The organism is Asticcacaulis benevestitus DSM 16100 = ATCC BAA-896, from assembly GCF_000376105.1.
GTDB classification, from domain to species: Bacteria; Pseudomonadota; Alphaproteobacteria; order Caulobacterales; family Caulobacteraceae; genus Asticcacaulis; species Asticcacaulis benevestitus.
On record NZ_AQWM01000030.1, the window covers coordinates 1 to 45,751 of the forward strand.

Sequence of the window (45,751 nt, forward strand, 5' to 3'; positions counted from 1 at the left end):
AAAAGCGGTCATGGGCGTAACTCCTGTTTAATTCTTATGGTCGAGGAACCAGGCGTAAAGCGCCGGATTCGCATAGGTGGCATCCCAGGCATTGTGGTTGCCATCGGGATAGACGGTGTAGGTGATATCGGCGCCGCAGACCTTGGCGGCATCGACGAGCGGTCGCTCATCGGTGATCGGCACCACATCGTCCGTTTCGCCGTGGAAGGCCCAGATGTGATTGTTCTTGAGGGCGCAGGGCGTTTTCGCGTTGGAATAGCCAGAGACCGGCGCGATGGCGGCGAAGCGCCTCGGCTGGTGAATGCCCCAGGCCCACGCGCCACCGCCGCCGAGCGACAGGCCGGTCAGGTAGATGCGGTGTTTATCCGCCGGAATGCGCGCCTCGGCGATATCCAGCCACTCTTTCAGGCGCTTCGGCTCCCATTCTTCGTCACGCGGTTGCTGTGGTGCCAGGATGATGAACGGAAAGTCCGGATGCGCCTTTGCATAAGCCCATGGCCCCGGTCCCATGACGCGCGTGACATCGCTGCCCGCTTCGCCGGAGCCATGCAGGAAGATAATCACGGGCGCCTTGCCGCCGTGATAGCTGGCCGGGATATATTCCATGTATTGCACGGTGGAACCGTCGCGCAGCCTGACCACTTGGGGCGTAGCTCCACTCTTCAGCATATCGCCTGACGTGGTGGCGCAGCCTGTGAGCGCGAGAGCAGCCAAGGCCAGAAGATAAAATCTCATCCCTTTACACTGCCCGCAAGCAGCCTCCTTTTTTGAATCCGAAGCGCGCCTGTTCGTCATCATGCGCTTAGCCACTGGCCGTTGGGGGCCACGGCTTCGAAGCCTGCACCTCTAAAGGCGCGTTTGGCAATTTCGCCGGTGACCGAACTTCGATTGAATATATCCCACACAAAGCCGGAGCGGTGGTTCTCCAGCATGCACAGGATGGGTCCCTGGTCGATGCCCAGATAGTCCTTTGCCACCCATCCGGCACGTCGCGTATGCCGGCCGGTGGGCGTTTCAACGCTCGCCGGAAAAGTCGGGTTGAAGGCGTCGGCAAAACCGTATTTACCATAAAGATCAGAGCCGTATTTTTTGCGCAGGCTCTGGATCAGCGGGATGCAGATTTCTGGTGCGAAGACGACCGAGCCAATGGCGGCTGTCGGGGCAATTGTGCCGTCGTCAAATGACTCGTTATCGCCGGTTTGGGGGCCGCGCGCGCCGTATTCATGGAACTGGACCTGGCGATTGCCAATCGTTAGTTCGACATCGGCGGGACCGCGACACGCCGTCAGCCCCCAGACATCGGCGCCATAGTCCTTGAAGGCGCCCGGATTTTGGATGGCGTAATTGCGCTGGGCATAGGTGGCCCGGCGTGAATTGATGAAATAATCAATGCCCTTACCGCGCATGAAGGTGTCGGCGATGCCACGGAAATCGAACCAGACATGAGAGTACTGGTGTCCGAACATCGGCGAGAAGCCAAGATGCGGCTCGCCGAAATTCGGGCCCCATGTGCCGCCGATCGTCTTCATCCAGGCGTTCCAGTCGCCCGCCGGATGCGTGCGTGACCCCAACGCCAGCAGGGTGACCATCATGCCTTCATTATAGCGGCTCCAGTCCCGCTCTATCAGGCCACGCGCATCATGATCCGGCAGATTGGGCTCAGGATGCCAGCCCATGCTGATCAAGCCATTGTCATGCGCCACGAAGCGCCAGTCGACACGTTCGTAGAGGGCGAGACCCAGCTTGCGGATTTCGGTCTCATCCGCGGCGGGACCATCGAAGAAGGCCGCTGATGTCAGCGCGCCGAGCAACAGCATGGCGCTGTCAACGGTAGACAGCTCACAGCGGTCGTAGCGCAGGCCGCTGTCCATATGCAGGAAGTGATAGAAAAATCCCTTGTGGCCGCAGACGCCGGTGGCTTCGGGGCCCTGCGGCAGATCCCACAAGGTGCGCAGAGTTGTGAGCGTGCGCGCCGCCGCGGCCTGACGCGTGACATAGCCGCTTTTGACGCCGATGCAGTAGGCAGTCAGGGCGAAGCCGATTGCCGCGATCGAGGCGAGGGCGGGGCCCGGCGTGGCGTCAGGCACCATACCGTTGGCAGGGTTGGCCGTATCCCAGAACCAGTGGAAGGTGCGCCGGTGCAGATCGGTCAGCACCGGATCAAACTCAAGATCAGTTGCGTGAGCCTGTGCATGCTGACGTGGCCGCGCCAGCGGGGTAGACGGCATCCCCACGGTCAGGCAGGCGCCAAGTGTCGCGCCGCCAAGGAGCAAGGCGCGTCGGGAAAGGGGAGGGCAAAGGGTCATGTGAAACGCTTCTTCGAAAAGGTGACGTCTGTAAGAATGGTCTTGCTTTCCAGATGGGCTGGTGCGCGCATGGGTTGTTTTGCCGACGCTCTAAACAGAGCGGGCCGCGCAGTGGCGCGCGATGAAATCTTCGTGCCTGGGCATCAGCGCCACATTTGACGCCACCACCTTTTCCACGTGGTCAATGAGGGACAGCATGTCGTCGTCCTTGACCCAGTCAACCGCGGGGTGATAGCTGCGCGGACTGAGCCCCTGACCCAACATCACCTGAACCCAGCTGGTTAAACCAAATAATTCCGTACCTTCCCGGAAGAACTGACCATCGGCGGTAAACAGATCCATGTATGCCTTCAAGGAGGAGGGAACGGGCATGGTCCGTACGTAATTCCAGAATTCGGAATCGCTCCGCTCCGTGGCGTGATAGTGCAGGATTATAAAATCTCTGATCCGCTCGTACTCAAACTGCATTTGCGCATTGTAGGTCTCCTGCAGCACCGGTTCGAAATCCGCGTGGGGAAAGAGGCTCATAAGCCGCGATATGCCGGATTGAATGAGGAAAATGGCGGTCGATTCCAAAGGCTCGATAAAGCCCCCGGCCAGCCCAACCGCGACAACATTCTTATCCCACAGTTTTCGCCGCTTGCCGGTTGTAAAGCGTATGGCTTTCGGATCGGCCAGCGGCCGACCATCCAGCGACTGAAGCAGCACATCGGCGGCTTCGGAATCGCTCATGAACTGGCTGCTGTAGACATGACCGTTGCCGGTACGATGCTGCAACGGAATGCGCCATTGCCACCCCGCCTTGCGCGCGGTGGAGCGTGTGTAGGGCGTGGGCGCCTCGACCTTTTCGCACGGCACGGCCAGGGCACGGTCACAGGGCAGCCAATGTGTCCAGTCCTCGAAGCCTGCCTGCAGCGTGTCTTCGATCAGCAGGGCCCGGAAACCGGTGCAATCGATAAACAGGTCGGCCGCAATCGCCGCGCCGCTCTCCAGAGTTACGCTCTCAACAAAGCCGCTCTCGCTATTTTGTGTGACGGCTACGACCTTGCCTTCCGTACGCGTTACACCCTGGGCTTCCGCCTGTTTGCGTAAAAAGCGCGCGTAGAGGGTTGCGTCGAAATGATAGGCATAGGCGATCTCGGCCAAGGGCGAATGGGCTGGGGCATCGCGCGGCGGCGCCATGAACTTGCCCAGCGGCGCGGCGACCGTATTGAGGGAATACAGCCCGATGTCCTTGGCCTTGCCGGCGGCACGTGCCTTCAGCCAATATTGATGGAAAGGCATTAAGCCCAGGTCGCGGCCAATCGTGCCGAAACCGTGGATATAGGAATCGCCAATTTTCCCCCAGTCCTTGAACTGGATGCCGAGCTTGAAGGTCCCTTGAGTCTCGCGGACGAACTCGGCTTCATCAATGTTCAGCAGTCGGTTGAAGGCTGAAATGTGCGGGACGGTGGCTTCGCCCACGCCAATCAGACCGATTTCGTCGGATTCGACGAGCTGGACCTGGATATTCCTGCCAAATGACTTAGAGATGGCCGCAGCGCTCATCCATCCTGCGGTGCCGCCGCCGATAACCGCGATCGTTTTTATGGGACGCTTGGGCTGAGGCAGAGGCATTGGACATCCAGCGAAGGCAGCGAGAAACAAAATGGTCAGCGCTTAGGCCGAACTGAAAGCGCCATACGGCGGATGATAGTTCGAGATTATGCGTCTCACCAGCACAGAGCGTACAAAAGGGCGGACGCGCTCGCCTTTTAGGGCGCACAACGCAAAATTACCGCGCTTGGCCGCCGTCAAAGAGGGGCGCTTTATCCGCTAAAAGCCAGGGTGCTGGTTCCGGCATCTGCACAAAGGCATATGCCGAAACCAGCTGCCGTCCTAGAACTTCGCGCCGGTCGAGAGCTTGACCGTGAAGGGCGACCCTGTGATCGGGCCGTCCTTGGCGTAAATAGGCGCAGCGCCAAACTTCGGGAAGGAGACCAAGTTCGGATCGTAGTTGACCCAGTTGAAGACGTTCAGGACGTCGACCCGTACATAGCCATCAACGCCGCTGGGCAGCTTGAAGTTCTTCGAGATTTGCAGGTCAATGTCCTTGTAACCCAAGGTATCCTTAGGCCGTTCGCTCACGATGGTCTGGACGCCGCCGCCATAGCTGTTACAGACGGAAACGCCTGATGTCTGACAGCCATAGATCTGCATGGCCGATGTCGGGGTGGACAGTGACAGCTTGGCTGCCATCGACATATCCCAAGGCAGATCGCGCGTATAGGTCATAACCAGGCGATGTTTTGACACCGCCGTGGAATCAAGCAGCGGGAAATCGCTGACATTCGGATAGTCGAACAGATACTGGTTGCTGCCCACCTGGTAGGGGTTGATACCGGCGACATTGTTCTGCTTCGCATCCGAATAGGTATAGGAGACGGTCATGCTCCAACCCGATTCCTTGGTATAGGGCTTCTGCGCCGCCAGACCAAGTTGCAGGTTCTTATCCTCGCCGCCGTTATCCCACAGAATAAGTCCGCCAACACCCGGCACGCCCTGGGCGCCCCATTGGCTGCCATTCTGGAAGTAGGAACCATCCGAATAGCGGTTGCCCAGGCGACCTATAATCGTATCGTAGCTCTTGATATAGGACAGGGTGGCTTGCGTATTCCATTCGCCCAGCGTGTTGCGAATCCCCAGGCTGAACTGATCCGAATACGGCGTCTTGATATTGTTGTTCAGCAAATCCACTTCATGTGAAGAGGCATCTGTCTGCAGGGTTCCCAGCCCTTCCGGCGTCAGATAGGCCGGATCCCAGGCGTAGCAGTGATTAGCGGGATTGACATCGGCCGCCGTGAAGCAGGGACCAAAGGCATCCTGATTGATCGCAGAGGGGAAATATATCTGCGGGTTGTTGTTCAGAGCCACCTTGGTGGTTTCCAGGGCCATGGTGCTGAACACGTTGCGGTTATAGGAGCGAGCATACCCGCCGAAGAGGATGCGGCGGCCATCACCGGTCAGATCGTAGGAGAAGCCCAGACGTGGCGAAAAATTATTAGGCGCCTTCCGGTTGGAGCCCGTGCTGATATAGTTGTCCAGATTGATCCCAGGAGATCCGGCTTTGTCTGAAATCTGCAGCGCCAGGACTTGCTTGTAGGTCAGGGTACTGCCTGGGAAGAGGCTGTTGATACCGGCGACAACATCCGACGGCGTGACATAGTCCAGGTAGGCCGGCACTTCTTCGTGATCCCAGCGCAGGCCGATATTGAGTTCCAGGCGATCATTGACCTGCCAGTCGTCCTGAATATAGGCGCTGAATTGCTTGTCGGTCGTGCTGACGCTGGTATCGGTATAGCCGGGCACAATGTTCGGATACTGAACCAGATAGGGCGTTGCGGCCACGCCACCCGCCGTTACGCCATAGTAATAGGTCGCATTGGACTTATCGGAGCTACCATCCTGCGTGAACAGATCGATGGTGCCGTAGCTGAGCCCCATCTTGATCGTATGATTGCCGTAGGCTTGGAAGTTGGCGAAGGTAAGATTGTCGGCAATGGTAAAGCCCTTCTGAGAGCTCACCTTGCCGACCCCTGACCCCGGACCGCCGACATTGATCAGCCCAACGGCGCCAGCGGCGGGATTGCTCAAGTTCGATGGGTTAGGATAGTAGGTGTAAGCGAACTGAGGTGACCCGGTTGTCGTCGAGGTAGAGGCATTGGTGTCCTGATAGGACAGGCGCAGTTCGTTGACCCATAGATCGGTGTTGTGCTGCCAACGGATATCCGAACGCTTGACATCATTAGTATAGGGCGCCTGGGTCGATTTCGCGTTTTGACCGCTGCCACCGGTATACATATCTTCCAGACGATAGTTGAAGCTGGCTTCAATCCGATCATTCGGCGTGGGTTCAAAGTCGAGTTTGCCGAAATAGAGATCTTCGGTGAAGGGATTGGTCACAGGGCCGTATTGGCTGGATACATTGGCGGGCAGCAAGGCCTGAGCCGCCGACAATGAAATACCGGCGCCAGGATATACGTCTCCCTGGTTCGACAGATCCTTGTGTTCCCAGGTGACAAAGAAGTGCATGCGGTCCTTGATAATGGGGCCGCTGAAGGCCAAGCCGTACTCCTGGCTCGGTGCGCGTCCCTTTTTGCTGTCCGATGCCTTTTCAGTGGGCGTCTTGGTGCGTAAATTCTCATTGGTGTAGGTGCCGAAAATCTCGCCGTGGAACTTGTTGCCGCCCGACTTGGTCTGGGCAATGATGATGGCGCTGGCGGCATCGCCATATTCGGCGCCGTAGTTGGAAGTGACGACCTTGTATTCACCAATGGCGAGCTGCGGGAACGGATTGCCCGGATCGCCCGCGCCGCTGACACCGGCGCTGCCGGCAAAGCCGGAACCGCCCTGGACGAAGTCCTTCTGGGAGACACCATCGATATAGACGTTGACCGCGGAGCTCAACTGGGCGCCGCCGCGCAGCGAGGTATTGTGGTCGTTTACGGAAAATTGCACGCCCGGAACCGTGTCGGCGAATTCCATGAAGTTGCGCGTGGTCTGCGGCAAGGCCTGGATATCGTGCAGGCTGACGAGTTGGTTGACCTGCGACGAATGCATTTCAACGCTAGGACGGCGGCCAGTGATTGTGACCGTTGTCGTGCCGGTCTCGCCCGCTTTACCATTCCCGAAGTCATAAACGGCTACCGAGGCCACCGCGACCGCGATGTCAGCCGATTCAGCGTCACCCGCCGTTACATGGTAGCTGCCCGAGGGGAGGCCAGCAATGACATAGGTGCCATCGGCGCTGGCCTTGGCCTGGCGCATCGCGCCGGAATTCACGTCAGTGGCCACGACGGTCACGCCCGCAGGCGCCGTGCCGCGTAAGGTGGACCCAGCCGTTTGCGCCCAACCCATTGTTGGCGCGCTTAGTGCAGCCGCAATGGCAAGCACTGCCAATGAACTGCCTAGTCTGGCCATGCTGGATGTCGTTTTTTTGCTTGTTTGTTTCATCTGGTTCCACTTCCTCCGGGTATGTCATTTTTTGAACGTCGCGCACTCAAAATGGCTCGACGTGCTGCGACTTTATTGGCTCTGTCAGGCCGCTCCGACTCGGTCGGTCCCAACAGGTTCCCCTGTCGGGATCTTTTATGTTCGAGGCGTCGCAGGGTGCCGCAAAGTATCACTATTAATGACGAAGGCAATGCCGCTTTGCGTGTATTACACTGCAAATTTGCGCCATGTGGCAATTTTGAGACATTCAATCGCTTGGAATTTCATCAGAGCTAACGGCTAGAGGCATCTAAATATTTTTCTAAAACTATTATTAATTAATGATTTGCATGCACCTTTCCCTTTCCAACCTCTCTCGGGCCTGGATCCTGAAGGGCTTGATCTTGGTGCAAAATTTGCATAAATTGAATGTAATTTGCGGATAATGCCCGCGTAAGGTACATAAATGTATGCAAAAAGAAGCCACGCGTCCCGTGACACTACAGCAGATAGCTCTTCAGGCTGGCGTATCCGTATCCACCGTATCCCGAGCATTGGCCCGCCATCCGGCGATTAGCGAGGAGACGCGTGAACTCGTTCTGAAGCTGGCAAAGGAAAGTAATTACGACATCAAACGGCGCCAGGGTGCTGATCAGGCCCAGATTACAGTGGTTATGGCGGTTCCGGCGATCAGCACGCAGATGGCGGAACCTTTCCAGTTGCGCCTGCTCGGCGGCATTGGCAGCGCCATGCGCGAGCGTCATTTCGATTTTTCGATCTCTCATCGTGTACCCAGAAGCGCTGAGTCCCTGGCTGAGTTGATGGCGGCTCATCCGAGTGGAGGTTTCATTTTTTTGGGGCAGAGTCAGTATCACGATGCATTGAACAAATTTAGCCGGCAGGGGCGGGCCATCGCGGTCTGGGGGGCGCAGCTTGAGGATCAGGCTTATTGCTCGGTTGGCACGGATAATGTCTTTGGCGGACAAAGGGCCACGAACCACTTGTTGCGGCTGGGGCGGCGTCGCATCGCCTTTCTTGGCGCCTGCGATGTAGTTGAAATCGAACAGCGCCTGGCAGGCTACAAGGCTGCGCTGTCAAACCATGGCGTTGAACTCGACACGTCTCTGATACAGCACTCAAAGCTCGTCTATGATTCGGGATTTGAAGCCGTGAATGATCTGATAGATCGCGGCGTGAAATTTGACGGCATCGTGTCAGCATCAGATATGCTGGCCATTGGCGCCATGCGCGCATTATCCACGCACGGGATGAAAGTGCCCGAAGACGTGTCCGTCGTCGGTTACGATGACATAGATGTCGCAAGTTTCTCGAGCCCGGCACTTACAACCATTCGCCAGGATGTCCTCAAGGCTGGTCATCTGCTCGTGACAAAGGTCATGCGTCAGATTTCCGGACATAATTCTCCATCTGAAAGGTTGCAGACGGAATTGATTGTAAGAGGCTCCTGCGGCGGTTGAGCCACGTCCAATCAAGGGCAATGAATCGGGCTGGCAGATTGCGGTGCGATCGACGAGTTGGGCTATGATTGGCAAAGTCCGGTCCACCGTGCTGCTAAAAACCGGCTGCCGGAAAACATAGGGCTGACGGTTCATAGTTATGGCAGCAAATGCATCACCATCACGCCTCGGATTGCCATTTTGAATCAATTTCGCCACGGCTGTGCCCTTATGGCAAACTTAAGATGCACTGCGGTCAGGTGCTAGTTTCGAGGAGGCCTTCGGGATTTACTCGGCCGTTACGCGGCGAGGCCATGCGTGTTGGGCGCCCCAGGCGACCTGTGACCGAAGATAGTTTCGAACCCATTTGCCCGAGGCCGTGAGGCAGGTGAGGGGCCAATACCCGTCAGGTGATGCGCCGGGCGTCAAAGCGGCGGCGGTCTCAATCTTGTCAGCGATGGACCCGTTGAAATGGCCAATGTCGTGCGGCTTGAGCAACGCCCACCACAGGCCTGTCTCCACTGCGTCGAAAGCGCCATCCCCATTTGACTCACATGTACCATATTCGTTGGCGAGGAGCGGAATGCGCGACTGCGCGGCCAGGCAGAGGTCGCGCCGGTCGCCTTTAGTCAAATTCGGCTTGTCAGAACGGATGGTTTTATTAACAGCCATGGTGAGAGGCAGTCTGGTTTCGCCCACTTCGATCAAATGGTATATTTTCGCATCTACGAGCACATAATGAGAAAAATTGACCGATAAGGTGATCAAAAGATTGGTCATGCGGTCGTCATGGCGGGTTTCAGGTTGATATTCATCAAACGTCTAAATGACTTTCATCAAAGCAAGCACCACTTTTCTATAGAATTATCAACTCTTTAAGAGGTGACGCGCATCTCTGGCCCCTACTGGATAAATAAGGGGCAGGGCAGAATGCCAGTCGCATCAGAGCACAAAATACAACGCGACAAATACATGGCTTTTGCCCTGGCCGCGGCGGATCTGCTGGTTGAAGTCGGACAGGACGGAGGCATCGTTTCGATCACGGGCGCGGTCAAAGCGCTGATCGGAACGCGTGAAGAGGCCCTCGTGGATCGCCCGATCGAAAGCCTGTTCGTTGAATCCGAGGGCGCCCTGATCAGGCGCTTGCGCGCCAAGGCCCTGGAAAAGGGGCGCATCGAACCGGCCGTTATGCACGTCGTCTGCCCACAAGGTGATGCGATTGCCGCAACTCTTGGACTTTGCACCCTCCCAGGACACGCCAATACGTACCTGGCCCTATCCGTCCTGAGCCCGGGCATGGCGGCCAAACTGCCCAAACGCGATGACGTGACCGGCCTGATCGCCATGAGCGAATTTCAGCACATGGCGCAAAAGGGCATTTCCCCAAACGATCCCGGCTCGGGCGCCGCCATGCTGCAAGAGATGCGTCTCGTCAAGATTGGCGGTCTGAACAAAAAGCTTAAAAGCCTGGGGGAATCGCGCGCCAACGAGCTCATGGCTGAAATAGGCGCCATCCTGAACGCCAGCGCTACGGACACAAGCGCGGCGAGGCTAGGGGAAGAGAATTTCGGTTTGATCGGCCTTGCCTATGGTTCAGCTCAAGCCGACATGTCCGTTGCGGAGGGCGTTCGGCTTGCCGAATCCCTGGCAGAGGCCATGATGACGGCCGGTCTCAGCGCCCATGCCGCGCGCCCACAGGTGACGTCTGTCAGCCTGGCCCGCGATGGCCTACAGGAGAAGGAGATTGCACGAGCGCTGTCCTATATCTTCGATAATTTGTCGAAGACCGACTTTGTCGCCCCGCACTCTCTCAAATCCGCCTTCGAGGCGGCTGAACGCGAGGTGATCGGCCAGTTGGCCAACCTGCGCGACATCATCGATCATGACCGCTTCGATTTGCACTTTCAGCCCGTGATAGAGCTAAAATCAGGTCAGATCGCGCATCATGAGGCGCTGGTGCGTTTTGGTAAGCCTGGTAGCCCGCTTGAGACGATCCGGTTCGCCGAAAACGTCGGCCTGATCGCCGATCTCGACATGGCTGTCTGTAGAAAGGCCATCGCCTTGCTGGCGGATCAGCCCCATTTGAGTCTCGCCGTCAATATCTCCGGCTTTTCGATACAATATCCTGAGTTTTGCGCTGAGCTCAATGAACGCCTTCATGCGCAGGCGGTATTGGCCGAGCGCCTTATTTTTGAAGTCACCGAAACCCACCAGATCGAAAATATGGACCTTGCGGCGCAATTCCTGAGCGGTCTGAGGCGTCGCGGTTTCAAGGTCTGTCTCGACGATTTTGGTGCAGGCGCCGCCGCCTACAACTATCTGCGCCGCCTCGATGTCGACTACGTGAAGATTGACGGGCCCTTCTTGCAGCGCGCGGCCACAGACAGGCGGGAAAGGGCACTTTTGCGCTCCTTGTCCGTTCTGTGCGCCGAACTGGGATGCCAGATCATCGGGGAACAGATTGAAACGCCGGAGATAAAAAGCCTGGCGCTCGATCTTGGTCTGACCTTCGGCCAAGGCTATCTGTTCGGCAAACCGACGGCAGAGGTGCCCAGAAGCAAGGCCCTGGCCGCCAATGGCCGCCGGGTGGGACAGATCGCCGCATGGCGGTAGCGGCGCTTTCTAAAATCTGTGATCCGCACCCCGGAATAAAATTTATAAAAACAGTATATTGCAGGTAAAAATCTGTTCGCCCAGATGGGGGCGCGTGGGCGCGTGGCATTGAGTTTGCCCCGGTTCAAGAACGCATCGGCCCCCTCAATTTGACCGCGATCAAATACAGCCCATCCCATCCGTGGTCTGCCTGAACCTGTTGTCAGGGGCGCCGGCGTGTCGCCGGACGAGTCGTCATGTGTCGCTGGTCGACAAGCGTGGCGGTTCTATTGAACAGGCTTGGGTAATAAAAAAGTGGGTGAGGCGTTATGTAGACAAATTTAAATAATTGCCGACATTTAATATCAATCATGAGCGAGCGTCATAGAAATCATAGGGTCGAAGCCCTCGCGTTGGCGAATACCATCGGGATGGCGCGTGCGCGCGATTTCGCGGCTGCGGGAATCCCACTCTCCTATCTTAAGCGCATGACGGACGCAGGCGAACTGGTAAAGCTCGGTCGCGGACTATACCAGGTGCCGGAACGTGTGGGGGAAGATGTCGCGCATGATTTGGCGGAGGCGGCTCCTCTATCTCAAGACAGGACATGCCCATCGCGCTACTGTTCTCTACTATTGACGTGCAAAACTACCGCGCTAGCGGTTTAGTCCTAGGGCGCTGGCCGGCCGCTGAAATGAACTCCAGCGAAACTATCAAGTCGTTCAGTCGAAGAGCATCTGGTGTACTATTTTCGCTGGGTACTGCGGGTAGGTATAGGGCGACGTCATTGCCGGTTTCGCTATTGAATCGAATGCACTAGGAACGCAATAGGAATTGATCAGCACAATGGTGGTGATGAATGGGGCAGAAAATTTGCTACAGGAAATGGAGTTCCGCCCATTGGACACACGCAATGGTCGATCTCGTCAAACTTGTTTTTTGCCGTGCCTCTTTTATTTTAGGTGGTAGTGCTTTTCCCGCAACGAGGCGTTGTGACAAACGTCACCACTGGCCATTTGTAGGGGCCGCATGACCCTTTCTTTAACTCTGCTCGCCGGAGCGCGATCTGCCCGGCGCTCAAATTGCCTCGTCCGGCTCATCGGCAAGCGTCTTGGCGAGTTCGACTACGCGGCGGCGGAGTTTGGGGTTCTTCACCTTTGGAAACCATTCTGCCAGTTCAAGCCCTTCGCGTGTGGTCAGGAACCCGTTGACTGTGCGCTCGGACGCTGATTCAATGAATGGACCGGCGGATACCTCGTCGCCATACCCGGCAAAAAAGTAGCCGATAGGCGTGTTGAACGTCAGAGCAATTTCATGGAGCTTTGAAGCGCTGACCCGGTTGGTGCCGCGTTCGTATTTTTGGACCTGCTGGAAGGTGAGATCGAGCGCGGTCGCCAGAGCGCTCTGGCTCAGGCCAAGGTCCTTGCGTTTTTGCCGTATACGCATACCCACGTGTACATCCACCCCGTGCGGAAGACCATTGCTGCTCATCAACTCGTTCTCCTTGAATCAGAAGGAAAATGTTAGGCGGACAGTACGCCAGATGCAACCAGAGTTTTACGTCTAAAAAGAGAAACGTCATGCGCGTGTCCGAGACTCACTCGGAGGACGCTTTTGGCGGCAGATGTCGACGGATGAATTCATTCTCCAGAACGCCGACGCCCAGAGACAGGGCAACGCCGATGCCGCCGAGAAGGCCAAGCGTCGTGATGTAGGCGTAGGATTGCGATTGAAGGGCCATGATAGCCGCCAGATGCGTCAACGTGCCCCCCAAGTGACAAGACGTGATCAATAGGGTCCAGATGCGCCGTGAGTAATAGGAAATGACAAACAGGCTGAGCGTTACGGCACAATCGAGCGAAGTCAGATAAAGACCGGGGCCAAAGCCACGCTGTAGGTGTGGCGTCAGGAACCAGGCGCCCAAGACGAGCGTAGCGGCGGACCTTTCAGCCCAGCCGCCTCGCCATAGTGCCAGGCCACCGAAGGTGACCACCAGCACATATCCAAATCCAACCCAGAGCGTGTGTAACATTACGCCGTCATTTGGGGTGTCTGCGTCACGCTGGCGCCCGGGCGCTTCGGCGCCGGTTTGTCGAGGTCGTTGCCGGTCAGGGTGACATTAGGCGCCCACTGGTCCTGAATATTTTTCAGGCCGTGATGGAAGTCGATGATGTTTTCGCGGGCGGCAATCATCCCGCTGATGCCTTGGCCAAGCAAGGCGAGTTCGTTTCTGCCCCATACGCCTGACATGCCACTCGTGACCCGCAAACGTGTGAGGGTGGAGAGCAGTTCTCCGGCTTCGCAAAGCGCCAGATCGATGGCGACTTCTGTATCGCGCATTTTCTCGGCGCCGGCGAGGACAACTTCGGAACGTTTCAAAAGGTTTCTCCTTCTCTATGGCCGACTTTCCGGCCGCTGAGACCGACCGGTGACCTCTGTCATCCCGTCTGGCCACTGATTTGTGTTATGGCCTGGAATATTCCCAACAGCACGATGACAGCGCTCCCGGTTAGCAGGATGACGGCCAGGGTGGTGAGGAGGGTGAGTCCAGCCCATTGTATGAGGTTTAACGACCGTAGCCAGCCGGTGAAGGCTAGGTAGCGGCGAACTCGATCATCGCGAACATCAGCAAGGTTATGGCGGCGGCCTCCCCTTGTGTCTCCTTGACCTGAAAGATGGTGTCCAGGGTCGCTGAGACGTTCTGACGTTTCCCCGGCGGTGTTAAGGTCCGGATGGCGTCCTCCAGATCGCTCTTGAGGATGGTCAGGGTGGGTTCGTTCGTGATGTGGGACGTTATGCTCATGCCCTGACACTGCGGTCGCAGAGGGAGGGGGAGATACCCGGCTTTCTTCCCCCCCGTCAAAATGACGGGGGGGAACCGCCCCCAGAGAGGTCGCGTACAGGCGCGCGGCTGCCCGTGTCGACGACACATTCAACTTCTGCCGCACCTCTTCGGTGTGGCCGCGGATGGTTGACGGCTCGATCCCTAACAGACCCGCGATTTCTTTCTGCTGATAACCCTGGGCAATCAGGATCAGGATTTCTTTTTGGCGGTCGGAGAGGGCGTCTAAGCCGGTCTTTCTGGGAGCCATGGGCGTCACCCGACCCGATAGGGCGCGATGACGACCGGACCGGTACGTTGGATGATGATTGGCCTAACTGTCGCTCGTTGTCGAATTTGCACAGGTCCATAGGCGTCAAAGACAAGTCGGACGCGATCTTTCCGGTTGCCCTTCGTGAATGACATGTTTCTTTTTCGCCCCCGACTCACCAATGACGACAGATTAACCAGACAAATGGATACTGCACCAGAGCGTCGTCTTGTGAAACTGTTGACGGGTCTTTGGATGCTCGGCACCAAGCGTGACAGAACAGAGGTTCGGTGATGTGAAGGGCCGGGAAGTTTTAACGGGCTTGTCGTCGACCAGTTGTCCTAATTTCAACTTTACCATGGCTTATTCACGATAGGGTTCGAGAATGAGATCGCGGGCTAGGACCACCCGGATGGGGAGGCCATTGCGCAGGGGAATTGACGGCTGCGCGCTCAGTTGTCGCTCGACCAGAGCTTGACCAACGCGGGCAAGGCTGTCAGTCGCGCCAGAGCGGAGAACTCGGACCAGATCACTGCCGCGAGACGCGTTGCCACCGCTGAGAGCGTAGATACCGAGGATGGTTGAGACCGCTGCGGCCTGGGCTACACGCGCCCAATGGAAGTTGGTCCTATCCTGCAAGGCGGCAAGGCCTTGCGGATCAGCCCACGCTCCGTGTCCAGAAGCCATGAAGCACCGTCCGGAGGTATCATCCGTTCCCAGACTTGGTTGATGTTACCAGTTTACTGAAGTTGTCTCAAGTGCTTCTCGAACGCCTCTTTGGGTGTTTGAAAGCCGAGGCACTTACGTGGCGTAGCATTCATCGCGTTTTCTACGGCCATGATGTCAGCGCCTGAGAGTTCGCCCAGATTTGCTTCGAGTAGCAGGTAGCGCCGTACACGGCCATTGCTGTTTTCGACAGGTCCTTTCTGCCAGGGTGAGCTGACATCACAGAAGTAGCTCTTCATGCCGGACGTCTTGTAAAGCATTCGCCAGGCCATAAATTCGGTCCCGCGGTCGAACGTCATGATTTGGCGCCCATGCGGGGGGCATTCACTATAAGTCCGGCGTTTTTCCAATCTTGTCGGCAAGCTATTTAGTTGGAGATCGTTATTCACAAAATTAATCTATGGTGATAGTTTCTCGCAGCGGGTGAATGAAATGCGCAATGCAGTCTAGATCCGGTGAAAGGAATTCACGAGGGTAAAGATGGGTGAGTGGTGTTCACAGCCGGTGATGGAATTCCGCGGGCGACCTTTGCCGGAAGCTGGCATACCTGTGGGGTATGCAGCTATCATCGAACGGTACGCGCTCTTAATCCCAAACCCACCCGTCATGGCCGCAGTAGCCGAACGGCACCATCCCCGGTCTTCAGAGGACTGGCATTTGGTTACGCCGCGCCATGCTCCGGAGCCAAATCTTGCCGCCCAACTGAATTTCGCCTTTCGCTACGAGGGGATCGACCTTCAGGTCTTGGTCAAGTTGTTCGCAGTCGTTCCGGCCGCAGACTTCGAAAGCATTATAAAGGCGAAACCAACGGGTGGCTTTTCGCGCCGACTATGGTTCCTGTACGAATGGCTAACCAGCCAGACACTGGACATTGAAGATCCAGGAAAGGTCCGTTTTATCCCGGCACTCGACCCGGAACAACAATTCGCCTTGGCAAAAGGTGACCTCTCGTCGCGCCACAAGGTCGTCAACAATCTGCCGGGCACGCCGCGGTTTTGCCCCCTTGTTCGCAGGTCATCTGTCCTTCAAAATTATGCAAGCCTCGACCTGCCGGTCCGAGCCGCGCAGGCCATGGGTAAGGTCAGGCCTGACATAATGGCCCGTGCCGCCGCGTTTCTTCTGTTGAACGATTCAAAGTCATCCTTTGCCATTGAAGGCGAACGGCCATCAGGCCCCCGTGCTGCGCGTTGGGGACAAGCGATCGCCCAGGCCGGTAGCCGCCCCCTGTCGGTAGGCGAATTCAATCGGCTGCAGCATATCGTCATTGGTGACGCACGTTTCGTCCGCCTTGGTTTACGGCATGAAGGCGGATTTGTCGGCACCCATGATCGCGAAACCAATATGCCCGTGCCAGACCATGTCAGCGCAAGCTCCGAAGATCTGGAAACGCTTATGGAGGGTGTGGTTGCCTTTTCCGCGCGCGCATTGGCTGGAGCGTTGGACCCTGTCGTCGCCGCAGCATCACTTGCCTTCGGCTTTGTGTATATCCACCCCTATGTCGACGGTAATGGACGACTGCACCGATGGCTAATCCACCACGCCCTGGCTCAGGCCAACTATAGCCCCCCCGGCTTGGTCTTTCCTGTGAGTGCCGCCATTCTCCGAAATCTCGATGACTATCGCCGCGTTTTGGAATCCTATTCGGCGCCCTTATTGCCATTTATCGAGTGGCGGAAAACCGATAGTGGCAATGTGGAGGTCTTGAACGATACAGTGGATTATTATCGTTTCTTCGATGCTACCGCGCATACGGCGTTTGTCTACGGTTGCGTCTTGAAGACCGTGGAAGAGGATTTGCCGGAAGAAGTCTGGTTCTTGCAGGCCTTTGACCGGTTCAACACGGTGTTGCAGGACATTGTTGATATGCCGATGGCCCAGGTCGAACTGCTGGAAAAATTTCTAGCACAAAATGAAGGCCACCTCGCAAAGCGACGGCGAGAGAATGAGTTCAAAGCACTGACCGACGAGGAAATCGCCCGTATCGAGGCCATCTACTCGGATGCCTTTGCACGATAAGGTACATGCCGACCGTAACGGCCTCGTGGCCGGTCGACAACGATACCGAGGACATCGCGCGACACGACGTTGCGCCTGCGCCCCATATTACAGGACCAAAATGAAGCAGTCATCCACTTATCAGCCTGTCCAAAGTCCTGGGGCCGGCTCTCACCGCGCTCGGCCAGCATGGTTTCAAGATCACGATAGCTGATGCCATATTTGCAATACCAGCGTACCGCCCACAGAATGATCTCGCCTCTGTGGTGACGTCCCTTGAAATCGTTCATTCAACTCAACCTTAATTGTCAAGCCGATGGATTTGGGGACGAACCAAAAGTTTGCAACAGGGCCAAGCTGGCTCCCCGAGAGGGAACCTCCTGGCTGGTCAGAGCAAATGGATTACATCAAGGCCGGCAAAGCGCGCATGGCTTTGACATGAATGGCCCCGATGAAACCAGCGGAATCGTCCGTCAGAATGAGGCTATAGGTAAGTCCGCTGTCCGGATCATCGGAGAATGGAATCGTCGACGACGTCTCACCATCGGTAAAAATGGATGGGTCAATCACCAAAATGACATCCATTCGCGTGTCGTCTATCCAGTTTCGAATCTGCGCAATCAGGGCCGCCCGATCGTCACTTAGGGTCTTTTGGGCGAGAACCCGATGCCCCTGTTTTACGACCCGATCGGTCAAACGTTCCGCGCGCCGTTCGATATCAAGATCGCCGCCGTCGGAAATACACAGGATCGCCAGGTTCAGCGTGCGGGAAGTCTCGGTCACAAAGACATCACCTCATGGCACGTCGCACCTGAAGCTGCGATGGTGTGGCGAATGATGATGGTCTCAGGCGGCATAAAGAGTCTCCCTTAGGCAGATAACAGTACGCGCAGCGTGTGACTTGCGCCTTGGTTGACATCAAGCACAATCTTCAAACCTGTGGGGTGAGTGATTGACTTTTATCAGGTCAGGGATCGGCAAGTGTGGTTTGTTCAGCGTGCAAACATCAGGCGAGCCGATAGCATGTATCAATGCGCCTTGCCGGGAATGACGTAGTGTAAAGACTGTTCCGGGTTCGGGTCCACGACATCCCTCATCCCTGTCGAGGCCCGGTGCGACCCAACTGCGCGTATTTGAGTTGGGACACGAAGGCGGCAGATACTCTGCCGCCTTACTCGCCTAGTCGTGAATGATTTTACCCGCGCGGGAATTGGGCGGCCACAGTTCGCGTTCCGCCTTGCCACTCAAATGATCGAGCGGCGGCATGTGATTGTCGATGAGAGGCGAGGGTTTGGCCATGCGTTTCAACGCGGTCATCATGGTCAGTCTGATCTCGTTGCCGTGTATCTCCACACCATAATCCGCCAGACCGGCGAAGGACCTCGACAGATTTTCGGGCGTCATACCCAACAAAGAGGCTAAGATACGTTTTTCATGCGGCAAATGAAGAGTCGTGCCGCCGCCTTGCTGCACCTGAAGTGTCAGCAGATAATTGGCCAGCCGTTCGGCAGCGCTGCGCAGCTTCATGTTCTTGAGCTGACGTACCAAGGCGCGGTTCCAGCCGGCCATTTCTTCGGCGATACTGAGCGCAAGACGGCTGTCGTCGCGCATCGCCCTGCGGAACCCTTCAGCCGACAGCATCAGAATTTCCGACCGGTCGATCGTGCGCGCCGACATCAAAGCTGGCGCGTCAAGAACAACAGATGACAGGATGAACACCGAAAGCGGACGCACAACAGCCAGGGTCGTTTCCTTGTCGTGCCAGGCGCCTTGAATCTCTACGGCGCCTTCCAGAAGAATATAAAGGAAATCAACCGTATCGCCTTCATAGAGCAAGGTTGTGTTGGCGGGAAATTTTTGCATAAAAGCGCCCGACGTCAGGTCGGAAAAGCGATTGGCATCCATGCCGCTAAACAGGCCGAGCTCACGAATACGCGCCAGATCGCTTTCTTTCATTATATTTTTCCCCGATGTGTCCGTTCGCGTGTTCGCGCAACAGATTTGCATACCGATGTTATTTACACCGAGTCGAACCAAACCGTAAGTTGCGATTGGCTACCGACTGCCTACGCTAACACTTGATAAATATCAATTCACGATCAGACAATTTCAAAGTTTGCAGGGGGTGTATGTATACGAAAAAAACAGTAATATATTTCAAGTGGTTAGTCTTAATAGGTTGAGTGCCTTTTTCGATAGGAAAAAGGCATGATTCGAGTTGTGACTAATTGACCGACGGATCGAGAATAAGGTCGAAGCACGTTTACGGCTGAACTCGGCATTATGATGCCTTAACACCATGACTGATAAGCACAAACATCTAGCGAGGGACTGCCCCGAGACGCGTTTTGAGGATCCCTTCGGCTGGTTTTCTGTCCAATGCGAAACAAAACGAACCATGGCGGATTGTCTCGATCGCCTGGCCAAGGCGCTTGACTATTTGCCGGATGATACCGCAAGGGTGGTGATCTGGCTGAAGACCGATATGGGCCTGGCGGTGGAAGACGAAAGCCATGATTTCTTCCCCATGCTCAGAATTCGTGCGCACAAAAATGATGATTTTGAAGGCGTGCTTCTAAAACTGGCAAATGGCCATAGCGCGCAGCAGCATCTTTCGAGGCTTATTTTGCCAAGGCTGGAAGCCTTAGCGCAGATCGGTCATCCCGCGACGATGGAGAGGGATCTGACGACGAGCATGAACGATTTGGCGATACGCTTGCGCCTGCATGCCTCCGCCCTGTCGGCCATTGTCATGCCTATAGCGCGGTTGCGCCTGAAGCCGAGCGATCTCAGCATGCTGACACGTTCGATGACCCAGCGGCGGTCTAAGTAGCAGCTATGCCGAGCCTTGCAAAAATCCGCTTCCTTATCGTCGATGACAATGGCCACATGGCCAATATTGTCAAAACGATCCTGAGGGGTTTTGGCGCCGTGCATATCCTGGAGGCGCATGACGCCATTGAAGCCTTTCACCGGCTGAAACATGATGCGGTCGATATCGTGATCGTCGACTATCAGTTGGAGGTGCTGAACGGAGTGGAGTTCATCAATCTCGTTCGTAACTCATCAGACAGCAACAATCGCTTCGTACCCATCATCATGCTGACGGCGCACTCGGAAAGGTCACACGTGGTTGACGCGCGAGACGCCGGTGTAACCGAATTCTGCTGCAAGCCTGTCACCGCTACCGAACTGTTCAGGAAGGTGGCTGCCGTTATTGACCACCCACGCCACTTCGTCAAAATTGCCGGCTATTTCGGGCCTGACAGACGCAGGCGCCAGGACCCTAAATATGAAGGGAAAGAGCGGCGCCAGGGATGGAGCGAACATACCCCCCCCGAAGTCGCGGTGGACCCTACACAGGCCGCCTAAACGGACGCAGACGGCCCCACGCGTGAGGGCAAGCTCGAACCTGGCGCGCCCCACGGTCTCACAAATACTCTAAAGTCAGCCGCCTTGTAGCTAACCTCCGCTCAAGGAAACCAGCCCATGCGCCATATCCTCATGCTGACATAGCGCAAAAAAGCGCGCACAGTGGGGGGGACGCGCAACGCCCGAGGGGTGGTGTACACTAAATTGTGTTTCGTGAATCTATGGCACTGCACAAAAATTAAGATTTCAGAAATGCCTCATGGCCTTGTCTATGGGTGAAAGCTGTTTGGAGTGTCTTGTGATGACGTGGTTAAATCCAGTTGTGCTCGTGTCTGCCGCGCTCGTCTCGATAGGGCTTCCAGCACCCGTGCTCGCCGTAACCGGCCCGACCATGTCCGCCAATCAGTTCAATCAGATGCTGATGGTGGATACACACCTGGGCTATACCGATGGCACCTATGGCCTGATAAAAGACGCAACAGGTCGCTACGTCAGGGCTGACGCCTACGTGAAGGCCGCAGCTGACTATGTCGGCATACATATTTTTCGAGACGGATTGACCGATGGAACGGCGGGCAGTTCGCCATTGTCCTATTATCAAACGGTTGCCAAATCCGGAATATCCTTCGTCCTTGTGGCTTCGGGAAATACCGAAGCCGCCCTTTCCAAGTCCCTCAGTCAGATCGATACACTAAACAGTACACCCGGTGCTGTCGGCAGCGTGTTAGCGATTGAGGGAGCCAATGAAATCAACAACGCACCGGTATGCTGGGGACCACCCCCTTGCATAGGCGGGCTGGCAGGCGGCGTTGCTCGGCAACTCACCCTACAAAAGCTGGTTCGGGCGAGCACGCGAACGCCTAAAGTGCCAAGGGTAGTGTACTTCACGGGGTGGGACGCCGTCCCCGGGTCCCCGGGGCCGGATCCCGCGTCAGGCTATGCCGACTACAACAATCAACATCCTTACCCCAACTTTGGCCAGCCCCCCTATTTCTGGCTCTCTCGCGACGTCGCGCTGAAGAATTCCACGAATAAAACAGCTCGGGCGATGTTTACCGAGGTGGGATATGCTTCAGGTCCCCTCTATGGGTCGAAATGCAATGGCGGCAAAGGCGGTGTCTGTTGGAACAACAACGGAACCTGGGGGACAAAACCTCAGGTCAGCGAAGAGGTGCAGGCAAAATTCACCCTGCTCATTCCGTTCGATGCGGCCCTGCTAAGAGTCGACAGGATCGCGTTCTATGAATTGCTGACGGGCTATAAGGATAAGGGCGTATCGGACAGCGGATTTGGTATGTTCCGCTACAGTGCCAATGGCACCTTGTTGCCGAAGCCGGTGGCAACGGCGCTTCGCAACCTGACAACCGTAACCGCCGACGCTGGCAAAGTGACGACCGTGACCCCCCTTCGGTACGAGGTCACCGGTTTGCCCACCCATGGATACTGTCCAAATGTCAGTGTCTCCAAATGCACGTTTAATCCGACGCTGGCGATGCAAAAATCAAACGGACAATACCTCATCGCCGTCTGGGCGGAGCAGGGTATCTGGAACCCCGATACGCATGTCGCAACTCAAGGCGTCACCTATGCAGCCACCGTCACCTTGCCGCAGCAATATTCTAAATTGGAAGTCATCGACCCCTATGTCAGCGCAACGCCGATAGCGACCTACACATATGCAGCCTCTTTAAAAGTCTCCGTTGTGGATCGTCCTATCCTCATTCGGGTGACCCCTTAGACATGAGACAGTCGCGCGTCGACAGCCTATCGCCTGACGCCGGCCGGTCATGCGTCCGCGTGATGGCAGAAACCTGTGCCATCACGCGCCACCCATCATGTTTTCGGCTTTAACCAACCGTGCATGTCCATCCAGCGCGCGAAGGCGTCAAACCAGCCCGTACTGGTGGTCTGCTTTTTGTACATACCAAAGCCATGGCCGCCTTGTTCGTAGAGGTGGAACTCCACCGGACGCTTGGCCGCACGCCAGCTATCGATCAGACCAAAGCCGTTATTGGCAAAGAGGGGATCATCGGCCGCCAGGGCGATGAAAAGCGGCGGTGCATCCGCCGGCACGGTGACGGACGTCAAGGGGCCATAGATGTCACCAATAAAGGCGGGCTTGGCATCCTGGCCATAGAGCGCGGTCGAAAGGGTCAGCATGGCACCGGCAGAGAAGCCGACCATCCCGATACGGTCGCTGTCGATATGCCATTCCTTGGCCCGCGAACGGACAAGGGCGAAGGCCGCACGGGCATCGGCAATCTGAGGCGCCAGAGCGACGGATGGGTCTTGCTGCGCGGGACGCGGACGCGCCGCCCCAGAGAACATTTCCGCCATTGAGCGCTCAAATCCCGCCATATCAGCCGGTGTCTGATTGAGGCGGTATTTCAGAACGAAGGCGGCAACGCCCTTATCGGCGAGCGCACGCGCCACATCCCAGCCTTCATTTTCCATGGAAAGTGTGCGGAAGCCGCCGCCAGGGGCCACAATGACGGCCGCGCCCGTTGCCTTGGCAGGGTCCGGGAGAAACGGGGTGAGGGTGGCGTCGGTAACGTTACGGGCAAAGACGCTGCCATATTGGCTGTGCCAGGCTTCAGGCGCCTTGGCATCCGGCAAGGTGCCCGTTGTCAAGGGGATGGCATTCGGCTGTGCCGGTATCTCAATGGGCGTCATCTTGCTATCTGCCGCCGCCACGGGCAAGGCGAGCGCACAGCTAAGGGCTATAAGGGCCGTCGCAAAAGCCGCGCCTGCGGTTCGGATCAAGGGCGTGTTGTTTCGACTGATTTCAAATCTCATGACATTTCCTCTTATTTTATTGTTTGTTATCGGCAGACGGCGAACCCAGGTTATCGATGATAACAGCTCTCACAGACTCCGCTTTTTTATCGGAATGGCCGGCAGCCATGATAACGCTACCATAAACTTAAGGGCGACGAAAGAAGTTGTCGGACGATTGCGCCTCGTTTCGCGCCACTATTTTTTGCACGTTAAACTTCTGAGTTATAAGGATCTGAATACAAAAAGGTTCCGTCGTTCGAGTGGCTTGATCAGGCTTTAAATTTCAAGAAAGTTACTTCCACGCGCAAAAGCGCTTCCAATTGTCTGACAGGTGCACTAGCATTTGCCTCAAGCTGACAGCCATATAGTCGGCGGGTAGGGAGCGTTTTAGGAGACATGGGCAAGACGGCGTGCGGGCTTTTCGATGTGAAAGGCCAAGGTGACGCGCCTCTTCTCCTTGTGTTTGGCTTAAGCGATGCGGCGTCGTGCGGCCATAGCCGTGCTTTTTGTCTGTGACCTTTTTCCTGCCTGATCCGATACGATGACACATGCCGATGAGGCCTATACGGGAGAGATTGGAACATGCCTTTTAGCTTGCGCGACCGTGCGTCCCCGTGGGTGCTTGTCATTACCCTAAGTCTGGACCCTGAGGCTGGGTGCCGCCTCTGACACGCGTCACGCAGCCCTTACCGCAAATGGCGGATAAAAAGGCTGAAACGCGCGCCATACCCCGATCAGACTTTGCAAACCTGTCTTCGATCACGCTGCGAAGATAAAAATCAATAAAAAAGAGGAACATCCATGCGTTACACCCTATCCTTCATCGCCGTACTGGCCGCCTTGGGCGCCATGCCGGCTTCCGCTCAGGACAAGAGCGCACCCGTTGACCTGACGCTTGACGTCAGCAAGCCCGGCGCGAAGATCGACCGCCAGATTTTCGGCCAGTTCGCCGAACATCTGGGCGAAGGCATTTATGGTGGCATCTGGGTTGGCAAGGACTCAACCATCCCCAATACGCGCGGTATTCGCAACGATGTGGTGGCGGCGCTGAAAGAACTGAAAGTACCAAACGTGCGCTGGCCGGGCGGCTGTTTCGCCGATGAATATCACTGGCGCCGCGGCGTCGGCAAGGACCGCATCGCCTCGATGAACGCCAACTGGGGCGGCGTGATCGAGCCCAACACGTTTGGCACAGATGAGTTTTTTGATTTCGCCCAGCAGATCGGCACCGAAGCCTATGTTTCGGTCAATGTCGGTTCCGGCACGCCAGCCGAAGCGGCGGAATGGCTGGAATATATGACCGCTGACAAGGCGAACGGCATCGGCGCCGAACGCGCGAAAAACGGACATGAAAAGCCCTACAAGGTGGCCTATCTCGGTCTTGGCAATGAGAGCTGGGATTGCGGCGGTGCCATGACGCCGGACTTCTATGTCGACCAGATGAAGCTGCACGCGCGCTTTGACCGCAACTACAATCCCGAGCAGACCATGAGCCGCATCGCGGTGGGGCCGAGCGGTGGCGACACCCCCTATACCGAAGCCGTGATGAAGGCCTGGAAAGACCATAGCTGGGCGTGGAATATCGAGGGCCTGTCGCTGCACTCCTACACCACAGGCGGCGGTTTCCCGGTATCGCAGAAGTCGGAAGGCTTCAGCGAGAAGGACTATGCCGTGGTGCTCAAGGACACCTTGGGCATGGAAGACCTGGTCACCAAGCACAGCGCCATCATGGACAAGTACGATCCGGAAAAGAAGATCGCACTGGTGGTGGATGAGTGGGGCGCCTGGTACGCCGCGACGCCCGGTACCAATCCGGGCTTCCTGATGCAGAAGAATACCCAGCGTGACGCCGTCTTGTCGGCACTCAACCTGAACATCTTCGCGCGTCACGCCGATCGCGTGCGCATGGCCAATATCGCCCAGATGATCAACGTCCTTCAGGCCATGATCCTGACCGACAAGGACAAGATGCTGCTGACCCCAACCTATCACGTCTTCCATATGTATGTGCCGTTCCAGGATGCGACCTTCATTCCGGTCGCTTACGATGCCGGCACTTATACGCACGATGGCATCACCCTGCCGCGCGTCGACGCCATTGCGGCGCGCGACAAGTCCGGCAAGGTCTGGGTGGCGATCACCAATATCGACCCCTCAAAGCCGGCCACCTTCAACCTGTCGGCGGCGGGCTTAAAGGCTAGCAAGGCCACGGGGCAGACCCTGTCAGCCCCCAAGTTCGACAGCGCCAATACCTATGACAAGCCGAACACCGTATCGCCAAAGCCGATTTCGGCCAAGGCGTCCGGCGGCCGCTTCGCCATCACCGTGGCCCCGGCTTCGGTCACGGTTGTGTCGCTTGAACCCTAACGAATGCTGGCGATAAGACCTTAGATAAAAACGACGGTTAGGGAAACGGCATGATGAAGAGAACAGGTTTGTGGTTGGTGGCGGGTGTCCTCGGTTTACCCTCGGCCGTGATGGCTGCCCCGCAGCTCGATCTGATCTATGGTGATCATGCCGTTATCCAGCGCGGCCGGCCGGTGTCGATCACCGGTACGACCGTTGCGGGCGAGACCGTGACCGTCACGTTCGGGACGAACAGCGAAACCGCTGTTGCCGACGCGAAGGGACGCTTCCTCGCCCGCTTCGCAGCCGTCACTACGCCGGGGCCGATCACGCTTTCGCTCGACAGCCCGTCCGGTCAGACGGTCGCGCATGATGTTCAGATGGGGGATGTCTTCCTATGTTCCGGCCAGTCCAATATGGAAATGCCGGTCAAGGGGGCGCAGGATGCCTTTGGCGCGTTCTTTTCATCGGCTGATCCGGATCTGCGCCTGATGACGGTCGAGAAGCGCGTGGCCTATACCCCTGATGAGGCCTTCTCGAAACCGCAGGCCTGGCAGGTGGCGGCCCCGCAGATCGTGCAGGATTTTTCCGCCAACTGCTATTACATGGTCAAGGATCTGCGCAAGAGCGAAGGCGTGCCCATCGGCGCCATCAACAGCAGTTGGGGTGGCACGCAGATTAGTCCGTGGATGGGGGACAAGGCGCTTACGGCTGTGGGCCTGGGCGCACGCGCCGACCTGCTCAAACTCTATAGCCGTGATCCGGCTGCGGCCGCCCTGGTGGCCAATGGCATCTGGGAGACCTGGTGGCGCAAAAATACCGGCGATGCGGCCGGTCAGGAACCCTGGCAACCGCAATCGGTTCAGACCTGGAAGCCGGTGCCGGCCATCTCCGTCTGGCAAAAGTGGGGTGATCCGGCGCTGGCCAGCTATGTCGGCATGGTCTGGTTCCGACGCGAAATCGAGGTCAGTGCTGCGGATGCCGGCAAGGCGGCCGTGCTGAACCTGGGCGGTCTGGATGATCTCGGCATGGCCTGGATCAACGGCACCTCTTTGGGTAATACGGCAGATACAGGGCCGATGAAGGCCTTCACGGTGCCAAAAGGGCTGCTCAAGCCCGGCAAGAATGTCATCATCGTCAACATCAACAACACCTATGCCGACGGCGGCATGCGCGGGCCGGCCGACGCCATGAGGCTGGCGATGGCTGACGGTTCGACCCAGGCTCTGGCCGACGGCTGGCTCTATAGCGTCGCTGCGAAAACGCCGAAAAATCCGCCGCATACGCCCTGGGAAGACATGGGGGGCGCGGGCACGGCCTATAATGGCATGATTGCGCCGCTGGGTGCCTATGGCCTGAAAGGCGTGGCGTGGTATCAGGGCGAATCCGATACGGATTTCCCCGGCTATGAAAGCCGTCTGAGCGCCATGGCCACCGACTGGCGTCGCCAGTTTGTGCAGTCCGACCTGCCCTTTGTGATCGTTCAGCTTTCTGGCTACGGCACGCCGGCGATAAAGCCCGGCCAAAGCGGCTGGGCCAATGTGCGCGATGCCGAGCGCCGCATGGCGGAAAAGGATGGCCACGCGGCGTTTGTCTCGACGATCGATCTGGGTGATCCGCTCGATATCCACCCGGGCGAAAAGCATGAGGTGGGCCGGCGGATGGCGCGTGCCATGCGGGCCGTAGCTTACAGCGCGAGCCTGCCGCCGTCCGGGCCACGGCTGGCGGCCGCCAGGGTGAGCGGCCCTGACATCGCCCTTCGCTTTACCGATGTGACCGGTGCCCTGCATACGCGCAGCAGCACCCTGGCGATCGGGTTTGAACTGTGCGGTGATGCGCCCGAGACTTGCCGCTACACGTCGGGTGTGGTGGATGGGATGGCTGTCCGTTTGCACGGAGACGGCAAGCCGGTGACGCGAGTCAGATATGCCTGGGCCGACTATCCGGTCGTCAATCTCTTCGACGAAGCACAACTGCCGGTCAGCACGTTTGAAATTCCGGTGACACAATGAAAAGAGGAAAGCCAATGAACGACGTCAATCTGTCACGGCGCGATGTGCTGACGGCCACGGCGGCCCTGGCCCTGGCGTCCTCCGCCGCCACGGCCAAGACACCGGCGAAAAGCGGTCGGAACAATACCCTGTGGTACAAACAGCCGGCGCGCTTCTGGGAAGAAGCCTTGCCGCTGGGCAATGGCCGGGTTGGCGCGATGGTCTTTGGCAGGGTGGCGCAGGAGCGTATCCAGCTCAATGAAGATACGCTCTGGTCTGGTGGTCCTTACAGGGCGGATAGTCCTGAAGCCTATGGCGCTCTGCCAGAGGTGCGAAAACTGATCGCCGACGGCAAGTATAAAGAGGCCACGGATCTCGCCAGCCAGAAGATCATGGGGCGGCCGCTGTCTCAGATGGCCTACGGCTCGCTGGGTGATCTTTTACTGACCTTTGAGGGCGCGACCAAGCCTTGGACGTACGAACGCCAACTTGATCTGGCGACGGCCATTGCCACCACGACACTTTCCGATGGGAAGGCTCATGACTCTGTGCGCGAGACCTTTGTGTCCGCGCCGGATCAGGTGGTGGTGATGCGGCTGGAAGCACGCAAGGGTGTGATCGGTTTTGACCTGAGCTGGCGCGGACCGCGCTCGGTCAAAATTCCCGGTGCGGTCTATGCCGGCCACGACGCAAAACTGATGCCGCCCGCGACAACCGACTGGTTGATGACGGAGGCGGCTGAGCCCTTGCCTGAGGGGGCTGTCATGTCATCTGACGGGGTGGGCGCGATCCTCTGCACAGGCCGCAATGAAAAGAGCGAAACGATACCGGCGGCCCTGACCTATGCGTTCCGTGTCAAGATCCTTTCGGACGGACAGGTGACGTTTGACGACGGGAAATTGCGGGTGCGCGGTGCGAAGACCGTAACCCTGCTGATTGCGGCGGCGACCAGTTTTGTGACCTATGCCGATGTCAGCGGCGACCCCGTTGCAAAGGTACGCAAGCAAACCGAAGCGGCGGCTTCAAAGTCCTATGCGGCGTTGAAACGGGCGCATCTGGCCGACTATCAGCCACTGTTCCAGACGGTGTCGCTCGATCTGGGACCTGAGCCGGCAGGCGAGCCGACCGACCACCGGGTCCAGGTGGCCGCCACGAAGGATGATCCGGCGCTGCAAGCCCTTTATTTCCAATATGCACGCTACCTGATGATCTCGTCTTCGCGGCCGGGTACACAAGCGGCCAACCTGCAAGGCCTATGGAACGAGTCGACCACCCCGCCGTGGGGCAGCAAATACACCATCAATATCAATACCGAGATGAATTACTGGCCGGCGGATCCGGCAGGGCTCGGGGGCTGCGTCGAGCCGCTCATCCGGCTTGTGGAAGACTTGGCGGTGACCGGCGCGCAGACCGCCAGGACGATGTACAACGCCCGTGGCTGGATGGCGCACCACAATACCGATATCTGGCGGGCCACGGCGCCGATCGACGGGCCGATGTGGGGCCTGTGGCCGTGCGGCGGCGCCTGGCTGTGCAACAGCCTGTGGGACCATTACGATTATAGCCGTGACCCGGCCTTGCCAGCGCGGTTCTATCCCCTGATGAAGGGGGCATCGCTGTTCTTCCTCGATACCCTGATCGAGGACCCGAAGGGTCGCGGCCTGGTGACATCGCCTTCGGTATCGCCTGAAAATCAGCACCCGTTTGGCTCATCTTTGTGCGCAGGCCCCGCCATGGATCGCCAGATCATCCGCGACCTGTTCGCCCATACGATCGCAATGGGCCAGTTGACAGGGGAAGAGGCGGGTTTCCTGGCTCAGTTGAAACAGGTCCATGACCGGCTGGCGCCCGATCAGATTGGCAAGGCCGGTCAGTTGCAGGAATGGCTGGAGGACTGGGATACGGCCGCGCCGGAGCAGCAGCATCGCCATGTGTCCCACCTTTACGGCGTCTACCCGAGCGACCAGATGAATGTCCGCGATACGCCGGAGCTGATCCGGGCGGCCCAACAAACCCTGAAGGTGCGTGGGGATATGGCGACCGGTTGGGGGACGGCGTGGCGTCTGTGCCTGTGGGCGCGGATGGGTGAGGGGGATCATGCCTATCGGATCCTCAAGGATCTGGTTGGTCCAGAGCGCACCTATCCCAACCTGTTCGACGCCCACCCACCATTCCAGATCGATGGCAATTTTGGTGGCGCGGCCGGTATCATGGAGATGCTGCTGCAATCGTGGGGGGGAGATATCCGGTTGCTTCCGGCCTTGCCATCCGCCTGGCCGACAGGCGCGGTCAAGGGTCTTAAGGCACGCGGTGCGATCACGGTCGATCTGGCGTGGCGTCATGGGGCGTTGACCCGCTGTGACCTTAAAGGACCGCCGGGTAGCACCGTTCGCGTCATCTATCGCGATGGGCCAAAGACCCTCACCCTTGGGGCGGACGGCACGGCTCGGTTTACGGCCTAAGGCAAGTCTCGTCGGCAACAGAAAGAGATATGATGCAACACTCAGCGACACGGAAATACACAGTCAAACGCGGCGGCTTGCAGGCCGGTGCAACGCTTTTGGCATGGGGTATGATGTTCGCCCTATCCGCCACCTATGCTGCGGCGCAGACGGCGAAATCCGCGCTCTCCACCCAAACCTGGACCGCCGATAACGGCGATGGCAGCTACACCAATCCGATCTTCTATGATGAGTTTTCCGACCCCGACGTCATCAAGGTCGGGGACTGGTTCTATTTGACCGGCACAACCATGCACGCCATGCCTGGCTTGCCAGTCCTGCGCTCGAAGGATCTGGTCAACTGGGAGTTCCTCTCCTACGCGGTCGATAAACTCGATCTTGGGCCGGAATATCGGCTTGAAGGCGGCACGATTTACGGCCGCGGCATATGGGCGCCGAGCTTGCGCTATCACAACGGCACCTTCTACATCTTCTCAAACGTCAATGGCCGCATGACGCAGATCTTCACAGCGACCGACCCTCGCGGCCCCTGGACGCATCGCGAGATGAAGCGCTCGCTTCACGACCTGTCAGTTTTGTTCGACGATGATGGCAAGGTTTACGCGGTGTGGGATTATCAGGACATGCATATCGCGCAGCTTAACCCGGATCTGACCGATATCGTGCCGGGCACGGAAAAGGTTCTGTTCGCCAAGGACGCCGGCATGGGCGAGGGCGCCCATTTTTACAAGCTTGACGGCAAGTACTATATTCTGAGCGCCAACTATGCGGGCCAGATGCGTATGTCGGCTGCGCGCGCCGACTCCGTCTTCGGACCCTACGAGGTCAATCGCTCGATCAGCCAGGGCGAGGACTTCGGACTGGTGCGTGGCTATCGCCTGAATGGCAAGCCGCCTCCCTTCGTTTTGTCGCCGCCAGACCCTTCGGTACGTGAGAGCCTGTCGCTCCATCAGGGCGGTATCGTTCAGACGGATCAGGGCGAATGGTGGGGCATGTCGATGCTGGACGCCAATTCGATCGGTCGTCTCGTCAACCTGTCGCCGATCACCTGGAAAGACGGCTGGCCCTATTTCGGCCTGCCCGGCAATCTGGGCCGCACACCCAGAAGCTGGCAAAAGCCGAAGACAGCCATGCCGCAGCCGGTTGCCGTGCCGTTTGAACGCAGCGATAGCTTTGACGCCACGACCCTGAAACCCCTCTGGCAGTGGAACCACGTGCCTGTGGACGGCCAGTGGTCCCTGACCGAGCGGCCGGGGGCTTTGCGTCTGCACGCCCTGCCGGCGAAATCCTTCTGGGAGGCGCCAAACAGCCTGACCCAACGGGCGGTCGGGCCGGAATCACAGCCGACCGTCACGCTTGATGCCGCCAATCTTAAAGACGGCGACGTGGCAGGGCTGGCCTTGCTGAACTACCCCTATGCCTGGATCGGTCTCGAAAAATCCGCCGAAGGTCTGGCCTTGAGCTTTTACGATCAAACGAAAGACAAACACGTTCGCGTCAAGGCGCCGGCCTCGTATATCTATCTCCGGGCCGACTGCGATTTCATGACCGAGACGGCGCGCTTCAGCTATTCGGTCGATGGCAAAACCTATGTGCCGCTTGGTGATCCGTTCATCATGGCCTTCCAGTTGACGACCTTCCAGGGCGTTCGCTATGCACTCTTCAATTACAACGGCACGGACAAGCCGGGCGGTTATGCCGATTTCGACGCATTCAACCTCTATCAGGCCCACCCGCATGGGACGATGACGCCGGTGCCCTATGCGAAAAAGATTGCCCTGACCTCGCTGAAAAGCGGCAAGGGATTTTCGGTCGTTGGTGGGCAACTGAAGGTGGGTGCACCTGGTGGCTTTGATGTCATCAATAGGCAGACGGGACGTGTGGCCCTGCGCGCCGGCGATCAGTTTGTCAGTGTCGATAAGGCGGGGCGCGTGACCCTAAAAAACGGCGCGCCCGGCACGAATGAAACCTTCCAGTGGATCGAGACCCTGACGGGCGAGCTGACCCTGATGTCGCTGGCCAGCGACCGCTTCCTGCGTATCGATCCTACGACCCTCAGCCTTACCGCCGATAGCCCCGGCCCCTTGCCGGATGGCAGCGATGGCGTCCGGTTTTCGTGGCGCGCAGACGGTAGGTGAGGTCCTGCCGCGTCCATTTTCTTTTCGCCTTTGATCCAATGACATGCGTGAACCAGATGTGATATTTGATACTCAACGAGGCGCGACAATCCTGCCGCCCCTGCTCCATGGGTCATGATGATGACATCTAAAGCCGTTCCGCCTTCCGAAGCCGCAAGCTCATCGAAGCGAAGCGAGGGCCCCCCCCTGAGGACGCCTCCGGAACCGGGTTCTTTCATACGGCCTCTGCATCTGCTGCTGGCGGATCGTCTGGGTGCCGACATTCTGTGCGGTGTCTACAAACCTGGCAGCACCCTGCCCACCGAAATGGCGTCCTCGTCCTCCCTGGATATTTCCAGATCGGCGTACCGGGAAACGATCAGAACCCTGGCGGCCAAAGGGCTGGTTCAGAGCCGCACAAAGCGGGGCACGTGCGTCAATGATCCCTCCAAATGGAACGTGCTCGATCCTGACGTTCTGCGCTGGATGTTCGATCGCGACCCCAATCCACAGTTTACACGCGACCTTTTTGAACTGCGTCTGATCACTGAGCCTGCGGCGGCCGAGTTTGCCGCCTCGAGAGCGTCGGCAGCCGAGATAGCCGAAATGAAGCTGGCGCTTGACGTTATGAAAGACAAAACGCTCATGACAGAAGAGGGGCGAACCGCCGATCTTGAGTTTCACAGGATCTTGTTGACGGCGGCCAGGAACACGGCCCTGGCGAGCCTAAGCAGTTCGATTGGTGCGGCGATCAGTTGGAGCACTTCGTACAAGGCGCGGCACAACGCGCTCGATAGAGATTCGATGCCGGATCATGAGCGCATTTACGAAGCGATCGCTGCGCGTAATCCCTCAGAAGCGCGTTGGGCCATGGAATCGCTCATCCGATTGGCGCAAGGTGACTTGCAAAGGATCGACTCTCAGTCTGTGGTGCCCTGAACAGGTTTACCGTGCGCCGCTCAACTCTTCGGAAATTCTTGCCGCTATCTCCTGAAGGCAAAGACGGGCCTCCTTGCTATCCACGGTCTGTGTGCCGTCAACAAGTTGCAAGAAGGGTATCGTAAGGGCGGCCAATGCGTGGCCCTGACCGTCAAATATTGGATAACTCAAATCGGTAACGCCCAGCGTGCGGGTACTCTTCATCATCTCATAGCCCCGGGCGCGAACACGTTGCAGACTGGCGCTCATGGGGCCGCTTTGCGCGGCGAGAGCGAAATCGGCATCCAGATCGACCGCGTTGAAGGCCAGAAGGACATGGCCTGAGCAACTGCCCTCAAGCGTGACTTCGGCGCCAATGCGAACGGCGAAGACGGTCGGCCCTGGTGTTTGCTGTCGAAAGACGACCAGACCGCTTTTGCCGTTACCAATGACAAGGTGGCAGGACTGTTCCACACGTTGAACCAGCTCGCGCATCAGCGGCGCCGCGGCCTGAATGAGCTCCTCGGCCGGCGTGGCCTTAAAGGCGAGGTTGAGGACTTTCGTGGCGACCCGTAACCGGTCGCCAGCCGTCCGCCTCAACCAGCCGCGTCTTTCCATAACCATGATAACCCGGAAGATCTCGCTCATGGAAAGACCAAGCCCGCTGGCAATTTCGGAAATGGTCAGCCCCTGAGGGTGCTCCGCCAGAAGCTCAATGACATTGAAGCCCTTTTCAAGAGCCGGGGCCGAATAGGTGTGCGCCTTAGCGGGGACGTCAGCGGCGGCCTCTGGCGTGTTTTTTGTCTTCGTGATCATCGCGATGTCATACCTTTAAAAGGCAAGCCGATCAACTCTCAAGCCCTGATCGAACAAAGGGGCTTGCCGCCAGGGGCTCATCGCTGCGGTCCCTGCGGAAAGTTTTACCCATGCGCCATTTTTATATCCAAACATCGTCTCCATTGATGGTTTCTGTTTAACTTGAGGAATAGCCTGACCAAGGATAATTATGTGCGCGGTCCTCGAAAGGATGACGGCCTTAAGGTTTCGGATGTGGAAATGGATTTTATATTTGATTTATCCGCGTGATTCCACTACCATGGACCTATAGCTCAGATCTGCTCCATTGGCTGCGGCTGGGGTGCGTTATGGCTGGCTACCGGACGGCACTTATCTCCCTGATCAGAGTTTGTCCTTCCTCCACACTTGCCCTTGCTCCGCAGCGCAAGGGTTTTTTTCCTCCTAAAAGACTTTGGTCATGACGACTGTTTTTGCCGTGCCGATGGCTGGTGCGATGCCACTGCGGTCATCGGCCCAGGCCGCCTCATGCCCCTTGGTTCAGGTCCGCTTAGGATCGAAATGGGTTTAGCGAAACAAGGGATTGGCCTGTTTGAACCCATCCTTCATACGCACGACGAATTTAAACCCATAAGGATCAGGTGCGCCGTCATAGTAGTCGGTGCTGATGACTTGCGCACCGGCTTCGACGGCGGTCTCGAAGCGCTTTAAGTCGCGGGTGCGGGCTTCGGTCGTATTGGCGTCGGCGCGCGATCTGACGAAGAAGCCTTGCTTGACCAGTTGCGTGATGTGGGCGGCTTCCGGGCGCGGATCCTGGATATTGAAGACCGCAGCTTCGGCTTCGTTTTCTCCATAAAGACCAAACATGACGCGGCCTTCGAGGGAGGGATGGCCCTTACGATAAAGATCGGCGATGCGCGGATTTGAATCGAGCACCAGCATGACCTTGCCTTTGGCATCCGCTGCCAGCGGCCAATGGCCAGCCATCACGCCGTCGCGCAAGCTCTTGTAGCTGCCGCGAATGACGTCAGGCGTTATCAGGTGAAGGGCACCCAGAATATCGCGGGCATCGGCATCGATTTCGGCCAGATCCGCCTCGGTGTAAAATTCCGGTGTGGTGACGCGTGGATCCTTGACGGGCTCTTCTTTGGTGTTGATGAACAGGATGATCGCATCGTGATCCGGATGCGCCCGCGACCAATCGGCGATGACGGTCAGACAGGCGCGCAAGGTCAGGCACTGGCTGCGGTAATCGAGCACGGGGATATGCAGCACCTTCAGGCCGGGCGCCGCCATGGTGGCGTAGTTGGGATCTGTTCTGGCATAGGGGGCGACATAAAGACCGCCGGCCTTATCGGCATAGGGATCGAATTCGATCTGGCGAATGCCGAGATTAAGCTGGGTGAGGATGTCCGGGTGGCCGTATTCCAGCCCCTGTCCGGCATGATTGGGCAGGCTGTCCATATTGGCCTGTACCGTGGCGTTGGGCACCGGGCGGTAGGAGTTATGCGATCCCAGGATCTGGATCTGGTTGAGCTTGAGACCCTCTGCCGCAAAGGTGGGGGCGGTCATCAAGAGCGAAAGCGTGATCAGGGCGCATAGGGAACGAAGCATGGAAGGCCTCACGGGAAAAGATGAAAAAGTGGCCCCAGCCGCCCGCAGGATAGAACGGGCAGACTGGAGCCAAGGTGCGGGCCGCGTCGTCTCCAGACGCGGCCCCAAGGTTTAGTATTTGGCACGCAGGCTGACGGTGAAGGTGCTGCCATAGTCGTTGATCTCACGGCCCTGAACCTTGTTAGCGCCGTAGACGTACTTCTTCGCGCCGGTGAGGTTGATGGCGTCAACACCGACCACGAAGTGTTCGTTGATGTCGTAGGACAAAGACGCATCGAGCGAGCCGAACGGGGCGACATAGGATTCAGTCGAGACCGTCGAACCGTTGGAGGCCAGGTAGCGGTCGCGCCAGAAGTAGCCAATGCGGCCGGCGTAACCGTTCTTCTCATAATAGCCGACCAGATTGTAGCTGGCCTTGGAGAGGCCCGGCAACATGTTGTTCAAGGTGCGGTTACCAGCGTTATAGGTCGATGTGACCTCCGTGGTGGTGACCGAAACCTGAGTGCCGAGGCCATCGAACGGCGCCGGCAGGAAGCTGAAGAGCTGGTTATAGGCCAGTTCAATGCCCTGCAGCTTAGCCTCGCCGCCATTCACCGTGGTCGAGAGCAGGATATCGCCGCGGCCCGGCACCTGGATGGTGGTGTTCTGGGCGGTGATGTAGCTGTCGAGCTGCTTATAATAGTAGGCGCCGGTGAGTGCGCCGGTCTGGTTGAAGTACCATTCCAGCGACATATCGGCCTGGTTGGCGCGGTAGGGCTTGAGGTTCGGATTGCCGCCGGAAGCCGTCGGCGAGTCGCGCGAGACGGTGATGCGCGGCGCGATGTCGGTGATGTTCGGACGGTTGACGACGCGCGAGGCGCCGAAGCGGCCGATGAGCTGGTCGGTGAACTCAACGCGCAGGTTCAGGCTCGGCAGCCAGTCATGATAGGTGACCGGATAAGACACGGCCTGCGGGGTCGAGCCGTTGACGAGCGTGCCCGAAGCGACCTGATCGGTGGTCGCGTAGCGGATACCAAGATTGCCGGTGACCGGGACGTTCATGACGTCATGGGCGAAATCGCCGCGAACATAGGCCGAGGTGATCTTTTCATCGACCTCGAACGAAGAACGCAGGCTGGCGGCGTCCGGCGCGCGGGCGGCGACGGAAGGATTATAGATCAGATTGTAGAAGGCGGTGCTGGACGGCGACACCCAGGTGCGCGGGCTGCTGCCGTCGAAATCCGACAGGAAGTTGCTGAACGGAAGGGCACTGTAGAAACTGGCGCCCAGGGTGGTGACCGGAATGCCGAAGACCGGGTTGATCGACCAGTCGCGGCGAACATAGTCGCGGTTGCGATGCTGATAGGCCGCGCCGAAAGACAGCTTGGTGAGGAAGCCATCAAAGCGACGCGCGGCGTCGATCTTGGCCGAGTCGTCGGTATCGAGCGAATCCTTCGAGGTGTAGTCGAAGGCCTGACCGACATAGTTGGCCGGATTGTTATAGTCGACCGTTGTCGTAAGGACCGGGATTTCCTTGTAACCCTTCGAGAAATCGAAATGCAAGGGGCCTACGAACGACATGCGGTTGCGCGTCGTGGCGCCACCTTCCGGGTGGTAGGAATGGGCCTTGGAGTAGGCGAGGTTGCCGAAGAAGGTCCACGCACCTGGCGTATAGGACTGGCTGATATTGATGGCCGTCAGGTCGTGGCGATTGAAGCTGGTTTCGCGTGACGCCATCCAGCGCACATTGTTGATCGTGCCGGCGACGACCGTGTCACCAACGATGACCTGAGAACCGGCGACGAAGGTCGGCTTGGCATAGACGGTGGCGCCATTGGCCTGCGCGGCGGCCTGGGTGTAAAGACCGCTGAGCGACGGATAGAGGGCGCTTTCGGCGGCGAAGTTCGGGTAGGTGACGGCGGCGTCCGGGTAGATGTCGAGGCCATGTTCATCGTAATGGACGTCGAGGCGGGTCGCCAGGATATTGACCTCGGTCTTGAGGTCGGCGGTCGGTTTCCACTGGCCGGAGATCATGATCGAGCTGCGCTTGCGGTCTTCCAGTTCGATGGTCGGGCGGGTGCGCGTCGGGGTATAGTAACCGGCGCCGAGCACGCTTGTGAACTGGTCCTTGTTCCAGCCGAAGTTCATGAAGCGGTCGTTACGCACCTGGCGGCGGTCAGTCATGGCCGAGACGAGGAGGCCGAGCTTGCGGTCGGGGGTGACGTAGCTGTAGAGGCCCGACAGGGTGGGATCGGATTTTTCGGTCAGGGTGTTGTAGGCGGAACGGACCGAGAAGGTCATACGGTTGCCGATATCGAGCGGCTTCAGCGTCTTGATGTCGATATTGCCGCCGAGCGCGCCGTCGTCCATGTCGGCGGTCGGCGTCTTGATGACGGCGATTTGTGCGATCGAGTCGGTCGGCAGAACCTCAAAGCGGAAGTTGCGACCTTCAGCGCCGCCGTTTTCGATCAGGTCGTTGACCGCGATCGTGCTGCCGTTGAGCGTGACGTTCTGGAACTGAGGCCCGAGCCCGCGCACGCTGACCTTGAGGCCTTCGCCGCGCTGGCGATCCATGGTGACGCCGGTGACCAGTTGCAGGGCCTCGGCGGCATTGCGGTTCGGGAACTTGCCGATGTCTTCGGCATTGACGGCGTCGACGCTGAAGGCGGCGGCCTTCTTGGTCATGTTGGCGGCACGAACGCTTTTGGAATAGCCAGTGACGATGACTTCCTGCGCGGCTTCAGCGGGCGCGGCAGCATCGGTGGTTTCGGTTTGCGCCAAGGCGTGCGGCACGAGCAGCGAGGCATAGGCCAGCGCGGCCATGGCGCCCAGGCCGTAGGCGATGTATGATGTGGATTTTGACATGTTTGCCCCAGGAAATGGATCGGTTGAGGAGCCGGTGCGATCAAGGTCCGCGATCCGGCTACCTGGGGCAAAACGTAAGAGAGCGCTCGATCCTCCATGGAAATGTCGTGAAATATTTGTGACATTCCAATATGTTAGGTGGCTATTGATCCGTAGTCAGAGCAATTTCAGCGCGGCGAAACCAAGATATCGCCCTGCGCTGTCGGTGTCGCTGTAACCGGAAGCGCAGCACTGAGCGCCTGGCTGGCGCGGTCGACATTATCGAGATTTACCGTCCCCGACAGATGCAGGCGCGCCACGGCCGGGGTGGTGAAAATGATGCGCCGGCCCGTCAGGCGCTGAAAAGCGACGCCCACGTCTGAGAGGCTGGCGTCCTCGAAAGCGAGGTGCCCACGCGCCCAGCTTGAGACGCGCGCTGGCGCATCGTCGGCAATACGCTCATGGCCCGCCATGTCGATATAGGACTGGCCGGGTTTGAGCTCACCGGCATAGCCTGTTTTCAGATTCTCGATCCGCACGGCGCCCGACACAAGGGTCAGGCGATAGGCGTCGCCGGTCTGAGAGATGTTGAACTCGGTGCCAAGATCGACAGCCCGGTGGCTGCCCGTGGTCACGGTCAAGGGACGCTTCTCATCATGGGAGACGGCGAAATAGGCGTCGCCGCGCACCAGATCGATCTCACGCTGCGACCCACCGATACGGCTGCGGATCTGCCCACCGGCGCTCAGTGCAATCTCGGTGCCGTCCTTCAGCGTGACGTGGGCGATGCCCTGTGCCGGCGCGGTGAAGATCTGCATGCGGCCAGACCAGGCAACGAGGCTGCCGGCGCCGATCGCCAGGGTCAGGCAGGCGGCAAGGCCGATGCCAATATAGCGAGGTTGGGGTCGCTTGACCGATCGCGACACGCCAGCGGCACGCAGGGCCTCCTGACGCATCGCCTTGATCTCGGCCGTATCAGAGAAGGCGGCCATGGCGAGCCACGTGCCGATAAGGGCGGCATCCGCGCAGCCTTCGGGCGCGCCTGGCGTCATGGGCGCGTTCAGCCTGTCAAGACAGGCGCGTTCCTGTTCGGAGAGGGTGTCAGGTGTCGGGTTGGGATCGGTCATCAGGCCAGTTCCTTCCCAAGCGTTGCGTTCAGGTGGTGCAGTGCAGTCATTATATGTTTTTCTATGGTACTCACCGACAGGCCCAGTCGTCTGGCGATCTCGCTCTGGGGCATGTTCTCGAAGCGATGCAGGATAAAGCTGTTGTAACAGTTGGGGTGGAGGGTCTTGAGCGAAGCCACGACCTGACGCAGACGGTCGCGGTTGAGCAGGCTGTGTTCGGGTGTTTCACCCGGTGACGCCAGATCATCGCTCAGTTCATCATGCTGACCGGCGCGGCGCGTGGTGCCCTTGCGGCGGTGATCGGTCAGAATATTGCCGGCGATGGTGAAAACATAGCCGTCCGGATTATCCCAGTGCATGCGCGCATAGGCTTGCGCCAGCCGGATAAAAACCTCCTGCACCAGATCCTCGGCGTCGTCGGTTATCCCCTGCCGGCGGAAATAACCGCGCAAAGGGGCCCGGTAGCGCGTCACCAGGGCATCAAAGCTTTGCGTTTGGGTGGTCAAGGAAAAGGGCGTCCTTTAGATGGAGTGTCAGACTGTAAAACGCAGACGCTTCATGGATTCCTCCATGACGGCGTAAATAAATATCAAAAGGTGTGGCGAAGCTGGACGCTGAAGGTGCGACCATACTGGTGGATTTCCTGGGGGCGATCCTTAGTCATCGCAAACGCATAGCGCGTGGTGTTGAGCAGGTTGACGGCCTCAAGCGTGAGCGTGGTAGCCTTGTCGATCTCCAGACTGAACGCGCCATCGAGCGAGCCAAAGCTGTCGGTGTAGGACGGCGCCTGGATCGAGCTGCCGACCGAGCTGAGATAGCGTGCCCGCCAGTAATAACCGAGCCGCGCCATCACGCGATCGTCCTCGAAAAACCCGACCAGATTATAGGTCGAGCGGGACAGGCCGGTCAGTTCGTTGCGAATGCGCAAAGCGCCGGAGGCATAGTCGGCGCTGACGTCCAGCACGGTGAAGGAGACCTGAAAACCGAGATGGCTCAAAGGCCCGGGCAGGGCATCCAGCGTCTGGTTATAGGCGGCTTCGATGCCGGCCACGCTGGCGCTACCGCCATTGACAGTCGTCGAAACCAGAATGTCGCCGGGGCCGGGTATGAAGATGTGTGTGTTCTCGCGTGTCACATAGTCATCGAACCTGCGGCCAAACACCGCCATGGCCAGGGAGGTCGCGGGCGAAGGATACCATTCGAGGCCGGCGCTCATATCGGTGGCTATGAACGGCCGCAGGAACGGATTGCCGCCCTGGCCCGTGTCAGCGTCATTGGAAATCGTCAGGCGTGGCGCGGAATCGATGATGTTGGGCCGCGACATGACGCGCGCAGCCGATAGCCGCACAATGACGCCGGGACGCCAGACCATGCGCAGATTGGCGCTCGGCAGGGTCGTCGTATAATGCAGGCGATAGCGCACGGGTGTGGCGCCCTCACCGATGAGCGCCGCACCTTCGGAGATTTGCAGATTGTCGATCTGGCGCACGCCGATATTGGCGGTGACCGGTCTGTTCCAGAGTTGGAAGCGCCAGTCGCTGCGGATGAAGGCGGCCCAGATGCGCTCATCGACCTCAAACGATCCGGAGGCGTCTGTTGCGGTAGGTCTGGCTGCCAGAACATCGGCCGTCATCAGCCGGTTGTAGAATGCGGTCGCCGAGGGCACCAGCCAGGAGCGCGGGCTGTCGCCGGCGATACCGTTGAGGAAGGTCGGTGACAGCTCGGTATCGTAGCTGTCAGGTCCAAGACCTGTAAAATCCATTCCGACCAGGTCGAAATTCTTCCAGTCGCGCCGTCGGTAACGGCGATTGTGGTGGTGATATTGCTGCCCGACCTGAACCCGGGCAAGCGCGCCATCAAAGCTTTTGGCCAGGTCGTAGCTCAGCGCCTCATCGCTATCGAGCGCGTCCTTGGTCGCGTAATCAAAGCGCTGGCCTGTGAAGTTGCGCGGATCGGTATAGTCCAGTGTCGTCTGCAAGACGGGCACGGTCTTGCCGCCGCCGGAAAAATCATAGGTGAGGGGAGCGAAGAAGGCGACGCGCGAGCGCGTGGTGCCGCGGCCGGGCGGATGGAAGCTATGCGCCCGCGACATATCCGCCGTCAGGTTCGCCGTAAAGGCGCCGGAGCGCCAGCGGTGCTTGATATGGCCCAGCAGCAGATCGAAACGATTGAGGCTGGTTTCGCGTGACGCCATAAAGCGCACAGTCTCGATGCGGCCACGGATGGCCGTGTCTCCAACGATCGAGGCTGTGCCTGGTGTGAACACCGGCGTCGCCAGACTGCGATCATCGGGGTAGATATCCAGACCCGTCTCGTCATAGGCGACATCAAGCCGCGTGGCGAGCAGGCTCAGTTCGGTCTCATGGTGATCATCAGGACGCCATTGCGCCGAAGCGAAAAGCGTATTGTGACGGCGATCCTCGATCTCGATCGTCGGGCGCGTGCGGGTCGGCGTATAGATGCCGTCACCCAGCACCGAGGTGAACTGATCCTTGTTCCACCCGTAATTATAGAAGCGATCGTTGCGCACGCTTTGCCGGTCTGAAATCAGGCTGAGCAACAGACCAAAGCGCCGGTCATCGGTCGTCCAGGCCTCCATCACATGCATCGCCGGGCTGATATCCTGCGCGCGGTCGTTGTGGCTGAGGCGCAGGCTGGCCAGGCCCTTGAAGCGGCTGCCGCTTGGCACCACGTCGAAAGGCCGCAGGGTATGGATATTGATATCGCCGCCCATGGCGCCTTCTTCCATGTCGGGTGTGGGCGTCTTCACGACATCGACGCGGCTGATCAGTTCCGCCGGCAGAATATCGAAGCGAAAATCACGGCCGCGCACGCCGGCATTCTCGATCAGTTCTGTCGCAGCCAGGCTGTGGCCGTCGAACTCGACGTTCTGGAACTGTGGTCCCATGCCCCTGACGCTGACATAGAGGCCGATGCCGCGCTGACGCTCCAGACTGACGCCGGTTACCAGTTGTAACGCCTCAGCGACATTGCGCGCCGGATATTTGCCGATGTCCTCGGCATCGATCGCATCGACCGTATAATCTGCACGGCGCTTGGCATCGCCGGCACGCACCAGGCTCTGACGATAGGAGCGCACGATAATGGGCGGCAGGTCAGGCTCCGCACTGGCCACAGGCGGTGCGACCGTGACAGGCCGCGGTGCGGGGCGATAGACGACGATGACATCCGAAGCGACACGGCGATAGGCGAGGCCGTAAGGCTGAAGAAGCCGTGTCAGGTTCTTGTCGAGACCGCTCGCCCTGCCGGGCAGGCCGCTGCACTTTAAACCTTTAACGAGATGGGGTTGAAAGACGATCTGAACATGGTTGGCCATGCCGAGATCGATCAGGCCAGCCGCCAGATCCTGCGGGGAATTACCCGCCGCGCAGACCGGGCTGCCGCAAAGCGCCAGGGCCATTGCCAAAACGCCAGCCGGGCGCAACCCTGCCGCCTCTGCCACGCGGGCTTGCGGAGAACCGTGACGCTGTAGCGTTGATCTGAGCCTCATGGTGACGGAACGCCCTGGCAACGGGTTGCTCCGGCGACAAACCAGATAGCGATGACAGTTTGATGACGCGGCCACAGAATGCGCCGCATTCCGCGATCCCGTTTCAAAAAAGCCGCGTGCCCGCCCCTTGCGGCCCTATCCCGCGCAAAATGGGTTAGGCATAAATATTAAAGCCCGTTTAATTCGTGTTAGCCACTTTGTGACATGCTGCTATTCCGGCACGGCGGCCGCCGCTCGACAGAATGTCATCGGATCAAACTGGAGGTTCCAGAACGTGAACTCCATCAATACCAATGTTGGGGCCATGATTGCCCTGCAAAACCTGAATAAAATCTCGGCTGACCTTATGGTCACGCAGAACCGCATCTCCACGGGCCTTAAGGTGGCAAGCGCCAAGGATGACGGTGCGGCCTACGCCATTGCGCAACGCCAACGCTCATCGGTGAAATCGCTCGATGCGGTCAAGGACTCCTTGTCGCGCAACAGTTCCGTCGTGGATGTCGCGCTGACCGCCGGTGAATCCGTTTCGGACCTCCTGACCGAACTCAAGGAAAGGGCTTTGGCCGCCTCGGACACATCGCTTGATTCCACGGCGCGCTCAGCCCTGCGCGCCGATTTCGTCTCTATTCGTGATCAGATCACCAAAACCCTGTCCAATTCCGCCTTTAACGGTATCAACCTTCTCAATGGTTCCAGATCGTCGATCGCGGCCCTGGCCAATGAACACGGCACGAGCCACCTGACGGTGGCGGCGCAGAACATGTCTCTCGGAGGATCGATCGTCACTCTGTCGGCTGGCGCGGATTTTTCGACGGCTTCGGGGGCGGCCAATCTGCTGTCCACACTCGATTCGTCCATCAACAATGTGTCGGCGGCTCTGGCGAGGCTCGGGACCTCTTCGAAGGCTTTGGATCAACACATGACGTTTATCGGAAAGCTGCAGGACACGATGATGGTCGGTATCGGCAAACTGGTCGATGCGGATCTGGCGCTTGAAAGCGTCAAGCTCCAGGCGCTGCAAGTGAAGCAGCAACTGGCCATCCATATGCTGTCGATATCCAGCCAGTCCCAGTCATGGGTGCTTAGCCTTTTCCGCTGAGGCCTGGGGGCAAGGCTAAAACATCGCGCGGGATTCGCGCACCGTGGCCGCAATAAAATCAGCCACGGCCCGCACACGCGGCAGGCGCTGGTGGTCGGCATGGATCGATAGCCAGTAGGCGCGTCGTACCGCAACCAGATTGGGCAGAACGCACGACAGACGCGTGTCCTGCCGCGCCACGAAATCGTGCAGCAATCCAAAGCCCAGGCCCGACGCTATGGCATTATGCTGCGCGGTAATCGAACTGGATCTGAACACCGTGCGCGCATCTGAAATGACGGAATCGAGGAACTTCAGCTCGGGCACATCGAGCAAGTCATCAATGTACCAGACGAAGGGACTGTCGCGCAGATCATCGATGGTAACCGGCATGGCTTTAGTCTTCAGATAGTCGTGCGAAGCGTAAAGCCCGAGCTGGTAATCGACCAGCTTGCTGGTGACGAGCCGGCCTTGAGTTGGCGGTGTCAGGGTCACCATCAGGTCGGCTTCGCGTTTCGACAGACTGACGTGGCGGGTGTCGGGCACCAGTTCCAGTTCGATGCCGGGATGGCGTTCATAAAGGCCGTGCAGGCGCGGCGCCAGGAACCACGCGCCGAACGCTTCAGGTGTCACCACGCGCACAGCCCCCGAAATCTCCAGGCGTTGCGCGCCCACCGCATCGGCGGCGGTAAGCATTTCAGCCTCGATACGCTCCGCATGCGACAGCAACACCTGACCACCCGGTGTAAGGGTTATGCCTTGCGGTGAGCGATGCACCAAAAGGCTGCCCATCGCGGCTTCCAGTCCCTTGAGGCGCCGTGCCACGGTGGAGTGATCAAGCTTTAGCTTTGCAGCCGCGCTGTTGAGTTTACCGGCCCGCGCCACCGCTAGAAAGAGGCGCAGATCGTCCCAGTTCAAGCTCTGCATTTTTGCACATCTAAATGGCTTTTATCGGCATGGTTCATGCAAAAACACTAAGCTAAAACGATCCTATCGCCAAGTCCCCTCCGAGGAGCGTCCTGTGAAACATCTATCGCACTTTATCGACGGTCAAACCGCCACCAGTCTGTCGCAGCGCTTTGGCGATATCTTCGATCCCAATACCGGCGCGGTACAGGCACGCGTGGTGCTGGGCACGCCGGATGATCTCAAGGTCGCGGTTGAAAGTGCGGTGACCGCGCAAAAGGCATGGGCAGCGACCAATCCGCAACGTAGGGCACGCGTCATGTTCGAGTTCAAGCGCCTGCTTGAGGTCCACATGGATGAACTGGCGCACATGCTCTCAAGTGAGCACGGCAAGGTTATTTCCGACTCGAAAGGCGATATCCAGCGCGGGCTTGAAGTGGTCGAGTTCGCCTGCGGTATCCCGCACCTCCTAAAAGGTGAACATACCCAGGGCGCAGGGCCGGGCATCGATGTCTTTTCGATGCGTCAGGCGCTGGGCGTCGTGGCCGGCATCACGCCGTTCAACTTCCCGGCCATGATCCCGATGTGGATGTTCGCACCCGCCCTGGCCTGNGGNAACGCCTTNATCCTCAAGCCGTCTGAGCGCGATCCGTCAGTGCCGCTNCGTCTGGCNGAGCTTTTGATCGAAGCCGGCCTGCCTGCCGGCGTACTTAATGTTGTTCAGGGCGACAAGGAGATGGTTGACGCCATTCTCGACCATCCGGATATCAAGGC

Annotated in this window: 35 protein-coding genes and 2 pseudogenes; 14 read left to right on the top strand and 23 right to left on the bottom strand. The window is 58.3% G+C overall.

Going from position 1 to position 45,751, the window contains the following annotated elements; all coding sequences use genetic code 11:
• Positions 1 to 27: 27 nt before the first annotated feature.
• From B060_RS0118810 to B060_RS0118825, 4 genes are all read right to left on the bottom strand, one after another.
• Positions 28 to 735, bottom strand: coding sequence for a carboxylesterase family protein (locus B060_RS0118810; RefSeq protein WP_018083355.1), 708 nt, complete (start codon positions 733 to 735; stop codon positions 28 to 30).
• A gap of 59 nt (positions 736 to 794) precedes the next feature.
• Entirely contained in the window at positions 795 to 2,306 is a 1,512-nt protein-coding gene (locus B060_RS0118815; protein WP_018083356.1) for a glucoamylase family protein, read from the bottom strand.
• A gap of 90 nt (positions 2,307 to 2,396) precedes the next feature.
• A complete protein-coding gene (locus B060_RS0118820) occupies positions 2,397 to 3,923 on the bottom strand; it encodes a tryptophan halogenase family protein (RefSeq protein WP_018083357.1) in 1,527 nt (508 codons plus the stop codon).
• Between the two features lie 261 nt (positions 3,924 to 4,184).
• Entirely contained in the window at positions 4,185 to 7,202 is a 3,018-nt protein-coding gene (locus B060_RS0118825; RefSeq protein ID WP_018083358.1) for a TonB-dependent receptor, read from the bottom strand.
• 545 nt (positions 7,203 to 7,747) lie between these two features.
• Here B060_RS0118825 and B060_RS0118830 point away from each other — a divergent pair.
• Positions 7,748 to 8,755 carry a LacI family DNA-binding transcriptional regulator gene (locus B060_RS0118830; protein WP_018083359.1) on the top strand — a complete coding sequence of 336 codons (1,008 nt, stop codon included), beginning with the start codon at positions 7,748 to 7,750 and terminating at the stop codon, positions 8,753 to 8,755.
• A 267-nt stretch (positions 8,756 to 9,022) separates the two neighbouring features.
• Here the strand turns inward: B060_RS0118830 and B060_RS0118835 are convergent, their stop codons facing one another.
• Positions 9,023 to 9,514: a hypothetical protein gene (locus tag B060_RS0118835; protein ID WP_018083360.1), complete on the bottom strand. Its 492-nt coding sequence runs from the start codon at positions 9,512 to 9,514 to the stop codon at positions 9,023 to 9,025.
• A 150-nt stretch (positions 9,515 to 9,664) separates the two neighbouring features.
• Between B060_RS0118835 and B060_RS0118840 the strand changes: the two genes are divergently transcribed.
• Both B060_RS0118840 and B060_RS28495 read left to right on the top strand, forming a co-directional pair.
• Positions 9,665 to 11,347, top strand: a complete 1,683-nt coding sequence (locus B060_RS0118840; protein WP_031221041.1) for an EAL domain-containing protein — start codon at positions 9,665 to 9,667, stop codon at positions 11,345 to 11,347.
• A 350-nt stretch (positions 11,348 to 11,697) separates the two neighbouring features.
• Complete coding sequence (locus tag B060_RS28495; RefSeq protein WP_081606930.1) at positions 11,698 to 11,994, top strand: type IV toxin-antitoxin system AbiEi family antitoxin domain-containing protein; 297 nt, start codon at positions 11,698 to 11,700, stop codon at positions 11,992 to 11,994.
• Positions 11,995 to 12,403: 409 nt separating this feature from the next.
• Here the strand turns inward: B060_RS28495 and B060_RS0118845 are convergent, their stop codons facing one another.
• The 7 genes and pseudogenes from B060_RS0118845 to B060_RS25225 all read right to left on the bottom strand — a co-directional run bounded on the left by B060_RS0118845 (position 12,404) and on the right by B060_RS25225 (position 15,533).
• Entirely contained in the window at positions 12,404 to 12,817 is a 414-nt protein-coding gene (locus B060_RS0118845; RefSeq protein ID WP_018083362.1) for a helix-turn-helix domain-containing protein, read from the bottom strand.
• A 106-nt stretch (positions 12,818 to 12,923) separates the two neighbouring features.
• The gene (locus B060_RS0118850) at positions 12,924 to 13,358 is read right to left on the bottom strand and encodes a hypothetical protein (protein ID WP_018083363.1); all 435 of its coding nucleotides are present in this window, start codon (positions 13,356 to 13,358) and stop codon (positions 12,924 to 12,926) included.
• On the bottom strand, positions 13,358 to 13,705 hold the full coding sequence (locus tag B060_RS0118855) for a hypothetical protein (protein WP_018083364.1): 348 nt from the start codon (positions 13,703 to 13,705) through the stop codon (positions 13,358 to 13,360). Before B060_RS0118855 ends, B060_RS0118850 begins: the two co-directional genes overlap by 1 nt.
• Positions 13,706 to 13,919: 214 nt before the next feature.
• Positions 13,920 to 14,129 (bottom strand): hypothetical protein, encoded by a 210-nt coding sequence (locus tag B060_RS28100; protein ID WP_018083365.1) that lies wholly within the window; start codon positions 14,127 to 14,129, stop codon positions 13,920 to 13,922.
• 109 nt (positions 14,130 to 14,238) lie between these two features.
• Positions 14,239 to 14,418, bottom strand: a pseudogene (locus tag B060_RS28500) (response regulator transcription factor); the annotation flags it as partial.
• A 363-nt stretch (positions 14,419 to 14,781) separates the two neighbouring features.
• Complete coding sequence (locus tag B060_RS0118865; protein WP_018083366.1) at positions 14,782 to 15,105, bottom strand: TrbI/VirB10 family protein; 324 nt, start codon at positions 15,103 to 15,105, stop codon at positions 14,782 to 14,784.
• A gap of 53 nt (positions 15,106 to 15,158) precedes the next feature.
• On the bottom strand, positions 15,159 to 15,533 hold the full coding sequence (locus tag B060_RS25225) for an IS30 family transposase (RefSeq protein ID WP_269078017.1): 375 nt from the start codon (positions 15,531 to 15,533) through the stop codon (positions 15,159 to 15,161).
• A 217-nt stretch (positions 15,534 to 15,750) separates the two neighbouring features.
• On the opposite strand from B060_RS25225, the gene B060_RS0118875 reads away from it, so the two are divergent.
• Entirely contained in the window at positions 15,751 to 17,160 is a 1,410-nt protein-coding gene (locus tag B060_RS0118875; protein ID WP_211210481.1) for a Fic family protein, read from the top strand.
• 152 nt (positions 17,161 to 17,312) lie between these two features.
• Here B060_RS0118875 and B060_RS27370 read toward each other — a convergent pair.
• From B060_RS27370 to B060_RS0118885, 3 genes and pseudogenes are all read right to left on the bottom strand, one after another.
• Positions 17,313 to 17,429, bottom strand: a pseudogene (locus tag B060_RS27370) (IS6 family transposase); the annotation flags it as partial.
• Positions 17,430 to 17,541: 112 nt separating this feature from the next.
• Positions 17,542 to 17,922, bottom strand: coding sequence for a molybdopterin-binding domain-containing protein (locus B060_RS26280; RefSeq protein WP_018083369.1), 381 nt, complete (start codon positions 17,920 to 17,922; stop codon positions 17,542 to 17,544).
• Positions 17,923 to 18,318: 396 nt separating this feature from the next.
• A complete protein-coding gene (locus B060_RS0118885; protein WP_018083370.1) occupies positions 18,319 to 19,095 on the bottom strand; it encodes a cyclic nucleotide-binding domain-containing protein in 777 nt (258 codons plus the stop codon).
• Positions 19,096 to 19,537: 442 nt separating this feature from the next.
• Here B060_RS0118885 and B060_RS0118890 point away from each other — a divergent pair, with 442 nt between their 5' ends.
• From B060_RS0118890 to B060_RS0118900, 3 genes are all read left to right on the top strand, one after another.
• Positions 19,538 to 19,972 (top strand): hypothetical protein, encoded by a 435-nt coding sequence (locus tag B060_RS0118890; protein ID WP_018083371.1) that lies wholly within the window; start codon positions 19,538 to 19,540, stop codon positions 19,970 to 19,972.
• A 5-nt stretch (positions 19,973 to 19,977) separates the two neighbouring features.
• Entirely contained in the window at positions 19,978 to 20,511 is a 534-nt protein-coding gene (locus B060_RS0118895) for a response regulator (RefSeq protein WP_018083372.1), read from the top strand.
• 259 nt (positions 20,512 to 20,770) lie between these two features.
• Entirely contained in the window at positions 20,771 to 22,249 is a 1,479-nt protein-coding gene (locus B060_RS0118900; RefSeq protein WP_018083373.1) for a hypothetical protein, read from the top strand.
• 95 nt (positions 22,250 to 22,344) lie between these two features.
• Here B060_RS0118900 and B060_RS0118905 read toward each other — a convergent pair whose 3' ends face one another.
• On the bottom strand, positions 22,345 to 23,307 hold the full coding sequence (locus B060_RS0118905; RefSeq protein WP_051081116.1) for an alpha/beta hydrolase: 963 nt from the start codon (positions 23,305 to 23,307) through the stop codon (positions 22,345 to 22,347).
• 783 nt (positions 23,308 to 24,090) lie between these two features.
• On the opposite strand from B060_RS0118905, the gene B060_RS0118915 reads away from it, so the two are divergent.
• From B060_RS0118915 to B060_RS0118935, 5 genes are all read left to right on the top strand, one after another.
• Entirely contained in the window at positions 24,091 to 25,656 is a 1,566-nt protein-coding gene (locus B060_RS0118915; RefSeq protein ID WP_018083376.1) for an alpha-N-arabinofuranosidase, read from the top strand.
• 50 nt (positions 25,657 to 25,706) lie between these two features.
• Positions 25,707 to 27,647, top strand: a complete 1,941-nt coding sequence (locus B060_RS0118920) for a sialate O-acetylesterase (protein WP_201768120.1) — start codon at positions 25,707 to 25,709, stop codon at positions 27,645 to 27,647.
• 14 nt (positions 27,648 to 27,661) lie between these two features.
• Entirely contained in the window at positions 27,662 to 30,088 is a 2,427-nt protein-coding gene (locus tag B060_RS25235) for a glycoside hydrolase family 95 protein (protein ID WP_018083378.1), read from the top strand.
• Between the two features lie 29 nt (positions 30,089 to 30,117).
• The gene (locus tag B060_RS0118930) at positions 30,118 to 32,226 is read left to right on the top strand and encodes a glycoside hydrolase family 43 protein (protein WP_155847861.1); all 2,109 of its coding nucleotides are present in this window, start codon (positions 30,118 to 30,120) and stop codon (positions 32,224 to 32,226) included.
• 114 nt (positions 32,227 to 32,340) lie between these two features.
• The gene (locus tag B060_RS0118935) at positions 32,341 to 33,144 is read left to right on the top strand and encodes a FadR/GntR family transcriptional regulator (RefSeq protein ID WP_026172978.1); all 804 of its coding nucleotides are present in this window, start codon (positions 32,341 to 32,343) and stop codon (positions 33,142 to 33,144) included.
• Between the two features lie 6 nt (positions 33,145 to 33,150).
• Here the strand turns inward: B060_RS0118935 and B060_RS0118940 are convergent, their stop codons facing one another.
• From B060_RS0118940 to B060_RS0118965, 6 genes are all read right to left on the bottom strand, one after another.
• A complete protein-coding gene (locus B060_RS0118940; protein WP_018083381.1) occupies positions 33,151 to 33,939 on the bottom strand; it encodes an IclR family transcriptional regulator in 789 nt (262 codons plus the stop codon).
• A gap of 546 nt (positions 33,940 to 34,485) precedes the next feature.
• The gene (locus B060_RS0118945; RefSeq protein ID WP_018083382.1) at positions 34,486 to 35,532 is read right to left on the bottom strand and encodes a Ca2+-dependent phosphoinositide-specific phospholipase C; all 1,047 of its coding nucleotides are present in this window, start codon (positions 35,530 to 35,532) and stop codon (positions 34,486 to 34,488) included.
• A gap of 111 nt (positions 35,533 to 35,643) precedes the next feature.
• The gene (locus B060_RS0118950) at positions 35,644 to 38,376 is read right to left on the bottom strand and encodes a TonB-dependent receptor (RefSeq protein ID WP_018083383.1); all 2,733 of its coding nucleotides are present in this window, start codon (positions 38,374 to 38,376) and stop codon (positions 35,644 to 35,646) included.
• 167 nt (positions 38,377 to 38,543) lie between these two features.
• Positions 38,544 to 39,482: a FecR family protein gene (locus B060_RS0118955; RefSeq protein ID WP_018083384.1), complete on the bottom strand. Its 939-nt coding sequence runs from the start codon at positions 39,480 to 39,482 to the stop codon at positions 38,544 to 38,546.
• Positions 39,482 to 39,988, bottom strand: coding sequence for an RNA polymerase sigma factor (locus tag B060_RS0118960; protein ID WP_018083385.1), 507 nt, complete (start codon positions 39,986 to 39,988; stop codon positions 39,482 to 39,484). Before B060_RS0118960 ends, B060_RS0118955 begins: the two co-directional genes overlap by 1 nt.
• Before the next feature lie 83 nt (positions 39,989 to 40,071).
• Entirely contained in the window at positions 40,072 to 42,993 is a 2,922-nt protein-coding gene (locus tag B060_RS0118965; RefSeq protein ID WP_081606933.1) for a TonB-dependent receptor, read from the bottom strand.
• Positions 42,994 to 43,267: 274 nt separating this feature from the next.
• On the opposite strand from B060_RS0118965, the gene B060_RS0118970 reads away from it, so the two are divergent.
• Positions 43,268 to 44,092 (top strand): flagellin, encoded by an 825-nt coding sequence (locus tag B060_RS0118970; protein ID WP_018083387.1) that lies wholly within the window; start codon positions 43,268 to 43,270, stop codon positions 44,090 to 44,092.
• A gap of 15 nt (positions 44,093 to 44,107) precedes the next feature.
• Here B060_RS0118970 and B060_RS0118975 read toward each other — a convergent pair whose 3' ends face one another.
• The gene (locus tag B060_RS0118975) at positions 44,108 to 44,998 is read right to left on the bottom strand and encodes a LysR family transcriptional regulator (protein WP_018083388.1); all 891 of its coding nucleotides are present in this window, start codon (positions 44,996 to 44,998) and stop codon (positions 44,108 to 44,110) included.
• Positions 44,999 to 45,092: 94 nt separating this feature from the next.
• Between B060_RS0118975 and B060_RS0118980 the strand changes: the two genes are divergently transcribed.
• Positions 45,093 to 45,751 (top strand): aldehyde dehydrogenase family protein (locus B060_RS0118980; RefSeq protein ID WP_018083389.1); only part of this gene is annotated, 659 nt, incomplete at its 3' end.

What these genes read in the sequence shown, in the direction of transcription:
- B060_RS0118810 (WP_018083355.1), bottom strand. Translation starts at nt 735, where the DNA reads ATGAGATTTTATCTTCTGGCCTTGGCTGCTCTCGCGCTCACAGGCTGC.
- B060_RS0118815 (WP_018083356.1), bottom strand. Translation starts at nt 2,306, where the DNA reads ATGACCCTTTGCCCTCCCCTTTCCCGACGCGCCTTGCTCCTTGGCGGC.
- B060_RS0118820 (WP_018083357.1), bottom strand. Translation starts at nt 3,923, where the DNA reads ATGCCTCTGCCTCAGCCCAAGCGTCCCATAAAAACGATCGCGGTTATC.
- B060_RS0118825 (WP_018083358.1), bottom strand. Translation starts at nt 7,202, where the DNA reads ATGGGTTGGGCGCAAACGGCTGGGTCCACCTTACGCGGCACGGCGCCT.
- B060_RS0118830 (WP_018083359.1), top strand. Translation starts at nt 7,748, where the DNA reads ATGCAAAAAGAAGCCACGCGTCCCGTGACACTACAGCAGATAGCTCTT.
- B060_RS0118835 (WP_018083360.1), bottom strand. Translation starts at nt 9,514, where the DNA reads ATGACCAATCTTTTGATCACCTTATCGGTCAATTTTTCTCATTATGTG.
- B060_RS0118840 (WP_031221041.1), top strand. Translation starts at nt 9,665, where the DNA reads ATGCCAGTCGCATCAGAGCACAAAATACAACGCGACAAATACATGGCT.
- B060_RS28495 (WP_081606930.1), top strand. Translation starts at nt 11,698, where the DNA reads ATGAGCGAGCGTCATAGAAATCATAGGGTCGAAGCCCTCGCGTTGGCG.
- B060_RS0118845 (WP_018083362.1), bottom strand. Translation starts at nt 12,817, where the DNA reads ATGAGCAGCAATGGTCTTCCGCACGGGGTGGATGTACACGTGGGTATG.
- B060_RS0118850 (WP_018083363.1), bottom strand. Translation starts at nt 13,358, where the DNA reads ATGTTACACACGCTCTGGGTTGGATTTGGATATGTGCTGGTGGTCACC.
- B060_RS28100 (WP_018083365.1), bottom strand. Translation starts at nt 14,129, where the DNA reads ATGAGCATAACGTCCCACATCACGAACGAACCCACCCTGACCATCCTC.
- B060_RS0118865 (WP_018083366.1), bottom strand. Translation starts at nt 15,105, where the DNA reads ATGGCTTCTGGACACGGAGCGTGGGCTGATCCGCAAGGCCTTGCCGCC.
- B060_RS0118875 (WP_211210481.1), top strand. Translation starts at nt 15,751, where the DNA reads ATGGCCGCAGTAGCCGAACGGCACCATCCCCGGTCTTCAGAGGACTGG.
- B060_RS0118885 (WP_018083370.1), bottom strand. Translation starts at nt 19,095, where the DNA reads ATGAAAGAAAGCGATCTGGCGCGTATTCGTGAGCTCGGCCTGTTTAGC.
- B060_RS0118890 (WP_018083371.1), top strand. Translation starts at nt 19,538, where the DNA reads ATGGCGGATTGTCTCGATCGCCTGGCCAAGGCGCTTGACTATTTGCCG.
- B060_RS0118895 (WP_018083372.1), top strand. Translation starts at nt 19,978, where the DNA reads ATGCCGAGCCTTGCAAAAATCCGCTTCCTTATCGTCGATGACAATGGC.
- B060_RS0118900 (WP_018083373.1), top strand. Translation starts at nt 20,771, where the DNA reads ATGGCCTTGTCTATGGGTGAAAGCTGTTTGGAGTGTCTTGTGATGACG.
- B060_RS0118905 (WP_051081116.1), bottom strand. Translation starts at nt 23,307, where the DNA reads ATGAGATTTGAAATCAGTCGAAACAACACGCCCTTGATCCGAACCGCA.
- B060_RS0118915 (WP_018083376.1), top strand. Translation starts at nt 24,091, where the DNA reads ATGCGTTACACCCTATCCTTCATCGCCGTACTGGCCGCCTTGGGCGCC.
- B060_RS0118920 (WP_201768120.1), top strand. Translation starts at nt 25,707, where the DNA reads ATGATGAAGAGAACAGGTTTGTGGTTGGTGGCGGGTGTCCTCGGTTTA.
- B060_RS25235 (WP_018083378.1), top strand. Translation starts at nt 27,662, where the DNA reads ATGAACGACGTCAATCTGTCACGGCGCGATGTGCTGACGGCCACGGCG.
- B060_RS0118930 (WP_155847861.1), top strand. Translation starts at nt 30,118, where the DNA reads ATGATGCAACACTCAGCGACACGGAAATACACAGTCAAACGCGGCGGC.
- B060_RS0118935 (WP_026172978.1), top strand. Translation starts at nt 32,341, where the DNA reads ATGATGATGACATCTAAAGCCGTTCCGCCTTCCGAAGCCGCAAGCTCA.
- B060_RS0118940 (WP_018083381.1), bottom strand. Translation starts at nt 33,939, where the DNA reads ATGATCACGAAGACAAAAAACACGCCAGAGGCCGCCGCTGACGTCCCC.
- B060_RS0118945 (WP_018083382.1), bottom strand. Translation starts at nt 35,532, where the DNA reads ATGCTTCGTTCCCTATGCGCCCTGATCACGCTTTCGCTCTTGATGACC.
- B060_RS0118950 (WP_018083383.1), bottom strand. Translation starts at nt 38,376, where the DNA reads ATGTCAAAATCCACATCATACATCGCCTACGGCCTGGGCGCCATGGCC.
- B060_RS0118955 (WP_018083384.1), bottom strand. Translation starts at nt 39,482, where the DNA reads ATGACCGATCCCAACCCGACACCTGACACCCTCTCCGAACAGGAACGC.
- B060_RS0118965 (WP_081606933.1), bottom strand. Translation starts at nt 42,993, where the DNA reads ATGAGGCTCAGATCAACGCTACAGCGTCACGGTTCTCCGCAAGCCCGC.
- B060_RS0118975 (WP_018083388.1), bottom strand. Translation starts at nt 44,998, where the DNA reads ATGCAGAGCTTGAACTGGGACGATCTGCGCCTCTTTCTAGCGGTGGCG.